Origin of the sequence: Nitratireductor pacificus pht-3B (genome assembly GCF_000300335.1) — a bacterium.
GTDB classification, from domain to species: Bacteria; Pseudomonadota; Alphaproteobacteria; order Rhizobiales; family Rhizobiaceae; genus Nitratireductor; species Nitratireductor pacificus.
The window spans coordinates 1-56920 of sequence record NZ_AMRM01000017.1 but is presented as its reverse complement, the minus strand read 5'-3'; the positions used below and the strand labels follow the sequence as shown (position 1 = coordinate 56920).

The 56920-nt window shown below is 65.4% G+C and carries 49 protein-coding genes, 1 tRNA gene and 2 pseudogenes (1 of these 52 cut by a window edge); 22 read left to right on the top strand and 30 right to left on the bottom strand.

What is annotated here, in order from left to right; genetic code table 11:
• The 4 genes from NA2_RS15130 to NA2_RS15115 form a co-directional block, all read left to right on the top strand.
• Window positions 1-519 carry the end of an MFS transporter gene (locus NA2_RS15130; protein ID WP_008597874.1) on the top strand. It extends 660 nt beyond the left edge of the window, so 519 of the gene's 1179 nt are visible here — the last part of the coding sequence; its start codon lies beyond the left edge, outside the window; its stop codon occupies window positions 517-519.
• Between the two features lie 151 nt (window positions 520-670).
• Complete coding sequence (gene ypfJ, locus NA2_RS15125; RefSeq protein ID WP_008597873.1) at window positions 671-1591, top strand: KPN_02809 family neutral zinc metallopeptidase; 921 nt, start codon at window positions 671-673, stop codon at window positions 1589-1591.
• A gap of 88 nt (window positions 1592-1679) precedes the next feature.
• Window positions 1680-2177, top strand: a complete 498-nt coding sequence (locus NA2_RS15120) for a DUF2937 family protein (protein ID WP_008597872.1) — start codon at window positions 1680-1682, stop codon at window positions 2175-2177.
• A gap of 79 nt (window positions 2178-2256) precedes the next feature.
• Window positions 2257-3843 carry a pilus assembly protein TadG-related protein gene (locus NA2_RS15115; RefSeq protein ID WP_244423658.1) on the top strand — a complete coding sequence of 529 codons (1587 nt, stop codon included), beginning with the start codon at window positions 2257-2259 and terminating at the stop codon, window positions 3841-3843.
• 73 nt (window positions 3844-3916) lie between these two features.
• On the opposite strand, the gene carA is transcribed toward NA2_RS15115, so the two are convergent.
• On the bottom strand, window positions 3917-5116 hold the full coding sequence (carA, locus tag NA2_RS15110) for a glutamine-hydrolyzing carbamoyl-phosphate synthase small subunit (RefSeq protein WP_008597869.1): 1200 nt from the start codon (window positions 5114-5116) through the stop codon (window positions 3917-3919).
• Window positions 5117-5524: 408 nt separating this feature from the next.
• On the opposite strand from carA, the gene NA2_RS15105 reads away from it, so the two are divergent.
• Complete coding sequence (locus NA2_RS15105; protein ID WP_008597868.1) at window positions 5525-5974, top strand: GatB/YqeY domain-containing protein; 450 nt, start codon at window positions 5525-5527, stop codon at window positions 5972-5974.
• A gap of 108 nt (window positions 5975-6082) precedes the next feature.
• Here NA2_RS15105 and NA2_RS15100 read toward each other — a convergent pair whose 3' ends face one another.
• Window positions 6083-7120: an AraC family transcriptional regulator gene (locus tag NA2_RS15100; protein ID WP_008597867.1), complete on the bottom strand. Its 1038-nt coding sequence runs from the start codon at window positions 7118-7120 to the stop codon at window positions 6083-6085.
• Window positions 7121-7312: 192 nt separating this feature from the next.
• Here NA2_RS15100 and NA2_RS15095 point away from each other — a divergent pair, with 192 nt between their 5' ends.
• Window positions 7313-7765 (top strand): cupin domain-containing protein, encoded by a 453-nt coding sequence (locus NA2_RS15095; protein ID WP_008597866.1) that lies wholly within the window; start codon window positions 7313-7315, stop codon window positions 7763-7765.
• Window positions 7766-7943: 178 nt separating this feature from the next.
• Window positions 7944-9431: a flavin-containing monooxygenase gene (locus NA2_RS15090; protein WP_040678124.1), complete on the top strand. Its 1488-nt coding sequence runs from the start codon at window positions 7944-7946 to the stop codon at window positions 9429-9431.
• A 197-nt stretch (window positions 9432-9628) separates the two neighbouring features.
• Here the strand turns inward: NA2_RS15090 and NA2_RS15085 are convergent, their stop codons facing one another.
• The gene (locus NA2_RS15085) at window positions 9629-12016 is read right to left on the bottom strand and encodes a bifunctional diguanylate cyclase/phosphodiesterase (protein ID WP_008597864.1); all 2388 of its coding nucleotides are present in this window, start codon (window positions 12014-12016) and stop codon (window positions 9629-9631) included.
• A 258-nt stretch (window positions 12017-12274) separates the two neighbouring features.
• Here NA2_RS15085 and dnaG point away from each other — a divergent pair, with 258 nt between their 5' ends.
• Both dnaG and rpoD read left to right on the top strand, forming a co-directional pair.
• Window positions 12275-14203, top strand: a complete 1929-nt coding sequence (gene dnaG / locus NA2_RS15080; RefSeq protein ID WP_008597863.1) for a DNA primase — start codon at window positions 12275-12277, stop codon at window positions 14201-14203.
• Window positions 14204-14576: 373 nt separating this feature from the next.
• Window positions 14577-16577 (top strand): RNA polymerase sigma factor RpoD, encoded by a 2001-nt coding sequence (gene rpoD, locus NA2_RS15075; RefSeq protein WP_008597862.1) that lies wholly within the window; start codon window positions 14577-14579, stop codon window positions 16575-16577.
• 51 nt (window positions 16578-16628) lie between these two features.
• Here the strand turns inward: rpoD and NA2_RS15070 are convergent, their stop codons facing one another.
• The 3 genes from NA2_RS15070 to NA2_RS15060 all read right to left on the bottom strand — a co-directional run bounded on the left by NA2_RS15070 (window position 16629) and on the right by NA2_RS15060 (window position 19833).
• Complete coding sequence (locus NA2_RS15070) at window positions 16629-17426, bottom strand: ABC transporter ATP-binding protein (RefSeq protein WP_008597861.1); 798 nt, start codon at window positions 17424-17426, stop codon at window positions 16629-16631.
• Window positions 17423-18517: a FecCD family ABC transporter permease gene (locus tag NA2_RS15065; RefSeq protein WP_008597860.1), complete on the bottom strand. Its 1095-nt coding sequence runs from the start codon at window positions 18515-18517 to the stop codon at window positions 17423-17425. Before NA2_RS15065 ends, NA2_RS15070 begins: the two co-directional genes overlap by 4 nt.
• Window positions 18518-18594: 77 nt before the next feature.
• Window positions 18595-19833: an ABC transporter substrate-binding protein gene (locus NA2_RS15060; RefSeq protein ID WP_202803248.1), complete on the bottom strand. Its 1239-nt coding sequence runs from the start codon at window positions 19831-19833 to the stop codon at window positions 18595-18597.
• A gap of 124 nt (window positions 19834-19957) precedes the next feature.
• On the opposite strand from NA2_RS15060, the gene NA2_RS15055 reads away from it, so the two are divergent.
• Complete coding sequence (locus tag NA2_RS15055; RefSeq protein ID WP_008597858.1) at window positions 19958-20251, top strand: HlyU family transcriptional regulator; 294 nt, start codon at window positions 19958-19960, stop codon at window positions 20249-20251.
• A gap of 59 nt (window positions 20252-20310) precedes the next feature.
• On the top strand, window positions 20311-21000 hold the full coding sequence (locus tag NA2_RS15050; protein ID WP_157188253.1) for a DUF599 domain-containing protein: 690 nt from the start codon (window positions 20311-20313) through the stop codon (window positions 20998-21000).
• 22 nt (window positions 21001-21022) lie between these two features.
• Here NA2_RS15050 and NA2_RS15045 read toward each other — a convergent pair whose 3' ends face one another.
• Window positions 21023-21634, bottom strand: a complete 612-nt coding sequence (locus NA2_RS15045) for a TetR/AcrR family transcriptional regulator (RefSeq protein ID WP_008597855.1) — start codon at window positions 21632-21634, stop codon at window positions 21023-21025.
• A gap of 218 nt (window positions 21635-21852) precedes the next feature.
• On the opposite strand from NA2_RS15045, the gene NA2_RS15040 reads away from it, so the two are divergent.
• Window positions 21853-22278 (top strand): VOC family protein, encoded by a 426-nt coding sequence (locus NA2_RS15040; RefSeq protein ID WP_008597854.1) that lies wholly within the window; start codon window positions 21853-21855, stop codon window positions 22276-22278.
• Window positions 22279-22377: 99 nt separating this feature from the next.
• Here the strand turns inward: NA2_RS15040 and NA2_RS15035 are convergent, their stop codons facing one another.
• The 6 genes from NA2_RS15035 to NA2_RS15010 all read right to left on the bottom strand — a co-directional run bounded on the left by NA2_RS15035 (window position 22378) and on the right by NA2_RS15010 (window position 27436).
• Window positions 22378-22812, bottom strand: coding sequence for an FKBP-type peptidyl-prolyl cis-trans isomerase (locus NA2_RS15035; protein ID WP_008597852.1), 435 nt, complete (start codon window positions 22810-22812; stop codon window positions 22378-22380).
• A 285-nt stretch (window positions 22813-23097) separates the two neighbouring features.
• The gene (locus NA2_RS15030) at window positions 23098-23511 is read right to left on the bottom strand and encodes a VOC family protein (protein WP_008597850.1); all 414 of its coding nucleotides are present in this window, start codon (window positions 23509-23511) and stop codon (window positions 23098-23100) included.
• A 123-nt stretch (window positions 23512-23634) separates the two neighbouring features.
• Window positions 23635-25188, bottom strand: coding sequence for an MFS transporter (locus NA2_RS15025; RefSeq protein WP_008597849.1), 1554 nt, complete (start codon window positions 25186-25188; stop codon window positions 23635-23637).
• A 171-nt stretch (window positions 25189-25359) separates the two neighbouring features.
• Window positions 25360-25707: a YciI family protein gene (locus NA2_RS15020; RefSeq protein WP_008597848.1), complete on the bottom strand. Its 348-nt coding sequence runs from the start codon at window positions 25705-25707 to the stop codon at window positions 25360-25362.
• A gap of 92 nt (window positions 25708-25799) precedes the next feature.
• Complete coding sequence (locus NA2_RS15015; protein WP_008597846.1) at window positions 25800-27053, bottom strand: RNA polymerase sigma factor; 1254 nt, start codon at window positions 27051-27053, stop codon at window positions 25800-25802.
• The gene (locus NA2_RS15010; protein ID WP_040678122.1) at window positions 27050-27436 is read right to left on the bottom strand and encodes a YciI family protein; all 387 of its coding nucleotides are present in this window, start codon (window positions 27434-27436) and stop codon (window positions 27050-27052) included. The genes NA2_RS15015 and NA2_RS15010 overlap by 4 nt, the downstream gene beginning before the upstream one ends.
• A gap of 180 nt (window positions 27437-27616) precedes the next feature.
• Between NA2_RS15010 and NA2_RS15005 the strand changes: the two genes are divergently transcribed.
• Complete coding sequence (locus NA2_RS15005) at window positions 27617-28321, top strand: orotate phosphoribosyltransferase (protein ID WP_008597844.1); 705 nt, start codon at window positions 27617-27619, stop codon at window positions 28319-28321.
• Between the two features lie 161 nt (window positions 28322-28482).
• Here the strand turns inward: NA2_RS15005 and NA2_RS15000 are convergent, their stop codons facing one another.
• Window positions 28483-30471 (bottom strand): OmpA family protein, encoded by a 1989-nt coding sequence (locus NA2_RS15000; RefSeq protein WP_008597843.1) that lies wholly within the window; start codon window positions 30469-30471, stop codon window positions 28483-28485.
• Window positions 30472-30655: 184 nt separating this feature from the next.
• Here NA2_RS15000 and NA2_RS14995 point away from each other — a divergent pair, with 184 nt between their 5' ends.
• From NA2_RS14995 to NA2_RS14985, 3 genes are all read left to right on the top strand, one after another.
• The gene (locus NA2_RS14995; RefSeq protein ID WP_040678121.1) at window positions 30656-31102 is read left to right on the top strand and encodes a YcgN family cysteine cluster protein; all 447 of its coding nucleotides are present in this window, start codon (window positions 30656-30658) and stop codon (window positions 31100-31102) included.
• 75 nt (window positions 31103-31177) lie between these two features.
• Window positions 31178-31585 (top strand): ketosteroid isomerase-related protein, encoded by a 408-nt coding sequence (locus NA2_RS14990; protein WP_008597841.1) that lies wholly within the window; start codon window positions 31178-31180, stop codon window positions 31583-31585.
• A 119-nt stretch (window positions 31586-31704) separates the two neighbouring features.
• The gene (locus tag NA2_RS14985) at window positions 31705-32073 is read left to right on the top strand and encodes a hypothetical protein (protein WP_008597840.1); all 369 of its coding nucleotides are present in this window, start codon (window positions 31705-31707) and stop codon (window positions 32071-32073) included.
• 110 nt (window positions 32074-32183) lie between these two features.
• On the opposite strand, the gene NA2_RS14980 is transcribed toward NA2_RS14985, so the two are convergent.
• Window positions 32184-32912 (bottom strand): SIMPL domain-containing protein, encoded by a 729-nt coding sequence (locus NA2_RS14980; RefSeq protein WP_008597839.1) that lies wholly within the window; start codon window positions 32910-32912, stop codon window positions 32184-32186.
• A 132-nt stretch (window positions 32913-33044) separates the two neighbouring features.
• Between NA2_RS14980 and NA2_RS14975 the strand changes: the two genes are divergently transcribed.
• Window positions 33045-33121, top strand: a tRNA-Ile gene (locus NA2_RS14975).
• Between the two features lie 425 nt (window positions 33122-33546).
• Here the strand turns inward: NA2_RS14975 and NA2_RS22400 are convergent.
• The 12 genes and pseudogenes from NA2_RS22400 to NA2_RS14915 all read right to left on the bottom strand — a co-directional run.
• A pseudogene (locus tag NA2_RS22400) lies at window positions 33547-34509 on the bottom strand (ABC transporter ATP-binding protein); the annotation flags it as partial.
• Window positions 34446-34982 (bottom strand): ABC transporter ATP-binding protein, encoded by a 537-nt coding sequence (locus NA2_RS14965; protein WP_008597836.1) that lies wholly within the window; start codon window positions 34980-34982, stop codon window positions 34446-34448. The gene NA2_RS14965 and the pseudogene NA2_RS22400, both read right to left, overlap by 64 nt.
• A 25-nt stretch (window positions 34983-35007) precedes the next feature.
• Window positions 35008-35832 (bottom strand): carbohydrate ABC transporter permease, encoded by an 825-nt coding sequence (locus NA2_RS14960; RefSeq protein ID WP_008597835.1) that lies wholly within the window; start codon window positions 35830-35832, stop codon window positions 35008-35010.
• A gap of 2 nt (window positions 35833-35834) precedes the next feature.
• Entirely contained in the window at window positions 35835-36794 is a 960-nt protein-coding gene (locus tag NA2_RS14955) for a carbohydrate ABC transporter permease (protein ID WP_008597834.1), read from the bottom strand.
• A gap of 34 nt (window positions 36795-36828) precedes the next feature.
• Window positions 36829-38091, bottom strand: a complete 1263-nt coding sequence (locus NA2_RS14950) for an ABC transporter substrate-binding protein (RefSeq protein ID WP_157188252.1) — start codon at window positions 38089-38091, stop codon at window positions 36829-36831.
• Between the two features lie 162 nt (window positions 38092-38253).
• Window positions 38254-39174 (bottom strand): LysR substrate-binding domain-containing protein, encoded by a 921-nt coding sequence (locus tag NA2_RS14945; RefSeq protein WP_008597831.1) that lies wholly within the window; start codon window positions 39172-39174, stop codon window positions 38254-38256.
• 71 nt (window positions 39175-39245) lie between these two features.
• A complete protein-coding gene (locus tag NA2_RS14940; protein ID WP_008597829.1) occupies window positions 39246-40220 on the bottom strand; it encodes an ornithine cyclodeaminase family protein in 975 nt (324 codons plus the stop codon).
• Window positions 40221-40262: 42 nt separating this feature from the next.
• Window positions 40263-41351, bottom strand: coding sequence for an ABC transporter ATP-binding protein (locus NA2_RS14935; protein WP_040678104.1), 1089 nt, complete (start codon window positions 41349-41351; stop codon window positions 40263-40265).
• Complete coding sequence (locus NA2_RS14930; protein ID WP_008597827.1) at window positions 41344-42165, bottom strand: ABC transporter permease; 822 nt, start codon at window positions 42163-42165, stop codon at window positions 41344-41346. The genes NA2_RS14935 and NA2_RS14930 overlap by 8 nt, the downstream gene beginning before the upstream one ends.
• A complete protein-coding gene (locus NA2_RS14925; RefSeq protein WP_008597826.1) occupies window positions 42162-43088 on the bottom strand; it encodes an ABC transporter permease in 927 nt (308 codons plus the stop codon). The genes NA2_RS14930 and NA2_RS14925 overlap by 4 nt, the downstream gene beginning before the upstream one ends.
• Before the next feature lie 65 nt (window positions 43089-43153).
• Window positions 43154-44254 carry an ABC transporter substrate-binding protein gene (locus NA2_RS14920; RefSeq protein WP_008597825.1) on the bottom strand — a complete coding sequence of 367 codons (1101 nt, stop codon included), beginning with the start codon at window positions 44252-44254 and terminating at the stop codon, window positions 43154-43156.
• A gap of 55 nt (window positions 44255-44309) precedes the next feature.
• Complete coding sequence (locus NA2_RS14915; RefSeq protein WP_008597823.1) at window positions 44310-45536, bottom strand: aminotransferase class V-fold PLP-dependent enzyme; 1227 nt, start codon at window positions 45534-45536, stop codon at window positions 44310-44312.
• 177 nt (window positions 45537-45713) lie between these two features.
• Here NA2_RS14915 and NA2_RS14910 point away from each other — a divergent pair, with 177 nt between their 5' ends.
• Together NA2_RS14910 and NA2_RS14905 are read left to right on the top strand one after the other, a co-directional pair.
• A complete protein-coding gene (locus NA2_RS14910; RefSeq protein WP_008597822.1) occupies window positions 45714-46634 on the top strand; it encodes a LysR family transcriptional regulator in 921 nt (306 codons plus the stop codon).
• A gap of 112 nt (window positions 46635-46746) precedes the next feature.
• Complete coding sequence (locus tag NA2_RS14905) at window positions 46747-47910, top strand: mandelate racemase/muconate lactonizing enzyme family protein (protein WP_040678118.1); 1164 nt, start codon at window positions 46747-46749, stop codon at window positions 47908-47910.
• Between the two features lie 335 nt (window positions 47911-48245).
• On the opposite strand, the gene NA2_RS14900 is transcribed toward NA2_RS14905, so the two are convergent.
• The 3 genes from NA2_RS14900 to NA2_RS14890 all read right to left on the bottom strand — a co-directional run bounded on the left by NA2_RS14900 (window position 48246) and on the right by NA2_RS14890 (window position 55047).
• Complete coding sequence (locus NA2_RS14900) at window positions 48246-48983, bottom strand: GGDEF domain-containing protein (protein ID WP_008597820.1); 738 nt, start codon at window positions 48981-48983, stop codon at window positions 48246-48248.
• Between the two features lie 191 nt (window positions 48984-49174).
• The gene (locus NA2_RS14895; RefSeq protein WP_008597818.1) at window positions 49175-53050 is read right to left on the bottom strand and encodes a DUF7929 domain-containing protein; all 3876 of its coding nucleotides are present in this window, start codon (window positions 53048-53050) and stop codon (window positions 49175-49177) included.
• An 11-nt stretch (window positions 53051-53061) separates the two neighbouring features.
• Window positions 53062-55047 (bottom strand): NHL repeat-containing protein, encoded by a 1986-nt coding sequence (locus NA2_RS14890; protein WP_008597817.1) that lies wholly within the window; start codon window positions 55045-55047, stop codon window positions 53062-53064.
• 401 nt (window positions 55048-55448) lie between these two features.
• Between NA2_RS14890 and NA2_RS14885 the strand changes: the two genes are divergently transcribed.
• From NA2_RS14885 to NA2_RS14875, 3 genes and pseudogenes are all read left to right on the top strand, one after another.
• Window positions 55449-56021 carry a sigma-70 family RNA polymerase sigma factor gene (locus NA2_RS14885; RefSeq protein ID WP_008597816.1) on the top strand — a complete coding sequence of 191 codons (573 nt, stop codon included), beginning with the start codon at window positions 55449-55451 and terminating at the stop codon, window positions 56019-56021.
• Window positions 56018-56674, top strand: a complete 657-nt coding sequence (locus NA2_RS14880; protein WP_008597815.1) for a hypothetical protein — start codon at window positions 56018-56020, stop codon at window positions 56672-56674. The genes NA2_RS14885 and NA2_RS14880 overlap by 4 nt, the downstream gene beginning before the upstream one ends.
• Window positions 56667-56920: pseudogene (locus NA2_RS14875) on the top strand (hypothetical protein); the annotation flags it as partial. The gene NA2_RS14880 and the pseudogene NA2_RS14875, both read left to right, overlap by 8 nt.

Here is a 56920-nt window from a genome sequence, read left to right as displayed (position 1 = left end):
TATCTCGGGCCGATCGTCATCGACGGGGTCGGACTTGCTCCGCACTATCTGCCGGCGATCCTGCTGACCTATGGCGTCGGCGCGATCCTCGGCAACTATGCCAGCGGACGGCTCGCGGACCGGCTCGGCGCGACGCGTGTGGTGGTCTGCTCGATGCTGATGGCCTCGCTGTTCGCGCTGCTTCTCTCGGGCATCATGCTGTTCGTTCCAGCCCGGATCGCCGGTCCGCTCCTGATTGTGGCAATGGTGCCGTGGGGTTTTGTCGGCTGGACCTTCCCCCCGGCGCAGGCGAGCCGGCTTGTGGGTTTCGCGCCCGACGCCGCCCCGCTCAGCCTGGCACTCAATGCCTCTGCGATCTATTTCGGGATCGCGCTGGGGACGCTGGTCGGCGGGCGCGTGCTGGAATTCTCCGACGTTTCCGGGCTCGGCGCCGTCGGCGCGGTGTTTCCGCTCCTGGCGCTGCTCCTGCTGTATCTCAGCCGCAGGCCGGCGCGGAGGGCCGTGCCGGCCGCCCTTTAGGTGTGCTCCCTCACAGGTCCCGCATAACCGCAATGGTTCATGACTTTAGCAATTCATTGGGATAACCTGTCGCCAACTGAACAGACAACCGGCGCATGCGCGCGGCGTTTGCGCCGGTTTTTTGCGTAGAACGCGATCAGGAGCCGATTATATGCGTTGGAAAGGCCGCCGTCAGAGCAACAATGTCGAGGATCGCCGTGGCGAGCGCGGTGGCGGGCTTCCCGGTGGCTTCGGCCGTTCAGGCGGTCGCGTGCGGCTGCCGATGGGCGGCGGGCGCAGGGCCGGCGGCGGGCTCTCGGGAATCATCATCCTGGTGGTGCTGTTCTTCGCGCTGCGCGCCTGCGGCATCGATCCGCTGGAGATGCTCTCCGGCGGACCCGCCGGCGGGGGCGGCCAGGTGACCCAGCAGGCGCCGGGCGGTTCGGGAACCGCAAGCGACGAGATGAGCCAGTTCGTGAGCGTCGTCCTGGCGGAAACCGAGGATACCTGGAAGGGCATCTTCCAGTCGCAGGGGATGCAATACCAGGAACCCTCGATGGTGCTGTTCACGGACGGGGTGCGTTCGGCCTGCGGCTTCGCTTCATCCGCTTCCGGGCCGTTCTACTGTCCGGGAGACCAGAAGGTCTATCTGGACCTCGGCTTCTTCAACCAGCTTTCGCGCCAGTTCGGAGCGTCGGGCGATTTCGCGCAGGCCTATGTGGTGGCGCATGAGGTCGGTCACCACGTCCAGAACATCACGGGCATCCTTCCGCGCTTCAACGAGATGCGGCAGCGCATGAGCCAGGCGGAAGCCAACGCCATGTCCATTCGCGTCGAGCTGCAGGCCGACTGCTTCGCCGGCATCTGGGCGCACTATACGGCGCAGAAGGGGCTGCTCGAGGAGGGCGATCTGGAGGAGGCGCTCAACGCCGCCAACCAGATCGGCGACGATACGCTGCAACGCCGCACCCAGGGTTACGTGGTGCCGGAAAGCTTCAACCATGGCACGTCGGAACAGCGGCGGACATGGTTCTCGCGGGGGCTCAAGAGCGGACGGCTGGCCGATTGCGACACGTTCAACGAACCTGTCTGAAAACCCGGCGGGAACCACCCGCCCGGTTACGGCCCGCTGTTCCATAGCCATCTGAGAGGCATTACGGAACATGTTCGGATTGGGAAGAATGATCGGCCTTGCCGTGTCGGTGGGCTGTGGCATCGTCACGTCGCAGGCGCCTGAACTGGCACAGCAGTATCGCCAGAGGCTGAACGGGGCGCTGCACGAACTCGGCGGCGTGGTGGCCGCCTTCGACGCGGATGCGGCGAGGAACAACCTGCAAAGGCCGGAGGCTCTGGCGCTCTACCAGGCATCGGACGATGCGTTCCTGCGCGACCGGGGACAATCCGTGCAGGTCGCCATCGACAGGCTGGACACGCTTGCCCGGCAGTCCTTGGCGCTAGACGCTCTGCCAGCGGCGGCGCGTCCTCTGGCGCTGGTCAACGCGCCCGACACGACCGTGCTGCGGGGGACGCTGGGCGATTTCGAACCGGCGGTGCCGATCACCCCGCACGGCCTCCTGTGGGCCGGTGTCGGGTTCCTGTTCGGCTTCGGCCTGTGGTCCCTGCTGAGACGCTTGTTTCGGCGGAGGAAAGCGCGGCCGGTGCCGGGTGCGCGTGTATAAAATCGGGAGTACCCGCTTAAGCTGTCCTTAAAGAAAGGCGGCTAGGGTCCGGCCACGATTTGGCTAGGGCGGGTTTCTCATGTCTTTCTCATTACGCTGTTCGCTCCGCACGGGTGTGGCTGCCCTGCGGAAGTTCGGCGCCGATCGGGCGGGCAATTTCGCGATGATCGCGGCGGTTGCCATGCTGCCGCTGGTCGGCATCGCCGGCTTCGCCGTCGATTACTCCAACATGAGCAGGGTGCGGGTCCAGTTGCAGCAGGCGCTCGACAGCGCGGTGCTGGCGGTGGCGCAGAAGGGGAGCAAGATCTCCGACGCAGAGGCCGAGGGCATCGCCGAACGCTTCATGTCCGGCAATCTCGATCCGAAATACATCGACCTGCAGGTGCTGCGTTCCGGCACCTCGGTGACGGTTCAGGCGAAGGTGGATGTGGGGCTTTACTTCGGCGGCGTCCTCGGCCGGAAGTCGATGCCCGTCTCTGCGTCCTCGAGCGCCGACGTGGCGCTGCTTTCCTACGAGATCGCGCTGGTGCTGGACACGACCGGTTCCATGCGCGGCGGGAAGCTGCAGGCGATGAAGGATGCGGTCACCGGGCTGATCGACGACATCTCGGCTCAGGTTTCCGACAAGGAAAGACTGAAGTTCTCGCTCGTTCCCTTCGCCACCTTCGTCAATGTCGGTCCGCAATACGGGCCGGAGTTCGATAGGAAAGGCCGGATCAAGAAGGGGACCGGCGCGGAATGGCTGGACATAAAGGGAAAGAGCGACATTCCCCAGGTGGAGCTTAAGGCCGGCATCAGCCGGTTTGAACTGTTCCACAATCTCGGGCAGGAGTGGAAGGGCTGCGTGGAAACCCGCATGGCCTCGAAGAAGGGCGACCACGACGTGGACGACACGCCGGCGGTCGCGTCGGAGAAGGCCAGCATGTTCGTGCCCGCATTCGCCATCGACGAGCCGTCGCGCGACGAGGGCTACTGGAACGACTACATCGATTCAGAGGTGCCGGTGCTCGGTGGTTTGTTAGGTCTGAAGCTGAAGAAATACGGCGTTCAGGATCTCCTGGGACTGGTGCTTTCGCCGCCGAAGAATGTCGATATCAGCAGTGGCAAGGGACCCAATCGCGGCTGCGACATGCAACCGATTACCCCGCTCAGCAGCGATTACCGCGATCTCGAGCGCAAGGTCGGAGAACTGCAGGCCAACGGCAACACCAACATCATGGAGGGCGTCGCCTGGGGCATGCGTGTCCTGTCGCCGCACGAGCCTTTCGCCGGCAGCGCCTCGCGCAACGGGTTGCAGAAGATCATGATCGTGCTGACCGACGGCTCCAATGTGTTCGGCAACACGGGCAATGATCTGGGATCGAGCTATTCAAGCTTCGGCTATCTGATCGATGGGCGTCTGGACGGACTGACCCTCGCGAGCAGTTCCGTCACGACACGCCGGATGAATGACAAGACGCTCGCCGCCTGCAACAATGCCAAGGAAAAATACGACATCGACATCTACACGATCCGCCTGGAAGAGCCGGACGTGAACACCGGGACGATGCTGCGCGACTGCGCCAGCGATCCGAGCCAGTTCTTCGACGCGCCCTCGCGCAGCCAGCTGAAGGACGTTTTCCGGGCGATCGGCGAGAAGATCATTGAGCTGCGCCTGTCATCATAGACGCGCATCGGGTCCGGAAATGGAAAGGGCGGCTTCAAGGCCGCCCTTTGTCTTTTACGGGGTTTGCTCAGCTTTATTCGGCCAGGGCCGGCTCACCCTGCCGCGCGCGGATCAGATTGGCGAAACGGCGGAACAGGTAGTGCGAATCCTGCGGTCCGGGCGAGGCCTCGGGGTGGTGCTGGACGGAGAAGACGGGCTTGCCCGTCAGCGTCAGGCCGCAGTTCGAGCCGTCGAACAGGGAGACATGGGTCTCCTCGACGCCGTCGGGCAGCGTGTCGCCATCGACCGCGAAGCCGTGGTTCATGGACACGATCTCCACCTTGCCGGTGGTGAAATCCTTGACCGGATGATTGGCGCCGTGATGGCCCTGATGCATCTTCACCGTGCTGGCGCCGAGGGCGAGCGCCAGAAGCTGATGGCCGAGGCAGATGCCGAACATCGGAATTCCGATCTCCAGCAGCTCACGGATCATCGGCACTGCGTAGGAGGCGGTGGCCGCGGGATCGCCGGGGCCGTTGGACAGGAAAATGCCGTCCGGCTGCAGCGCCAGGATGTCGGCGGCCGCCGTCTGCGCCGGGACGATGGTGACCTTCGCGCCGAGGCCCGCCATCAGGCGCAGGATGTTGCGCTTGGCGCCGTAATCCACCGCTACGATGTGCATTTTCGGGGCAGCCTCGGAACCGTAGCCCTCGTTCCAGACCCACGGCGTCTCGCTCCAGCTGCCGGACTGGCCCGAGGTGACGTCCTTGGCGAGGTCGAGGCCGACCAGGCCGGACCAGGCGCGGGCCTTCGCCTTCAGAGCATCGAGATCGAACCGGCCATCTGGATGATGGGCGATCACCGCATTGGCGGCGCCCTTGTCGCGCAGCAGGGCGGTGAGGGCGCGCGTGTCGACGCCGCAGGCGGCGACCAGGCCGCGCCGCTTCAGCCAGTCGTCGAGATGGCCGAGCGAACGGTAGCTGGAAGGGTTCGAGATATCGGCGCGCAGGACCGCGCCGACCGCACCGGCGCGGGCGGCAGGGTGCAGGTCCTCGACGTCTTCCTCGTTCGCCCCGATGTTGCCGATATGGGGGAAGGTGAAGGTGACGATCTGGCCCGCATAGGACGGGTCGGTCAGGATTTCCTGGTAGCCGGTGAGCGCCGTGTTGAAGCAAAGCTCGCCGGTCGCTTCGCCGGTGGCGCCCAGCCCCTTGCCCTCGATGACTGTGCCGTCGGCCAGAACGATCAGCGCTGTGGGCCGGGTCTCACTCCAGGGGGGCGTGTTGGTCGCCATGGGAAGGTCTCCATTCTTGCTGGTCCCGGATACAGCCGATCTCGGGCGGTGTTCGGACGCGTGTCGCCACCGTGGGCGTTTGCACCCGTCCTCAGGCTGTTTCCGTTTGATGCTTGTCGGTCACCGGTTCTCACTTTTTCGCGCGCGGCGCAAGGGGCCTTGAAACAAGCGCCCACATACGCCATATGGCGCATCGAAGTGCGTCGAGCCGAAGGCCAACAGGCCTGCCACCCGCACAGAACCAAGATTGTCCATGCAAGGCGCGGACAATAAGCAAAGGCAGATATGCGGTCAATTGCCGGCGGATAATTATTTAATCTAATATTTCCAATGGCTTATAAAATCTCAGCCGCTTGCTTCACGAACCAGCCAGAGCTATGTTCACCCTTGCGACGGGAGACAGGTGTTATGCGCGAGCAACTCGCCAAGGCGTTGAATGACGCCGTTAAACAGCAGGACAAGCGCCGCATTTCAACGCTGCGTCTGGTCCAGACGGCCATCAAGGACCGTGACATAGCCAATCGCGGCGCCGGCAAGGATCCGGTCAGCGATGAGGATATCCTGCAGATTCTGGTCAAGATGGCCAAGCAACGCCAGGAATCCGCCAAGGCCTTCGAGGAAGGCAACCGCCTGGAACTCGCCGAACAGGAGCGCCAGGAAATCGTTATCATCTCGGAGTTCCTGCCCAAGCCGCTCGGCGAGGCGGACCTGCAGAAGGTCTGCGCGCAGGTGGTGCATGAGGTCGGCGCCGACGGGCTGCGCGACATGGGCCGCTGCATGAACGCGCTGAAGGAAAAGTTCCCTGGCCGCATGGATTTCGGCAAGGCGAGCGGCATCGTCAAGGGCATGCTGCGCTAGAGCGCCGTGCGTCCATTTGGACGCACAAGGACGCTCTATCTATTTGTTTTTTCTGCATTTATGCGGACGCCAGGTGATTCCACCTGACTGCAAAATGCTATAGCGCCTCTATGCGCGCGTACCGGTGAAGCACGGCATGATCGTTCCGGCGGCGCGGCGGACGGTCTCGCTCGGCAGTTCGCCGAATTCCCGGCGATAGTCGCCGGCGAAGCGGCCGAGATGCGTGAACCCCCAGCGGAAGGCGACGTCGGTTACCGGCTCGCTTCCGGCCCCGGCGATCAGTTCGAAACGCACCCGGCGCAGACGTTCGCGCGTCAGGCTGCGCATGGGGGATGACTTCAGGATGGTCCTGTAGCCGAGCTGCAGCGTGCGCGGCGCGACGCCGGCGGCCCGGGCGATATCGACCAGCGTCACCGGTTCCGCCGCATGCGCGCGGATGAACTCCTCGGCGCGCTTGATATGGCGCGGATTGGCGCCGGTGCGTTCCTCCGCGAAGAACAGGCTGCAATTGTTGGGCTGGCCGCGCAGGAACAGTTCGAGCAGTCGCTGCTCGTTGAGAACGGTCTGGATCGTCGGCCGTCCCGGTGCGGTCTCGGCCGCTTCGGCGGCGTGGAACATGGCGTTCGCCATGCTGCGCCAGGCCAGCATCTCGGGCCGCGAGAAATCGATCAGGGGATCGAAGATCAGGGGCGCAGGCAGGTGGCGGTCGAGCAATTGCTCGGCAAGCGCCACGAACGGCGCCTTGCGCACCTGCACCAGGATCTGGGCGCAGCCCTGCCACCACTTCATGCGGGTGGCGAGATCGGCGTTGAGCACGGAGGCGATGCCGCGATTGGTCAGGAATTCACGGTCGCCATTGCGTATCGTCGCCGCGCCGGTGATGGGCATCTGGATCAGGTAGAAATCGCCGAGTTCGCCGGGGTCGATCAGCACGTCGGCGCCATAGCTGATGTAGTTCAGCGAGAGGATGTCGCCGGCCGCGTGATGATGCTCGGCGCGAAAGGGTCTGCCGTCACCGATGATATCCAACCGGTGGCTGCAGAACTTCTCCGCGACCCGTTCTCTTGCACAGTCGAGATCGTCCGACTGAAACAGCACATGTGCAGAAAGCGGAGCCGCCTTGCGGGGGGCTTCGTTCGCATGCATGGGCGCAGATTAGCACAATCGCTCCCCGCATAAACCGCAAAGCGCGGCGTGTCGCCGCGACATGACGATTGTTGCGTTTTCCGGATAGTCGGCGCGCCGGGCGGATAGCGCCCGGCCGTTGCAGGCGGGTAGCGTTGTGGCGGAACCAGAAAAGGCCGGCAAGGCCGCATCCGCCAAAATGGGAGTTATCAGATGAGCCAGCAGCTCGACAAAGGCATCACCCGCGAGGGAACCGGCTTCAACGGCAAGACGTGGAACATCCTCGGGCAGGTCTATTTCCCGAAGGCCGTCGGCGAGAGCACCTTCGCCTTCGAGACCAACAGCGAGCCGGGCCAGTTCGTGCCGGTCCACATCCACCCGACGCAAGACGAGTTCATCCTCGTGCAGGAAGGCGAACTCGACCTGAAACTCGACGGGGAATGGGTCAAGGCGAAGGCCGGCGACCTGGTGCGCATGCCGCGCGGCATCCCGCACGGCTATTTCAACAAGTCGGACAAGCCCGCCCGGGCGCTGTTCTGGGTCTCGCCGGCGCGGATGCTCGAGAAGCTGTTCGGCGAGCTGGACAACCTCACCGACCCCGAAGAGGTGGTGAAGGTGTCGGCGATGCATGAGGTGGACTTCCTGCCGCCCGAGGCCAACGACTAGCAGGCGAACGGGCGGAGCCGAGCTCCGCTACCCGGACAATCATAAAAAAGGCAGGGCGCTTCCCGGTGTCCGGACGGACACCCCGCGCTCCGCAGATGAACGGCCCGACGCGGCGATGGCCGGCGCGCGTGGAATGCGCCCGGTCGGCCGGACGTGCGCGGCCGGCAAGGGGAACCATATGGTCGACAAGAAGAATGTCTGTGTCATCGGCGCCGGCGTCAGCGGGCTTGCCGCCGCCAAGGCCTTCATGGAGCGCGGCCACGTGGTCAGCGTGATCGAGCGCAGCCACGATCTGGGAGGCGTGTGGGAACCGTCGCGCTCGTATCCCGACGTGCAGACGCAAAGCCCGAAGGAGCTCTACCGCTATACGTCGAAACCGATGCCTGAAGCCTATCCGGAATGGCCGAAGGGACCGCAGGTGTATGCCTATCTGCGCGACCATGCGCGGGAGAACGGCATTTTTCCGCATATCCGCTTCGACACCACGGTCCTCGGCATGGAACGCCGCGCCGACGGCCGGAAGGGCTGGACGCTGTCGCTCGCCACGCCGGAGGGCGAGACGAGCGAGGATTTCGACTTCGTCGCCATCTGCAGCGGGCAGTTCAGCGATATGAACATGCCCGCATTTCCCGGTCGTGCGGACTTCGAGGCCGCTGGCGGGCAGGTGCTGCATTCCTCGCAATACACGGACCCGGCGACGATCCGGGGCCAGCGCGTGACGGTGCTCGGCTTTTCCAAGTCGGCGACTGACATTGCCGTCAACGCCGTGAAGTCCGGCGCGGCGAGCGTGACCATCGTCTATCTGGAATCGGTGTGGCGCATCCCGTACTTCATCGGCGGGCTGATCAATTTCAAGCGCATCCTCTACATAAGGGCGCAGGAGAAGATGTTCCCCGGCTGGGGACAGACGGCCATGGCGCGGCTCAGCCACGCGGTCGCGAAACCCTTCGTCTGGGCCAACTGGCGGGCGCTCGAAAGCCTGTTGTCGCTGCAACTGAAACTGAAGAAGACGGGGCTGAGACCGAAGACGCCGATCGAGACCGGCATCAACTGCTCGGTGCCGATCGTCACGCCGGGCTTCTTCGACATGGTCGCCGACGGGCGGATCGAGGCGATCCAGGGAACCTTCGACCGCTACGAAGCGGATACGGTCGTGCTGTCGGGCGGCGAGCGGGTCGGGACGGATTGTGCGATCCTCGCCACCGGCTGGAAGCTCGGCGTGCCGTTCCTGCCGGAGGAGTATCGGCGCAAGCTGGTCGAGCCGGACGGCCAGTACCGGCTCTATCGCATCGTCGCCAATCCGGACCTGCCCGATATGGGCTTTGTCGGGTTCAACTCGTCCTTCTGCACCGTGCTGAGCGCGGAACTGGCCGCCAACTGGCTGGTGCGCTACGCCGACGGGATGCTGGAAAACCAGCCGACGCCGGAAGAGATGAACGCCAACATCGAGATGATGCTGCGCTGGAAGCGGGAGGAACGCCCGGCGGCCGGCGTCTATGGCGGGCTATGCGTGGCGCCCTATCACTTCAAGCATTTCGACGAGCTGATCGCGGACATGGGCGCGACGGTCCGCAGGCGCAATCCGCTCGCGGAGAACCTGTCGCCGCCAAATGCCGATGCCTATGCGCGCTATCTCAAGAGTGCGCCGGATTACCGGGCGGCATAGCATTGCAGTTGCGACTTACGCCGCGTTCCGTCACGCCCCCCTCTGCCCTGCCGGGCATCTCCCCCAAAAGGTGGGAGATAAGCTCTCATCAAGGCTGATGATCAGCGAAACCATCAATGACGGCCAATCTCCCCACCTGTGGGGGAAATGCCCGGCAGGGCAGAGGGGTGCGAAGGAGCGCGGGCCCATTACGGCATCTAGGCTGCGCTGGCCGCCGCTTCCTGCCGGGAACCGGCTTCGGGCGTTTCCGAGAAATCCTCGATCGGCGCGGGCCGGCCGAGATAGTAGCCCTGGCCGATCTGGCAAAGCTCCTTCGACAGGAAGCTCAGCTCGCCCGAAGTCTCGACGCCCTCGGCGAGCACCGGCAGGCCGAGGCCGCGGCCGATGCCGAGCACGGCCTTGACGATGGTGGCGGCCTGCTCGTTGGTATCGACCTGGCGGATGAACGAGCCGTCGATCTTGATCTTGTCGAAGGGGAAGGCGCGCAGGTTCGACAGCGACGAATAGCCGGTGCCGAAATCGTCCATAGCGACCCGCACACCGAGCGCCTTCAGCTGGCGCAGGCTGGCCAGCGCCCGGTGCATGTCGCGCACCAGCGCGGTCTCGGTGATCTCGATCTCGAGCCGGTGGGGCGACAGGCCGCTCTGCAGAAGGATGCGATGTACGGTCTGCGGGAAGTTGGCGCTGTGCAGCTGAACCGCCGACACGTTGACGGCGATGGTCACGTTCGATGCCCAGCCAGCCGCGGTCCTGCAGGCGGTCTCCAGGACCCACTCGCCGATGGGGACGATCGCGCCGCTCTCCTCGGCCACCGGCACGAACACCGACGGCGAGACGTTGCCGCGTTCGGGGTGCTGCCAGCGGAGCAGCGCCTCGTAGCCGATCACCTCGCCGGTATCGAGCTTCTTCTGCGGCTGGTAGACGAGACGAAACTCCCGGCGTGAGACGGCGTGGCGCAGCTCATGCTCCATGATGCGGCGCGAGCGCGCTTCCTGGCCCATGGCATGTTCGTAGAAGCGATAGGTGTCGCGCCCTTCCGACTTGGCGCGGTAGAGCGCGGTGTCTGCGTGGGTGATCAGGGTTTCCTGGTCCTGCGCGTCCGAGGGGTAGAGCGCGATGCCGATACTGGTCGACATCAGGCCGTCGCTGGTGGCCTGCTCGTTCTCGTGGCGGAACGCCTCGAGGATGCGTTCGGCGATGGTCGCGGCCTGATGGGGATCCGACAGGCCGGGCGCGATGATGGCGAATTCGTCGCCGCCGAGGCGGGCGAGCATCTGCCCCTCCGCAAGCACCCGGCCGGCGCTTTCGGCGACCTTGCGCAGCATGGCGTCGCCGGCGGCGTGACCGAACAGGTCGTTGACCTCCTTGAACCGGTCGAGGTCGAGGCAGAGGAGGGCGATCGAATGGCCTTCCGGCAGGGCCGACATCTCCTCTTCGAGCCGGGCGGAGAAATTGCGCCGGTTCGGCAGGCCGGTCAGCGCATCGTGCAGCGCTAGGCGGCGGATGTCGGCTTCCGCCTTCTTGCGTTCGCGGATGTCGCGCACCGCGATGATCGTGTGCGGCCGGCCGCCATAGTCGATGATGCGGGAGATGATCTCGACCGGATGCCGGCCGCCGTCGCTGTGCAGCAGCGTCGCCTCCCAGATGGGTTCCTCGCCGCCGGTGGTGGCGTCGGAAGCCGTTATGGCGCCGAACAGCCTGGTGAAGTCCATGCCCATCAGCTCGCCGAGGCTACGGCCGCTCAGCGTGCACAGGCTCCTGTTGGCGGTGACGATGGTCGTGTCATCGCAGACGATCAGCCCTTCGACCGCCGCATTGGCAAGGCCGTGCATGCGGCGTTCCTCGAGCTTGGCGCGGCGACCGTCGCGGATATCGACCCACAGAGCGAGACCGGTCAGCGTCAGGATGGCGAAGGCTGCAAGCGATACGCCGGCGGCAAGCCAGGCGGCCGGAATCGAGGACGGCGAGATCGTGACCGCCGCATCGGGATGGATCGCGACGGCGCCCATGGCGATGAAGTGCATGCAGCAGATGGCGAGCGTCAGCGTCAGGGTCGCGATCACGTTGGCGGCGCCCGAGGGACGCCGCAGCGCCACCCGGATGGCGAGCGCGCCCAGCATCACGCCTGCAAAGAGGGACGCAGCGACGAGGCGCTGGTCCCAGACGATGCGGCCCTCCACCTCGAACGCCATCATGCCGGTGAAATGCATCGCGGCGATGCCGGCGCCGAGGACCGCGCCGCCGACCAGATGATGATCCACCGTCTGCCGGTATGCGGCGACGGCGATGCCGGTGCCCGTGATGACAATGGCGATGGCCAGCGAGGCCAGGGTCAGCGGCAGATCGTAGGCGCTGGGTATCCCGGGGGAGAAAGCCAGCATGGCGACGAAATGCGTGGCCCAGACGCCGAAGCCGAACGAGATCGCCGAGACCGTCGCCCATAAATAACGCAGGCGGCCGCTGGCCCGGCGCAGGTGCTGCAGCAGGCTGATCGCCGTGAAGGAAGCGATAGCACCGATAATACCGGCCAGGACAACCAGGCCAGGATTGTGTTCGTTGACAATACAGTTATAGACAGTAAGCACGCTTGATCCGCCACCCAGAGTTGTTCTCTCCTGGTCAGCCTTCGGCGCTGGCGCGCTTGGCTGCTTCTTAGGCTTTCTCGCCTTTGAGCCGCTCCTAGCATGGGCTCATTGAACAATCGGTTAAGTTGCAATTCTCGTGGTGCGTGCAGATTTGCCGGCGAGGCGGTCTGTGAATTCCGGGCAGAACCCGGGGAGAGAATTCGCCGTCGCGGATGATCGTGCTTATATGGAGGCTGAACACAGGCCGACCCGAACATCATGCGCTTCTCTAACTCGTTCCTCGATGAAATCCGCGACCGCGTGCCCATCTCGCAGGTGGTCGGCACACGCGTGACCTTCGACCGGCGCAAGACCAATGCGTCGCGGGGTGATTACTGGGCCTGCTGCCCGTTCCATGGCGAGAACACGCCGAGCTTCCATTGCGAGGACCGCAAGGGCAGGTACCACTGCTTCGGCTGCGGCGTGTCGGGCGATCATTTCCGCTTCCTGAGCGAGCTCGACGGGATCAGCTTTCCCGAGGCGGTCGAGCGGGTGGCGGACATGGCCGGCGTGCCGATGCCGGAGCGCGACGCGCAGGCGGAGAAGCGCGAGAAGGAACGCGCTTCGCTGACCGACGTGATGGACATGGCGGCCGGCTTCTTCCAGGACATGCTGCAGGGGCAGGCGGGTGCCGCGGCGCGCTCCTATCTGCGCGGACGCGGCCTGTCGAGCGCCACGCAACAGGCCTTCAGGCTCGGATACGCGCCATCGAGCCGCAATGCGCTGAAGGAGTTCCTGGCGGGGAAAGGCGTCGGAAAGGAGCAGATCGAGGCTTGCGGGCTGGTCGTGTTCGGGCCGGACATCCCCGTTTCCTACGACCGGTTCCGCGACCGCATCATGTTTCCGATCGAGGATGCGCGCGGGCGGGTGATCGCCTTCGGCGGGCGGGCGCTGTCGGCCGACGTGCCGGCCAAGTATCTCAACTCGCCGGACACCGAACTCTTCCACAAAGGCAATGTCCTCTACAATCTGGCCCGGGCGCGGCGCGCGGCGGCGAAGGGCGGTAGCGTCATCGCGGTGGAAGGTTACATGGACGCGATCGGCCTCGCCCAGGCCGGGTTCGACAATGCGGTGGCGCCGCTCGGCACGGCGCTGACGGAAAACCAGCTCGATCTCCTGTGGCGCATGTCGGGCGAACCGGTGCTGTGCTTCGACGGTGACGAGGCGGGGCTGCGCGCCGCCTGGCGGGCGGCCGACCTGGCGCTGCCGCTGGTCAAGCCGGGCCGCAGCCTGCGTTTCGTCATGCTGCCGGAGGGCAAGGACCCCGACGACATTGTGCGCGAGGCGGGGCCCGACGCTTTCGCGGCGATGCTGTCGAATGCGCGGCCCCTGGCGGACCTTCTGTGGATGCGGGAGACGTCCGGCAAGGTGTTCGACACGCCGGAGCGGCGCGCCGAGCTCGAAAAGAACCTGCAGGCACTGACCGGCCGCATTGCCGACGAGGACCTGCGCCGGCACTATGCGCAGGACATGCGCGAGCGGGCGCGGACCTTCTTCGGCGGGGACAGCGCCCCGCGTCGCGGCCAGGGCGGCGGTTTCCGCGAGGGCGGACAGTCGAGGCCGTCCGGGCGACCGGGCGCCGCGTCGGGGCGGTTCGCCGTCTCCGAGAGCCTCGCCCGTTCGGCGCTGGTGCGCGGCTCGACGCCGACCATGCCGCTGCGCGAGGCGGTGCTGATGGTCTCGCTGGTCAATCACCCGGAACTGATCGACGCGTATTTCGACGCGGTCGAGCAGATGACGCTGGCGAGCGGCGATCTGGCGCGGCTGCGCCTCAACATCCTCGACACGGTTGCGCACAACAGGACGCACGACCGTGCGCTGCTGATGGCGAAGATCGAGGAGGCGGGGCTGGCGGGGATCTGGGCGCAGGCGGAATTGCGGGTCAAATCGGCCTATCAGTGGCCGGCGCTGGAGACGGCGGCGCTCGACGATGCGCGCGAGGCCTTCGCCCAGACGCTGCACTTGCACCGGCGGGCCAGCTCTCTACATAAGGAGCTCAAGGCGGCCGAACTGGCGCTGGCGACCGACTGGAACGAAGAGGACGCGCGACACCTGGTGGAGATCCAGGCCGAGCTTGGCAATCTGCAGGCGACGGAAGCGCTGATCGAGGGCTTCGGGGTCCTCTCCGGACGGGCGAATCGCTCCTGAGGAGCGGAGTGAGGTCCCGGGCGCCTGCGGCATGCCGATGGCGCCGGACCGGGAAAATCGACGCGATTCGCCGTGTGATTCGCTTTTTTGCCGCGAATCATGGCACTCCGGCTTGACCCGGCGTGCGATTGCGGGAATCAGGTTCGATTCGACAAAGGCTGTCCGACGCCCCACATATGGCATGGCGAAACTGACCAGACGCAAGATACCGAAACCGGACACAACGGGGTGTCCCTCTCAGGATCAGGGTTAATCGGGCATTAACGCGGCGGCAGCTAGATCACGAATCAGTGGCGAGAATGCCGCTACGGACGCTCGCGGGAGCGGCAGCGACGGGGTCACAGGAACCCCGCTCGGTTGGAGAAGACAAAGCATGGCGACAAAAGAGAAGGAAGAGGTCGAAACCGAACGCGAGGGCTCCGACGGCCCCTTGCTCGACCTTTCCGACGACGCAGTCAAGAAAATGATCAAGGCCGCCAAGAAGCGCGGCTATGTGACGATGGACGAGCTGAACGCCGTCCTCCCCTCCGGTGAAGTCAGTTCCGAGCAGATCGAGGACACGATGGCGATGCTGTCCGACATGGGCATCAACGTCGTCGAGGATGACGAGGTCGCGGAGGACAATGATTCCAGCGACGACAGCGAGGACAGCAACGAGCTGGCCGAACGCACCGGCACGGCCCTGGCGACCGCCACCAAGAAGGAACCGACCGACCGCACGGACGACCCGGTGCGCATGTATCTGCGCGAGATGGGATCGGTCGAGCTTCTGTCGCGCGAAGGCGAGATCGCCATCGCCAAGCGCATCGAGGCCGGTCGCGAGACGATGATCGCGGGGCTGTGCGAAAGCCCGCTGACCTTCCAGGCGCTGATCATCTGGCGCGACGAGCTGACCGAAGGCAAGATCCTGCTGCGCGAGATCATCGATCTCGAGGCGACCTATGCGGGTCCGGAAGCCAAGCAGGCGCCGGTTGTGCAACGCCCCGACGAAGATGCCAAGCCGGCGGACGAGAAGCAGAAGCGCGCGCGCAGCGACGACGACATCACCAATGTCGGCGGCGAGAGCCAGCCCGAAGAGGAAGAGGACGAAGAGGACGAGGCCAATCTGTCGCTGGCGGCGATGGAAGCCGAGTTGAAGCCGGGCGTCATGGAGACGCTGGACTTCATCGCCGACACCTACAAGAAGCTGCGCAAGCTGCAGGACCAGGAAGTCGAATCGAGCCTCGCCGACGGCGACAGCCTTTCGGCGAGCCAGGAGCGCCGCTACAAGCAGCTGAAGAGCGAACTGATCACCTCGGTCAAGTCGCTGTCGCTGAACAATGCGCGCATCGAGACCCTGGTCGAGCAGCTCTACGACATCAACAAGCGCCTCGTGCAGAACGAGGGCCGCCTGCTGCGCCTGGCCGAAAGCTATGGCGTGCGCCGCGACGACTTCCTGAAGGAATATCAGGGATCGGAGCTCGATCCGAACTGGTCGGAGCGGATCGGCGGACTGACGACGCGCGGCTGGAAGGAGTTCACCAAGAACGAGACCGCGGGAATCGAGAAGCTGCGCGCCGAGATCCAGAACCTGGCGCAGGAAACGGCGATCTCGATCGGCGAGTTCCGCCGCATCGTCAACCAGGTGCAGAAGGGCGAGCGCGAGGCAGCGATCGCCAAGAAGGAGATGGTGGAGGCCAATCTTCGCCTCGTCATCTCCATCGCCAAGAAGTACACGAACCGCGGTTTGCAGTTCCTCGACCTCATCCAGGAAGGCAATATTGGCCTGATGAAGGCGGTGGACAAGTTCGAGTACCGTCGCGGCTACAAGTTCTCCACCTATGCGACGTGGTGGATCAGGCAGGCGATCACCCGTTCGATCGCCGATCAGGCGCGCACGATCCGCATCCCGGTGCACATGATCGAGACGATCAACAAGATCGTCCGCACCTCGCGCCAGATGCTGCACGAGATCGGCCGCGAACCGACACCGGAGGAACTGGCCGAGAAGCTCGCCATGCCGCTGGAGAAGGTGCGCAAGGTGCTGAAGATCGCCAAGGAGCCGATCTCGCTCGAAACGCCGGTCGGCGACGAGGAGGATTCGCATCTCGGCGACTTCATCGAGGACAAGATGGCAGTGCTGCCGATCGACGCGGCGATCCAGGCGAACCTGCGCGAGACGACGACGCGCGTGCTCGCCTCGCTGACACCGCGCGAGGAGCGCGTGCTCAGAATGCGCTTCGGCATCGGCATGAACACCGACCACACGCTGGAGGAAGTCGGCCAGCAGTTCTCGGTGACGCGCGAGCGTATCCGCCAGATCGAGGCGAAGGCGCTGCGCAAGCTCAAGCATCCGAGCCGGTCGCGCAAGCTGCGCTCGTTCCTCGACAGCTGATCGCTCTCAGGCGACCACCCAAAAGCCCGGCCTCGTGCCGGGCTTTTGATTTCAGGCGACCGCGCGCACCGGGATGCGTTCTGGCAATCGCGCATCCACATAGGCATTGCCCGAGCGGCTGGTTTCGAGGCTGGTCGTGACCTGGTAGGTCTCGCCGATTGCCGGCAAGGCGAGCACCTTGCGCGTTTCCCCTTCGGCCACCACATGCCCGTTGCGCAGCAGGATCAGCCGGTCGCAGAACTTTGCCGCCAGATTGAGATCGTGCAAGGCCGCGATCACCACCATTCCGCCACGGCGCGCCTCCTCGTGAACGCGCGTCAGGATCGAAAGTTGATGATGCAGGTCGAGCGCGCTGGTCGGCTCGTCGAGCAGCATCAGCCGGGGCGCGCGCACCAGGCATTGCGCCACCGCCACCATCTGCGCCTGTCCGCCTGAAAGGGCACCGATGGGACGGTCGGAAAGATGGGGGATCGACAATGTGTCCAGGGTCGCGCTGACCCGGGCGATCTGGTCGCCGCCGACCCGCCATCCGCCCTCCTGCTTCAAGGCGAGAAGAACGCTTTCGAAGACGGTAAGCGCGGCATTGCAGCCATAGGCCTGGGGCATGTAGACCACCTGCCGCGCGCGCTCGGTCCGCGACAGGGCATCGAGCGATTTCCCGTCCAGATCCATCGTTCCAGAACGGGCGCGGATCAAGCCGCCAAGGGCTTTGAAGAGCGTCGACTTTCCCGCCGCATTCGGACCGATCAGGCCGATAAAGGAGCCCGGTGCGAGCGCTTCGGTGGAAACCTGGTGCAGCACCTGCCGGTTGCCGTATGAGACAGTGAGCTTGTCGATGATGAGCGTCATCTGAGCTTCTCCTTGCGGGTGGACAGGATGAGGGAGACGAAGACCGGAACGCCGATCAGCGCGGTGACAATACCGATCGGGTAGAGCACGCCGGGGGTCACGGTCTTCGAGACGATGGAGGCGATGGACAGGACCAGCGCGCCGACAATGGCCGAGAGCGGCAGGAAGAAGCGCTGATCCTCGCCCACCAGCATGCGGGCGATGTGCGGTCCCACCAGGCCGACGAACCCGACCGTGCCAACGAAGGAAACCGCGGTTGCCGCCAGAAGCGAAATGCAGATCAGCAGTTCGATACGCAGGCGCCCGACATCGACCCCCATTGAGCGTGCCGTTTCCTCACCCATGCGCAGCGCGGTCAACTGCCAGCTGCGCAGCATGCAGAAGGGCAGGATGAGTGCGAGAAGCAGGGCGCCGAGCTGAATTTTCTCCCAACTGGCGCGCGACAGCGATCCCATCATCCAGAACACGATGCGGGAAAGCTCATCCTCGGAAGCCGCGTATTGCATCATGGCAAGAAGGGCATTGAAGGTGAAGAAGATGGCGATGCCGAACAGGACCATCGTGTCGGCGCCGGCCCCGCGAAGACGGCTTGCCAACAGCAACAACGCGCAGGTGCCCAGCGCGAAGAAGAACGCGTTGATCGTGACGATCAGCGGTCCGATATTGGGTATGACGCTCATCCCGGTGACGATGGCCAGCGCAGCGCCGAAACTGGCGGCGGAGGAGACGCCGAGCGTGAAGGGTTCGGCGAGGGGATTGTTCAGGATGGTTTGCATTTCCGCGCCGGCCGCACCTAGCATGGCGCCGACCAGAATGGCGGTGACGGCCACGGGCAGGCGGTAGTCCCAGACGACCACCTCCAACTTGACGCCATGGGCCCGCGCATCGAGCAGGGTATCAAACACGATCTTGAGGCTGAAATTGCCGGGGCCGTTGGTGATATCGACCATGAAGGAGACGAACAGGAATGCGGTGAGGAGGCCGACAAGCGCCAGACGGCGTCCTATGCGGCTGCGATAGCCCAGCGCCGGATTTGCGGCCACCGGATCAATGGCCGTTGGAACGGGTTGCGGATCGGCGTGTGTGTTCATGATCGCTGTCTTTTCGCGGTCCGGAAAGGGGCGCAGCCACCGGCCCGGTTGTATCAACCGGGCCGGGGAGTGTGCGGCTATTGCAGTGCGGCCCAGAAGCGGCCGCTATAGTCGATGGGCAGGAAACGGTCATGCACCGCCCTGAAGTTCGCCTCGGGATCGACATCGGCGAAAAGGTCCGGGTGGAACCACTTGGCGAAGGCCTGCATGGCGACGAAGTGATAGGGGCTGTTGTAGAACTGGTGATAGACCGAATAGAACCGCTTGTTCTTCACGGCCGAAAGTTCCGGCCACCCCTTGCGACCGGCAAGGGCCGCCAGCCGCTTTTGAATATCCGCGTCGTCGGCCTCGTAACCGAACAGGACGGCCTCTGTGGAGGGTCGTGCCTCAGACCAGTTGGCGCCCGTGCCGATGATGATGTCCGGATCGTCGGTGAAAATCGCCTCGAGATTGACCATCCCGCCGTAGCCGGGAAACTTGCGTGTGCCCCAATTGATGCCGCCCGCAAGATCGACCAACCTGCCGAGATTGGCGCTTCCGAACGTGCGGCAGCATTCTCCAGGGTCGTATCCCGCCGCCGTTTCGATGAAGACCAGCGGCTTGTCATCATCCGAGACGCCGGCCAGACGCCCGGTGACGATGCTCATCTGCTCGTTGTAGAAGTCGATGAACTCGGCCGCTTCCTTGCGCCGGTCCAGAACCTTGCCGAGCAGCAAGAGGCTTGGAATCGTGTTTTCGGTGGGGTTTTGCCGAAAATCGATGAAGATCGCTGAAATGCCGGCTTTCTCCAGTTTCTCAAGAATACCGCTTTCCTGAGTCTTCAACAGGTCGCCCAGATTCATCACCACCAGTTCGGCGTCGAGCGCGATCAGCTTTTCAAGGCTGTACTCGGCATCGTAAGGATTGCCGAGATTGGCGATGTCCCTGGCCTGCGGAAAACGTTCCTCATATTTGCGCCAGGCATCGGGATCGTAGTTGATCAGGTCGTCCTTCCATCCGACGACGCGTTGAAACGGATTCTCGCGGTCGAGCGGGGCAATCGAATAGAGCATCCGGCCTTCGCCAAGCACGACGCGCGAAGGGTTGGGTTCCACTTCGACGGTGCGGCCGGCAAGGTCGGTCACAGATATTTTTTCTGCAAGGGCGGGGGAGGCCGCCAATGCCAGCGCCAACATTGCAGTGGAGAACGCAGCGCACGTGCCGCGTAACAGATTCGAGGGTTTCATGGTCTCTCCTGACGCATGTTCAAGGTCTGCAGGGTCAGGCTGGCGGCGGCTAGCGAGCCGCACAGAACGATATATGACATAAATAGTCAAGTTATTGCGCGGGGCAGTCCTTGCAGGGCTCCTGAGCTGCCATATCCTCTATGGAAATCGACACAAACCGGTTTCCCGCGCCTGACGAACTGCGCTAAACATTGTCGGATCAAGGGAGAGGATCATGTCATTTCTGAAACGGCTTTTTGGCGGCGGATCGACGGCGACGACCCAGGCGGACGGCAAGCCGGTCGGGGAGGCCGTCGAGCACAAGGGGTTCCTCATCCAGCCAACGCCGTTTTCGGAGGATGGTCAGTACCAGACCTGCGCGATGATCTCGAAGGAGATCGACGGCACGCGCCGCGAGCACCGGCTGGTGCGCGCCGACCGTTTTCCGAGCGCCGAACTTGCCGCCGAGCAGGCGGTCCGCAAAGGGCGCCAGGTGATCGACGAGCAGGGAGAGGCGATTTTCGGCTGACCGGCCGTCCGGACCTCCCGTCCGCCGGGCGGCCTCGATGATTCAAGGGGGGAATGACCATGACGCTCGCCGCCTCGCTGTTCCCGCTGCTGTGCTGGCTGTCCTATGTGGTCTTTGCGGGGTGGCTCGAAAGGCGGCGGCCGTCCCTCTCGATCATCATGGGCGCGCAGCGCAAGCGCTGGGTGCGCAACGCCGTGCGCCGCGAGACGCCGCTCGACGCGATCCTGTCCGGCAATCTGATGAGCGCGGTGTCGTTCTTCGCCTCGACCACGGTGCTGATCATCCTGGCGCTGATCGCCGTGCTGGGGCAGGTCGATTCCGTGGTGGAGGCCGTCAGGGTGATGCAGCCCGGCGTCGATCTCACCACGGCGGCGGTCGAGCGGCACATCGTCATCTTCCTGATCATGTTCGTCATGGCGTTCATGGCCTTCACGCTGTCGCTCCGCCAGTTCAACCATTTCTGCATCATGCTGGGCGCGGCCGATCACACGGAGGCGGGGGACCAGGAGGAGATCTACGTCATGGCGGCGCTCAACACGCTCGCCGCGCGCAACTTCAATCACGGAATACGCGTCTACTATTTCGCCATCGGGATGATCGCCTGGTTCGTCTCCATCTGGGCGGGGATCGTGGTGAGCGTGCTCGTCTTCGGCTCGATCCTGTACCGCGAGTTCTTCTCGGCCGCGCGCGAACTGGTCGCCGGACTGAAGCAGGACCTTCCGAAACAGGACGGCACGCGGGACGATTGACCGTACGGCCCCGGCCTGTCGGTCAATCCGCGCCGCCAGTCTTTCCCGCTGACAGACCCTCGATCAGGCCCGCCAGTGCCCGATGGCAGGCGTCGGCGTCCGCGCCGGCCTCGATGGTCAGCGCCGCCCTGTCGAACGCGGCTCCCAGCAGACCGGTCAGCGGGTCGAGCGGCAGCCGGCGAATGGCACCGGCGCGCATCGCCGCGGCAAGGCCCTCGCGCAGGGTTCTGTTGCCATGGCGGCTGTCGATCTCATCCATCCGGGCGCGCCCGAGGACGGCCGGCCCGTCGAGGAGCAGAAGCCGGGTCCGGCCGGGTTCGGTCATGGCGGCGAGATAGGCCCTGCCGCCGTCGATCAGGGCGCGAACGGGGGAGGCGGCATCGTCCGAGCCCTGCTCGATCTCTTTCGCGACCTGTTCGGCCTCCCGTTCGACCACCGCCTGCAGCAGGGCCTGCTTGTCGGCGAAATGGTGATACAGCGCGCCGCGCGTCAGCCCGGCCGACCTGACGATCTCCGGTGTTCCCGTTTCGGCATAGGATTTCTCGATGAAGAGGCGCCGCGCGGCGGCGATGAGCTTCTCGCGGGTTTCCTCCGTCCTTTCCCGGTTGGAGCGTCGCGCGGATTCCTGTTGCATGCATGCAGCCTGTATGTTAATCGAATTTACGTACATGCTGTATGTATAATGCAGGTGCGCACCGAAGGAAAGCCGGTTGTCGAGCGGAATGACGGCCCTTCACGCGGGCAGACGTCCTGACCGGTTGGCCTGCCTGCATCGGACGACAGAAACAGAGGCCTGGCGTCGCCGCCGTTCCACAGGAGCGTGTCGCGCCAGTCACCTAAGGGAAGAGAGATATGAAGAGCACCAGCTATTACCCGGTCATCATGACCGACAGGGTGGCCGAAACGGCCGCATTCTACTGCACGCATTTCCGGTTTCAGCCGATGTTCGAAGCCGACTGGTACGTCCATCTGCAATCGACGGAGAATCCGCGGGTCAATCTGGCGGTGATGGACGGCTCGCACGAAACCATTCCCGAGGCCGGGCGAGGGCGGGTTTCCGGAATCATCCTCAACTTCGAGGTGGAGGACCCGGATGCGGAATACGCGCGCGCCGTTGCCGCCCGTCTGCCGATCCTGCAGGAGCTGCGCGACGAGGCGTTCGGCCAGCGGCATTTCATCACCGCCGATCCGAACGGCGTTCTGATCGACATCATCAAGCCGATCCCGCCGTCGGCGGAGTTCGCCGAGCAGTACGCGCCGGAAGCGGTGCCCCAGTGAGATTTCGACGGTTCATCGTTCCATCGGAATGATGAACCGGCCAATCTGCGTTTCTGCGTTCCTGCAAAGGTCAGGTGACCGCGGCCGACTGAAAACGCCTTAGCCGTTGACGATCTCGACCACTTCGACCTGGAAGATGAGGTCCTGGCCGGCGAGCGGGTGATTGGCGTCCACCGTCACGTCCTGATCGGTCAGGTCAATGACGGTGAGGGCGATCTGGCCGCCGTCTTGTGTCGTCGCCTGCAGGCTGGTGCCCCGCGTCAGCTGAAGCTCCGGCGGCATGGCGGACCGGGGAACCACCTGAACCCGGGTCTCGTCGCGGGGGCCGTAGGCCTCGGCGGCGGGAACCGTCAGCGTGGCGCTTACGCCGACAGCCATGCCCTGCACCTGCCGGTCGAGGCCTGGAATGATCTGGCCGCTGCCGACCTGGAACTCCAGCGGCTCGCGGCCCGCCGATGAATCGAACTGGCTGCCGTCGGTCAGCGTGCCCGTATAGTGAATGCGCACGACATCGCCCGTCTTGATCTGGCTCATGTCTGTCTCTCAATCGTTCGTGTCGGAAGATGGTGACGCAGACAGTCCTGCAAGCGCCGATGACAAGGGGCCGCATGGGAAGCACCCCTCGTCGAAGCCTAGTCGCTTTGCCGCCAAGATGCAAAATTCGTCAGGAAGCAGCCGGAAAGCCCCGTTCGCACGGGGCTTTCCGGCCTGGCGGCGATCGCTTCCGGCTCGTGGGCTGGGGAGCGCTTGGGGAGCCGGATCGCCGCCGCCCCCGCGGCGTGCATGGCGGGCATCGCCGCGAGGGATCCGAGTAGGGGCCTACTTTCCGACGATCGCCCACTTCACGCCGAAGGGGTCACGCACCTCGCCATAGCGGTCGCCCCAAAACATCGTCTCCAGCGGCACGACCACGTCGACGCCGGCGCCTATGGCACGCGCCCACCAGCCATCCACATCGTCGACCGCAAGGGTCAGCGTGAAGCCCTGATGCCGCTGAAGCGGCTGGCCGTATTCCGGGTAGGGGTCGCAGAGCATGATCGAACCGCCATGAATGTGCAGATGGATGTGCATGGTGCGCCCCTGGTCGTCGCTTGGCTGGCGGTAGACTTCGCGCGCGGCAAAGGCCTGCTCGTAGAATTTCGCCGCCTTGGACGCGCCGCCGACCATCAGGTAGGGGACGATGCCGCCCAGGACTGCTGGCGCTTCCTGCACGGCGGCGTCGGCGTCTGACATTGCTTCTTCTCCTCTGTCACGGCCCGCCTGTCGGGCCTTGTCAGGAGGACGAACGGACTGGCGCCGATCCGACAGAAACCAGAACTTTGTGCGCCACCCGCAACGGACGGGTGGCGCAAGGGGTCATTCGGCCGGCGCGAGCGCGCCGCTTTCCGGCTCGGAGGTGTTCACGTTGCGCAGCAGAACCGCCACCAGCAGGGCCGCCGCCAGCGCGATCGCCGCGCACAGGGCCGCCGCGAGGACGAGGCCGCTCGAGAAGGCCGCCTGGGCGCCCTCGACGAGCCTGCTGCCGAGTGGCGCCGGCAGGTCCGCCGCGACCGTCAGCGCGCCGCCCAGCGTGTCATGGGCGATGGCCGCCACCTCGTCGGGTATGCCGTCCGGCGCCGTCCGGACGATGCCGGTGCGGTACACGGCGGTGACGATGCTGCCGAGCAGAGCGATGCCGAGCGCGCCGCCGAGTTCGGTACAGGTCTCCGCGATGGCCGAAGCCGCCCCGGCGCGCTCGGGCGTGACCGTGCCGACGACGAAGTCGGTGGTCAGCGTGAAGACCGGAGCGAGGCCAAGCGAGAACAGGGTGAAGGCGGCGATCATGGCGATCAGCTCCCCGAGGTTTGCCGCCCAGGCCACTGCAGCGAAACCGGCGGCGGCGATGACCAGACCGGAGACCATGAGCAATGACGGGCGGATGCGCCCGGCAAGCATCGGCGTGATCATCGAGCCGGCAATGAAGGCGACGCTGGAGGGCAGGGACCAGAGGCCGGCCTCGAGCGGCGACAGGCCGAGCACCAGCTGCAGATACTGCGCGATGAAGAGGAACGAGCCGAAGGCGATGAAGAAGGCCAGCAGATTGACCAGCAGCGAGGCCGAAAAGGCCGGCTCGCGGAACAGGGCGAGATCGATCAGCGGATCGGCGAGCTTCCTCTGGCGCAGGAGGAACAACCCGGCCAGGACGATGCCGAGCAGGATGGCTCCCAGCGCCAGCGCGGAAACACCGTGCTCGGCGATCTGCTTGACGCCGAAGATGACGGAGAGGATCGCTACAAGCGACATCAGCGCACTGAGGATGTCCAGCCGTCCGGCGTCCGGATCGCGGAATTCGGGCAGCAGGAATGGCCCGACGACCAGCAGCAGGACCATCACGGGAACGGCGATCAGGAACACCGAACCCCACCAGAAATAGGCGAGCAGCGCCCCGCCGACCAGCGGGCCGATGGCGGCGCCGGCGGAGAAGCTGGCAATCCACACGCCGATGGCGAAGGTGCGTTCGCGCGGATCGTGGAACATGTTGCGCAGCAGGGAGAGCGTCGAGGGCGCCAGCGTGGCGGCGGCGAGGCCGAGCAGCGCGCGGGCGACGATCAGCATGGCCGGGGTGGTGGCGAAGGCGGCGAAGATGGAGGCCAGGCCGAAGGCGGTGGCGCCGATCAGCAGCAGCTTGCGCCGGCCGATCCGGTCGCCCAGCGTGCCCATGGTGATGAGCGAGCCGGCGATCAGGAAGCCGTAGATATCGACGATCCACAGCAGCTCGCCGCTGCTCGGCTTCAGGTCGGCGCTCAGATGCGGGACCGCGAGATTGAGGACGGTCATGTCCATCGCGTAAAGGAGGCAGGGCAGGGCGAGGACCGCCAGGCCGATCCATTCGCGGCGACCGGCGCGCGGCATTTCAAGAGGGGCGTTCATGACGAATCCTTTCGTCTGTGCCTTGGCGGTCGGGGTGGCGCCTTGGCGATGGGGGCAAAGGGGATGGCGACGCGCGGCGTTTCAGCGTCGCCGGCACAATCTCACAAGCCTCCTGACAGCCTCATGTCAGGATCGTGGTAGCCGGGTGGCAGGTGCCTCGATCCCGGAGGATCAGGCCCCGCTCACGGCGCGCAGCTCGATGGTGCCGTAGGCGGCGCAGGGGATCTTGCCCGCGACGTCGATGGCGTCCTGCAGATCCGTCGCCTCGATCAGGATGAAGCCGAGCAACTGCTCCTTCACCTCGGCATGCGGGCCGTCCAGGGTGATCACCTTGCCGCCGCGGCTGCGCAGGTGCAGCGCCTCGGACGGCGAACGCAGGGCGTGGGCGGCGACGAGATGGCCGGACGCCTCCAGCACTTCGTCATAGGCGCTGGACGCCCGGACGAGCTGCTGCATCTCCGGCTCGGGCAGGGCGTCGAGCGTGGCTTCGTTGAGGTGGACCAGGCAAAGGTAACGCATCTTTCTCTCCATTGCTTGAAAGGCGCATTCTTGCGCCGACACCCGGAGGACGCGCTGTCGGAGCGGTAGCCGACATTTTTATTCCGGAGATTTCAGGAGAGCGGATTCTTCGCGGCAAGCTTGTCGAGATGCATGCGGATATGGGCAGCCTCTGCGGGCGTCCGGGCAAGCGCGATGGCGCGATCGAAGGCTTCGCGGGCATCCTCGTCGCGGCCGATCTCGCGCAGGAAGGCACCGCGCACGCCGTGATAGTAGAAATAGCCGGCGAGGCGCTCGGAGAGGGGAGCGATCATGTCCAGCGCGGCTTCGGCGCCGCGCGTCTTGGCGACCGCCACCGAGCGGTTCAGCGTGATGACGGGCGAGGGCTGAAGGCGCTCGAGCATCTGGTAGAGAAGGTCGATCTCCTGCCAGTCCGTGTCCTCGGGCCGTGCGGCACGCGCGTGCAGCGCGGCGATGGCGGCCTGGATCTGGTAGGGACCGGACCGGCGATGGCGCAATGCCTTGTCGACCAGCTCCAGCCCCTCGCCGATGAGGCGGCGGTTCCACAGGCCGCGGTCCTGGTCTTCCAGCAGGACGGCGTTGCCTTCGGCATCCGTTCGCGCGGCGCTGCGGGCATGCTGCAGGATCATCAGGGCGAGCAGGCCCATGATCTCCGGTTCGGCGGGGAACAGCCTGAGGAGGAGCCGCATCAGGCGTATCGCCTCGTCGCACAGTGATGCGCGCACGACGCTGTCGCCGCTCGAGGCCGAATAGCCCTCGTTGAAGACCAGGTAGAGCATGGCCGCCACCGCGCCGAGGCGCTCGGCCCGCTCGTCCGCATCGGGGGCGGCGAAGGGCACGTTGGCTTCGGCGATCCGGCGCTTGGCGCGGGTGATGCGCTGCTCCATCGCCTTCTCGCCGACCAGGAAGGCGCTGGCGATCTCGGGCACCGTCAGGCCGGAGACGATGCGCAGCGCCAGCGCCACCTGCTGGGTCGCCGGCAGGTCCGGGTGGCAGCAGACGAACATCAGGCGCAGGATATCGTCGCGGTAGTGGCCGTTGTCCAGCCGTTCGACGATATCCGCCTCGGTGTCCTCAAGATCGGAGATGCGGTCTTCCGGCGGCAGTTCGGTGTTGCGGCTGTCGCGCCGGACGCTGTCCAGCGCGGCGTTGCGGCCGACGAAGATCAGCCAGGCGGCGGGATCGCGCGGCGGCCCCTTCAGCGGCCAGTGCTTGAGCGCGCGCAGGCAAGCTTCCTGAAAGGCTTCCTCGGCCCGGTCGAGGTCGCGGAAATAGCGCAGCAGAGCGCCCATCGCCTGCGGACGGGCACCGGTCAGTGCCGCTTCGATCCACGCCCGGTCGGTCATGATGCCAGGGTTTCCTTCCCGGACAGGACGCCCTTCTCGAAAATGCGCATCGGCCGGATCTCGAAGGTGGTGCTCTCGCCTTCCTTCAGGCGCTTCGCGAAGTCGACGACCTCCTCGAGGCTGTCGCAGTCGACGATATAGAGGCCGAGCAGCTGCTCCTTGGTCTCGGCAAAGGGGCCGTCGAGAACGAGCTGTTCGCTGCCGGAGGTGCGGATGGTGGTGGCGCTGGCGGTGGGCACGAGGCGAATGGCCGGTCCCATCCTGCCCTTGTCGACCATCTCCTGCTGGACGCGGCGGCGTTTGGCCAGAACCGCGTCGTCCTCGGCCTTCGACCAGGAAGTGACGACGCCTTCATCATGGTAGCACAGAAGCGCGTAGAGCATGCCGGTTCCTTTCTCGGTTGCAAGACGCGCGAGCATGCCGCAATCCGACAATCACCGTCGAGTGTTTTTAGCGGCGGCTACAACCGCACGAATGCCATCCACGGGAATGTTGCGAAGAAAACTTCCTCCCGGCGCACAATCCTGATAGCTGGAAGCCGCGTCACCAACCGAGGGCCAGCCATGTTCGCCAACACTTTTCCCGACCGCGCATTGATCGCCGAAACCGTGGCCAGGATGTTGCTCGAGATCAAGGCGGTTCATTTCCGCGCCGACGAGCCTTACACCTTCACCTCGGGGATCAAGAGCCCGGTCTATATCGACTGCCGCAAGCTGATTTCCTATCCGCGCATCCGGTCCGCCGTGATGGACTTTGCGGCTTCCGTGGTGCTGCGCGACGCGGGTTTCGAGAAGTTCGACGCGGTGGCGGGCGGAGAGACGGCGGGCATTCCCTTTGCCGCCTGGCTTTCCGAGCGGCTCGCCCTGCCGATGCTCTATGTGCGCAAGAAGCCGAAGGGTTTTGGCCGCGACGCGCAGATCGAGGGCAATCTGAAGGACGGCGCGCGCCTGCTCCTGGTGGAGGACCTGACCACCGATGGCGGTAGCAAGATCAAGTTCGCCGAAGCGATCCGCAAGGCCGGCGCCGAAGTGACCGACACCTTCGCCGTGTTCTACTACGGCATCTTCCCCGAGACGCCGAAGCGGCTCGAAGAGGCCGGCATGAAGCTGCACTATCTCACCACATGGTGGGATGTGCTCGCCGTGGCCCGCAAGGAAAAGCTGTTCGACGAGAAGACGCTGGCGGAAGTCGAGAAGTTCCTCAACGATCCGCTGCCATGGTCGGCAGCCAATGGCGGCATCTCGGTGCTCGGCGAGAAGGCCGACTGACGCTTCCGGGCGGCATCCGATCATTTTCAGTTGCGAGAAAACCCGGCCGGAGGAGGGAGCTTCCGGCCGGGTTCCTTCCGCTTTCCCAAAAACGCGGGTACGAAGCGGAACGATGCCGGCTGGCGCAAATCCGCGGCGCCAGCCATGAACATCCCTATGTTCTAGTTCGCGCTGGCGACCGGCGCCACGAGCGGCGTGATGCGGCGCAGGGCGACGCGGCGGTTCTCCCGTTCGCGCTCCTCGGTGGCTATCTTCAGATAGCGCTCGCCATAGCCCTGGGTTACCAGGTTTTCCGGCGGGATGGCGAAGACCTCCGTCAGGGCGCGGGCAACCGATTCCGCCCGCCTGTCGGACAGGGCGAGGTTCGCAAGGTCGGAGCCGACCGCGTCGGTGTGCCCCTCGATCAGGAAGCTCTCCGCCGGGTTGTCCCGCAGCATGCGCTCGATCGCGTTGGCGATCGCTTCCAGCTCGTCGATCTCGCTCTCCTCGATGTCGGCCGAGCCGAAGGCGAACTCGATTGTGTCAAGATCGATGCGGCGGACCATGTCGCGGACGCGCGCCGAGCGCTTCACTTCCTCGAGTGAGTAGATCCGGCGGACCTGCTCGACCGGCGGCTTCTGCAGGAAGGTGTAGTAGCGGTCGGGATCCTCGATGCGCTCTGCCTCGAGGATGTAGTCGCTGACCGGAATGGTGAGGCGCAGCGGCGGCAGGTCGCGGGCAGGGTCGTGCCAGCGCCCGTCGTCGCGGAGCCTGTCGTCCGGCACGAAGACCAGCACCTGCTCGCGCCCGTCCGGGGCGACGCGCACGCGGCGGATGATGTCGCCGTAGCGGTCGCGGACAGTGATCAGCCGAACGCCATCGGGGCGAATAACCACTTCACGGACGCGGCCGCGCGGCAGCTCCTCGTAATAGACCTCGTCATCGTCGCGCACCATGCGGTCGCTGTCGGGGCTTTCGACGAAGATCTGGTTGTTGATCTCGATGATCGTCCGGTTGTCGTTGAATTCCCTGACGACCTCCGTCCCCTCGCGACGCTCCCTGCGTTCGCGGCGACGTTCGCGGCGCTCCTCGCGCGTGGCGCCCATCTCGATGCGCTGACCTTCCTCGCGAACCATCTCGCGGATCTCGTTCTTCAGCGTCTCCGCATCGATGGTTTCGGCCTGGGCCTCCGCATCGGTTTCCGGAGCTGGCGCAGCCTCTTCGGCCGCAGGGGCCTGTGTGGCCTCGGTGGGAGCAGCCTCGCCATCAGCAGGCTGAGGCGCCTCGGCGGCTCCGTCTTCCTTTTGGCTGTCGAGCACCGGAGCGGCGTTTTCGGGCAGGACCTCGCCCGCCTCCTCGCCAGCCGATTCCTGCGCTGGGGCTTCGGCGTCGGCCGGAGGCGTTTCGCCGGTGCCTGCCTCAGGCTCGGTCGGCCGGTCGGGGGCCGGCTCCGGCGTCGGGACATTTTCCCCTGCGGGCGCTTCCCCGGCCTCTCCTTCGGCGGGTGTCGTGGTTTCCGGCTGCTCGGCCTCCGGAGCCTGCTGCGTCTCGGGGGCAGGCGGCTGCTCAGCCGGCGCGTCGGCCGGGGCTTCCGTCTCGGCCGGAGTCTGTTCCGGCTCTTCGGCGGCGGGGGCCTCAGGCTGAGCCGGGGCTTCCTCGGTCTGCGCAGGCTGCTCGGCTTCGGGCTGCTCTTCTGGGGGCTGCTCGGCGGCGGGTTCTTCGACCGGCGCTTCCGGTTCCTGCGGGGCGGAATGTTCGGGCGCCTGCTCGGTCTGCGGCTGTTCAGGCGCCGCCTCGGGTGCGGCGGGCTGTTCCGGCGTCTCCTGCATCACTTCGGGTTCGGGCTGGGGTTCGGGCTCCGGTTCAGGCTTGGGTTCTGGTTCGGCGGGCGCTGCCTCGGCCGGGGGCTCCGGCGCCGGTTCCGGCTGTGCCGCCTCTCCCTCCGGCGCGCCGGCGTCCTCACCCTGAGCCTCGCCGCCCTGTTCGCCCTGGCGCTTCAGCAGGAGGGCGCGCCAGGCTTCCTCGGTCATGCCTTCCGGCTTCTCCTCGGCCTGAGCCAGGATGATCGGGGCCTGCTGCGCCATGGCGGGGGCCGGCGCGAGCGCAAGGGGGGCCGCGGCCAGTATCAGGCCGAGCGCGGTGTTGGTGACGATCCGCTTTCGCGTCTTCATACGGAGATCTCCTCGTTGGGGTGTCCCATCGGCGCTTTAACCGGCGAGGACGCGCATGGTTCCGCCCGACCGGCGATTGATACCCAGACGTGCAGGAAGATGACGCCTCCGCGGCGGAAGCGTGGCTGGAATGTGCCGGCGCTTGTCGCTTGACGCGCGGACCAAGGCGCGCGAAAGGTCGCTGATGATCGAACCGTTCTGGAAAACCAAGCCGCTGGCGGCGATGACCGACGCCGAGTGGGAGTCCCTGTGCGATGGTTGCGGCAAATGCTGCCTGGCCAAGCTCGAGGACGAGGATACCGGCGAGATCCACTGGACCAGCGTCGGCTGCCGGCTGTTCGACGCGGGCGCCTGCCGCTGCCGGAACTACGAGAACCGCCTCGCGCAGGTGCACGATTGCGTCCGGCTGACGCCGGAGAATGTCGCGACCATCAGCTGGCTGCCCTCCACCTGTGCCTACCGGCTGGTCGCCGAGGGCAGGGACCTGGAATGGTGGCACCCGCTGGTGTCGGGCAGTGCGACGACGGTCCACGAGGCGGGAATCTCCGTGCTGGGCCGGGTCGAGGCCATCGAGGACGAACTGGACGCGCCGGAGGATTATTTTCCCTATATCCTCGACGAAGAACCCTAGCCGGATCCCCGACGAGGAACCCTTGCCGGGGGATTGGCGTCTTACCTGCAGGCCATTGCACAAAGGATCGAGACCATGTCCGAACAGGAAACGCTGGCGCTGGTGAAGCGCTTTCTCGAGGCGCTGAACGCGCATGACCATGCGGCCGTGCTGGCCCTGACCAGCGAAGACGTGGCGCACGATCCGTTCGATGCCGCGCGGGAGATCGGTCATGAAAAGCTGCGCTGGCGGCTGGGGCTGGCGACCAGGCATTTCGACGAAGAGCTTGCCGACATTGCCGTCATGGTCGGCGATGGCGGTGTGCGGGCGGCGGCGGAATTTACCGTGCGTGGCAAATATCTGGCGACCGCCCAGGGAATGCCCGAGGCGAGGGGACAATCCTATGCCCTGCCGGGCGCGATGGTGTTCGAGGTCGATGACGGGCTGATCACGCGCGTCAGCATGTACCGCAATCCGGTCCAGTGGCGCGCCGCGCTTGGCTGAGGCTAGCCGCAGACGGGCCGGTGAACGGCGCATGAACGGTTCGTTCGATAACAGTTCAGGCTGAGGATGGAATGGTGCCTCCATCGCAGGAACATTCCTGCCCAAACGAGGAGAGCACCATGTTCCAGAAACTCAGCCAGAAACTCAAAATGGCGGGCCTTTCGGCCCTCATTGGGCTGGGCACGCTGATGGCCCTGCCGGCCGGCGCGCAGGCCGACAATCTCTATTTCGGCTTCGGGATCGGCTCGGGTTCCGGCGACCATGTCGGCCGCGAGATCGGGCGTTCGCATCGCGCAGAGCGCAACCGCCACCAGTATCGCAGTTGCTCGGCCCGCCAGGCCGTGCGCAAGGCGGAACGCTTCGGCATGCGCCGCGCAAGGGTGGTCGACGTAAACCGGCGGACGATACGCGTTGCGGGCCGGATCGACCGCGGACGGTCGCAGATGGTGTTCGCCCGGGCCCGCGGATGCCCTGTTCTTCGCTGGTAGTGCGGCAATCCGACAAAGAGGTTCATCAATGAAAGAAGCCGCCGGACGATGGTCCGGCGGCTTCTGCGTCCTTGCGGCTCTCAGGCGAGACCTTCCGGTCTCGCCATGGCTCAGCTTTCCAGGTCGAAGGTGACGTTGACCTGGATGCGGTAGCTGTTCTCTCCGGCTTCGACGGGCACCGCCTCTGCCGCGGCTTCCATCCGCATCGCCTTGCCCGCATAGGGCATGGGCGGCTGGCGCAGGGTCTGTTCAGAGATTTCCGTGATCTTTCCGAGCTTGACGCCGCCTGCTTCGGCCAGCGTCCTGGCCTTGTCCATGGCGTCCTGCACGGCGCGCTTGCGCGCTTCGGTGAGGGTTGCGCTGGGATCGTCATTCGTGAAGGTCAGGCCGCCGCCCTGGTTGACGCCGAGCGTCACGGACCGGTCGAGCACATCGCCGACCTTCGCCAGGTCGCGGATGCGCACTGTGAGCGTGTTGGCGACCTCGTAGCCGACGATGCGCGGCGCCTTCTCCCCGTTCTTGTCGTTCGGATAGACGTAGCGCGGGTTGATGGACAGGCCGCCGCTCTGCAGGTCGCGGGCTTCGATGCCGGCTTCCTTCATGGCGGCAATCACGGCGGTCATCGCCTCGTTGTTGGCGTCGAGTGCGGCGCGGGCGGTTTCGGCCTCGCGCAGCACGGCGAGGGACAGGATCGCCATGTCGGGGCTGACGACGGCCTCGCCTTCGCCGGTGACGACGATGCGCGGCGCCTGCTGGTCCGCCATGGCCGGCGCCGCGGCGACGAGGGCTGCGGCAAGGGCCGGGGCGGCGAGAACGGCTGGAAGCATGGATTTGGTCATGGAAATCTCCTTTTGCGATTCCGAAGATTATTGCTCTCCCGAGAAGCAGTTCGGCCTCTAGCGGGGGATTGTGTGCCGATTGCGGCGGGGCATCTTGTGTCGCGTCGAAAAAGCAACTAATCCATCGCCACCGGGCCTGTAGCTCAATTGGTTAGAGCCGGCGGCTCATAACCGCTTGGTTGGGGGTTCGAGTCCCTCCGGGCCCACCATCAGTCTTTTTATCCATTGATTTTATTGGCTTTTGCCGGATTCGTCCTGCTTTTGCAGTTCCCTAACTTCGGTGTGACAACTTCACGCTCTGTTTGCTCTTCTCGGATGTCGATTCTCAGGGCGCGGATGCCGGCCTCGGCCATGCGGCGGTGGTTGGCTGCGGACGTATAGACCGGTTCATCGTTTCACAGAAACGCTGACCCGTTCCAACTCCTTGTTTCTCCGCGTGTATGCGGACGTCGGGTGATTCCACCCGACTGCAAAATGCTCCAGCGTGTGGTCTGTCGCTTGGTGGTCGAGCCCCATATCGCCATCATCTGTTCGTCGGTCACACCGTTCTCTCAATGATCGTTGCGCCGGGTGGCATCCAGGGCCTGGGCGAGATCCCGCGTGATGGGCAGGAACGTAAGCGCGATCCCGGCCGTCAGCACGCGCTTTCCGAAAGCAGATTGCCGTCCCGGTCGAAAAGGCAAAGCCGGTCGGCGGGGAGCCTCAAACGCACGGGGTCGCCGATCGCATGCCTCTGTCCGTCCCAGTTGACGGTGATGAGGGAGAGCCCGCCGGTTGCGCCCAGCGCGATGGTCAACTGGGTTTCGGGACCGCTTCTCTCGATGAACCTGACGCGGCCTTCGAGCTCGGCCGTCCTGGCCTTGCCTTGGACGACGCAGTCTTCCGGGCGAATGCCGAGGAAAGCGGCTTCCGGGAGTTTTCGTGCACCCGCGGGGAGATCGATTGCGAGCTTGGGATCGGCTGTCGGCATGAAGACCGCGCCCTGCTGTAAAAGGGCGGCGGTGCCCTCGATCACGTTCATGGGCGGCGCGCCGATGAAGCCGGCCACGAAGGTGTTTCCCGGCCGGCGGTAGATTTCATCGGGTGTGCCGACCTGCTCGACGCGCCCGTTGCGCAGAACCACGATGCGGTCCGCCATGGTCATGGCTTCCACCTGGTCGTGGGTCACGAAGATCATGGTGGCGCCGAGACGGTGGTGCAGGAGCTTGATCTCACGGCGCATCTGCACGCGCAGCGCGGCATCCAGATTGGACAGCGGCTCGTCGAACAGGAATACGGAAGGCTGCCTTATGATGGCGCGGCCCATGGCGACCCGCTGGCGCTGGCCGCCGGAAAGCTGGCGCGGGTGGCGGTCGAGCAGGCCGTCGAGACCGAGAAGGCCGGCGACCTCCGCCACTTTCGTCCTGCGCTCCGCTGGTGCGATCCCAGCCATCTTCAGCGGAAAGCCGATATTGTCGGCCACGCTCATATGCGGATAGAGCGCATAGTTCTGAAACACCATCGCCACGTCGCGGTCCTTCGGCGGAAGGTGGCTCACCACCCGGTCGCCGATCCTGATCTCGCCGCCGCTGATGCTTTCGAGTTGGACAGCGGCTCGTCGAACAGGAATACGGAAGGCTGCCTTATGATGGCGCGGCCCATGGCGACCCGCTGGCGCTGGCCGCCGGAAAGCTGGCGCGGGTGGCGGTCGAGCAGGCCGTCGAGACCGAGAAGGCCGGCGACCTCCGCCACTTTCGTCCTGCGCTCCGCTGGTGCGATCCCAGCCATCTTCAGCGGAAAGCCGATATTGTCGGCCACGCTCATATGCGGATAGAGCGCATAGTTCTGAAACACCATCGCCACGTCGCGGTCCTTCGGCGGAAGGTGGCTCACCACCCGGTCGCCGATCCTGATCTCGCCGCCGCTGATGCTTTCGAGGCCCGCCAGCATGCGCAGGAGCGTCGATTTTCCGCAGCCGGAGGGACCGACGAAGACGACGAACTCGCCGTCCCCGATCTCGATGTCCGCGCCGTGAATGACTTCCGCGTCTCCGTAGCTCTTGACGACTTTCGAGAATGAGACGGTTGCCATGGGATATTGCGACTCCTGTCCGCGGTCAGCGCACGCTGCCGGCCAGCGCACCCGAGACGATGCGCCTTTGCATGATGAGAAAGACGACGATGACCGGAAGCGCGAAGACCAGCGCGGCCGCCATCTGCAATTCGTGCAGGGTGAAGTACTCGCCACGGAAGGACGAGATGCCCGTGGCAGCCGTCCAGAGCGACTGCGAGTTGATGAGGGTCTTGGCGAACAGGAAGTCGTGCCAGCTCGTCACGAAGCCGTAGATGAAGATCGCGGCAAGGCCGGGCAGCGCCAGTGGCAGGGTCACATGCCAGTAGGCTGAAAGGCGCGAACAGCCGTCGATGCGGGCCGCGCCTTCGAGGTCGGCCGGGATGCTGTCGAAGAACCCCTTGCTCATCCAGATCGCCAGCGGCGCGACCAGCGAAATGTGACCGAGCACCATGCCCTGCATGGTGTCGAGGAGGCCGAAGTCGCGGAACAGGATGTAGAGCGGCACGACGATGCTGGTGGCCGGCATCATCTGCGTGGCGAGCACGAGGATGAGGACCAGGCCGGATCCACGAAACCTTATCCGGCTGAGCGCATAGCCGCAGGACGCGCCGAAGGCGAGCGACAGGAAGGACGAGGCTGCGGCGACGAAAATGCTGTTGCCGATCCAGCGCAGCATGGGGCGCTCTGAGAACAGCATGGCGAAGTTCTCGAAGGTGATCCTCTGGGGAAAGATGCCCGCCAGGCTGCGGCTGAAACCCGTTGGCGTCAACGCGATCACCGCCATCCAGTAGACCGGGAAGAGGACGATCATGCCCAGCACCGCCAATGCGGCTGTGCGCAGGATCTGCGATCCGAGGGAGTGCGCCATGATCAGACTGCCCCGCCGGCGCCGCGCTCCGCGCGCTTCATGACGCGCAGATAGGCGAGAACCATGGCGAGCGAGATGAGGACGGCGAGAATGCCGAGCGTCGCCGCATAGGAGAAGTCGAGCTTGCGGAAGGCGGTGTTGTAGGTGAGCACGGTCATCGTCTCGGTCGCCCCAGCAGGCCCGCCGCCGGTCAGGATGAAGATGATGGGGAAGGACTTGAACCCCATGATCATCAGGAGGATGACGATCACCGCCGTGATGGTGCTGAGCTGCGGCAGGGTGATGTGGCGGAACTGGTTGAAGGCGCTCGCCCGGTCGATCCGGGCGGCCTCGTAGAGTTCGTCGGGGATCGAGTGCAGCCCGGCGAGAAAGAAGATATAGGCGACCGGGAACTCGTTCCAAACCTGGGCCAGGATGAGCGCGGGCAGGGCCGTGTTCCGGTCGATGAGCCAGTCGGCGCGGTCGATAAAGGGAAGGGGTTCGAGAAGGCGGTTGATGACGCCGAAATTGCCCTCATACATCACTCCCCAGACCAGAGCCGTCACAACGGCGGGGACCGTCCACGGTATCAGGAAGGTGAGCCGCGCAAGAGCACGGAACCGCACGATGCGGCGCGTCAGCAAGGCGGCCGAGAGGGCAAGGACGATCGAGCCGACGACCGTGCCGCCCATATAGAGGGCAGAGCGCCAGACCGCGTTCCAGACCTGTGCGTCGAAGATCAGCTTCTCGTAATTATGCCAGCCGAAAGTGCCCGCCGCTGCTGGCCTGCGGAAGTTGATCGTGTCGAAGCTAAGGATGAGCGCCTTCAGCATCGGCAGGCCGATCACGAACCCCAGAACCAGCAGGGCGGGAAGCAGCATGATGAGAAGGAAGCCCCCTCCTTCGGTGAGGAAATTGGCGAGACCGCCGCCGCTTCCGGCCGGTGGCCCGCCTTTTCCCTTCTTCTCGCTGACGCCGCTCATTCCTGAAACCGCCCGGATATCGGAGCCGCCGCGCCTATCTGGCGCAGCAGTCCTCCAGCTTCGCCTGCGCCTCGGCGAGGCTTTCCTCCGCCGGCTTGCCGTCGCGCAGGGTCAGCAGCACCGCATCGACTACGATCGGCCAGATCTCGTTGAACTGGTCGGCATGGCCGGGAATGGCCACCGGATGTGCGTTGCCGCTGCTTTCAATCCAGGCTTCGAGATAGGGGCGTGCGGCGCGCTGCGCATCGGTCAGTGCGTTCACCCCGTAAGGCAGATAGGGGCTGTGGTCGGAGAATGTGGACTGCATCTCCGCGCTGGCCGCGGTCTCGATGAAGGCTTTCGCCGCTTCGGGGTTCTTGGTCGCCGCATTGATGGCGAGCGCCATGTTCACGCCGCCGGTGCCTGGCCCGTCCCAGGGATGCAGCGCCGACTTGTAGCAGTCGAAATTGTCGGGATTGTTCTTCTCGATGAAGGGAAACTGCCATTGCCCGTCGATGGTCATGGCTGTCCCGCCGGTCGCGAAGAGCGAGCGCTGGTCGGTCTCCGTCATGCCCTTCGGCACGACGCCGGCATCGTAGAGCGCCTTCATCTGCTTCAGCCCGGCGATGACCGGTTCCGAATCGAGCGTGAACTTGCCGTCCGCATCGGCGAAGGAACCGCCATGGGCGAGGCTCCACATGAGCAGCATCTCATAGGTGGGGTCCTCGTTGGCGTTGACCATGTTCGCGCCGTAGCGGGTCACGCGGCCAGAATCGTCCTTGACGGTGAGTTTCGTCGCGTAGTCGAGGAACTCCTGCGGGGTCTGCGGGGGACGGTCGAAGCCGGCCTCCTTCAGATAGCAGGCGTTGTAGATGAGCTCGAGCGTGCGGCCGGTGATCGGCAGCGCGTAGATCTCGCCATCCGCCGTCAGGGCGTCGAAGCCACCCCCGACGATCTTGTCCTTGACGCCCGAGCTTTCCAGGAACCCGGTCAGCGGCATGAGCTGGCCGGCGGCCAGAAGCTCGCCGATATTGTTCGGGTTGACCGTCAGGATGTCGGCGCCCGTACCGCTCGCCGCCTGGATCAGCAATTGCTCGTAATACTCGCTGGCCGGCGTGTTGCGCGGCACCACCTTGTTGCCGGTCTTTGCCTCGTAGGTGGAAGCCAGAAGCTGCCACCAGTCGCCCATGCCGGGCGCCTCGTAGTCGACCACCAGGAAGCTGATCTCGTCCTCGGCTGAAGCGCCCGTCGCATTTCCCGCGACGGTCGCGGCGGCAAAGGCGCAGGCACAGAGCAGTTTCTTCATTCTCGAGCGCATGTCTTCTCCTCCGATTGTCCACGGCCGCTGTCCGGTCCCGCCTTCATCGGACGAGTGGCGGAAACGCCGTGTTCTGCGAAAAAGAGTGCCTTCGCGCGCGGGAGCGCTCAAATCGCTTTTTGGAATAGGGCGGTGCCGATCCGGCAAGGCGCAACGCGACCTTCAGGCCGCCTCGCTGCGGCCTGCGTCGCTGGCCGCGCAGTCAATGATCCAGCTGCGCAGGGCGAGGACCACCGGTTCGCTCGCTGAACGCGCCGGCGTGACGAAATGGTAGGCCTTCCGGTTGCGGAGCGGCATGTCGAACAGCATTTTCAGGTCGCCGGCGGCCAGTTCCCGCTCGATCATGAAGCGGGGGACGATCGCGGCGCCCTGACCATGCAGGGCGGCCATGATCAGCAGGGGAAACTGATCGAACTGCGGCCCCGGTGTCAGCCCCGTACGGGCGCATCCGGCCTGCTCGAACCATCCGGGCCACAGGCCCGGTTGATCCGCCAGATGCAGGAGCGTGCAGTCGTGCAGGATCTCGGGGGAGCCGGGCCGCCGGGTGCGGATGAAATGCGGGCTTGCCACCGGCACCAGCTCCTCTTCGAAGAGCGGCGTGCAGGTGATGCCGGCCCATTGCGGCGTGCCGTAGACGATGGCGCAGTCGATCGTCTCGTTCTCTTTCTCCAGCAGGGGTTCCGACGTGACGAGATTGACGCTGAGCTCGGGGTTGCGGTTCTGGAACACGCCGAGCCGCGAAACCAGCCAGCAGGCGGCGAGGCCGACCGGCGCGGCGATGGTGATGACGGTCTTGCCCTGGGCGTTGCGCATCAGCGCGCGGGTGGAGCTTTCGAGCTGCGCGAGAAGGGTGCGGACCTGCGGGAGATAGGCCCGCCCCATCTCGGTCAGGTGAACGTGATGATTGTTGCGCGCCAGAAGCGCCACGCCGAGCAGTTGCTCGAGCTGGCGCACGCGCTTGCTGACGGCCCCCTGCGACAGGGAGAGGTCCTCGGCGGCACGCGAGAAGCTCAGATGCCTCGCCGTCGCCTCGAAGGCGATCAGGCCGGACACGGAAGGTATCAATCGCCGCGGCAATTCCATGACACTCTCCTGTTTTCTCCTCGCGGTCGTCCCGTGCGGATGGCGGCGGCGGTGAAACCGCCGCCATACTCTCAGCTCGAACAGCGCGTCGCGAAGGGCCGGCCGTGATGCCGGTCCATCAGATACTTCGCCACGTAGTAGTCGATGTGGCTGCCGCCGCCATTCTTCATCATGGTGATCTCGTCGGCCGACTGGCGCCCCTTCACCTTGCCCTGGCAAAGCTCGAAGAGATCGCCGCGCACATCGTCCGGCGTGATGATGCCGCGCTCGTACGGGCCGAGGAACTCGCCGGAGCGCGTGGTGGTCTGGCGGTGGTCGACGAAGATCGAGGCGCGCTTCAGGACGTCATCGTCGGCTTCGCGCATCTCCGGCGTGAAGGAGCCCACGAGATCCACATGCGCGCCGGGCTTCAGCAGCTTGCCCTTCAGGTGCGGTTCGTTGGCCATGGTGGCGCTCGAGATGATGTCGGCCTCGCTCACCGCGGCATCGAGGTCGGAGGCGACTTCCGCGTCGATCCCTTCAGCGGCAAGCGTTTTCGCGAGCGCTTCGGCGTTTGCGGTGGTGCGGTTCCAAAGCGTGACGCGCTTGAGGCTGGGCCGGGCGGCGAGGTGCGCCTTGACCAGATGGGGCGCCAGACCGCCGGCGCCGATCATCAGGAAGTTCTCTGCATCCTCACGTGACAGGAGCTTCGAGCCGAAGGCCGAATCCGAGGATGTCTTGCGGAAGATCACCGCCTCGCCGTCGATCACCGCCTCGGTGACGCCCGTGTCTGCATTGATGAAGACATAGATGGAGTTGACGGTCGGCAGGTTGTGCCGCGCCTTGTTGTTCGGGAAGGAGGTGACAAGCTTTGCCAGAATGCCCTCCTGCGGTTCCCAGGCGGGCAGGATGATGAAGATGTCCGGCTGTCCCTCGGGGTTCGGCTCCTGATAGATCAGGCGGTCGGACTGTTTGGGCATGCCGCCCTTGTGCGCGGCTTCCAGCGCTGCGAACAGGCCTTCGTAGTCGAGCAGTTCATGCACCCGCCGGGCGTCGATCATTTCCATAAAGACATCTCCATTTCACTGTCAGTTCGTTTCTTGCGTCGGTCAGCCGGCGATGATGGCCAGATTGTCGGGGCGGCAGCGCAGCTTGATCTCCGTGCCCTGGCCAACGGCCACCGGGGGCCGGGCATCGACCAGCAGCGCCGCGCCGTCCGCGGTCTCGACATTCAGATGCACCCGGTCGCCGAGATAGGTCTGGTCGGTCAGGCGGCCGGAAAGCACGATGTCGTCCTGGCGGCGGCTCGCGCCGATATCGAAAGCCTCTGGCCGGATGACCACGGAAACGGCTTCTCCCGCCACCGGCTTCCTGTCCGAGGTCACCCGTGCGGCAGGGATGCGCCAGCGCGCATCGCCGACAGCCAGCACGAGGTGACCGCCGTCGATCATCTCCAGCTTCGCCTTGAAGAGATTGGTGGCGCCGACGAAATCGGCGATGAACAGGGTCGCCGGATTGGCATAGATGTTCTGCGGGCTGTCCAGCTGTTCGATGCGCCCCTTGTTCATCACCGCCACCAGATCCGACATGGACATCGCTTCCTGCTGGTCGTGGGTGACGAAAACGAAGGTCTTTCCGGTGCGCCGCTGGATGGCCTTCAGCTCGCGCTGCATGTCCTGCCGCAGCTTCAGATCGAGTGCGCCGAGCGGTTCGTCCAGCAGCAGCGCGGCCGGATCGGGAGCGAGCGCGCGGGCCAGTGCAACGCGCTGGCGCTGGCCGCCCGACAGCGCATCGGGATAGCGGTTCGCGATGTCGGGCAGGCGAATCAGTTCCAGAAGCTCGGTGCAGCGGCGGGCAATGGCGCTCTTCTCCATGCCCTGCATCTCGCAGCCGAAGCCGATGTTCTGGGCGACGGTCATGTGCGGGAACAGCGCGTAGTCCTGAAACACCATCTTCACCGGACGGTTATGGGCAGCGGCGCGGGTGATGTCCTTGCCATCGACCAGAATTTCCCCGCTGTCCGGCTCGGCCAGGCCGACGATGGAGCGCAGCAGCGTCGACTTTCCGCAGCCGGACGGCCCCAGCAGGGTGATGAACACACCCCGCTCGATCTTCAGCGAAACATCGTCGATGACCCGCAGGGCGCCATAGGCCTTGCGAATGTTCTTCATCTCGATGGCGGGTACGGGATCAGTCATTCTTGGCACCGGAAGTCAGGGAGGTTTCGCTGCGCAGGCTGCGCTTTCGGACAAAGCGTTCGGCGTAGAGACCGAAGCCGGTCGTGGCGATGAGGACGATTGTTGAGATGGCGGCAAGGCCCGGATCGAAACCGAAGCGCAGCCGGGCAAACAGGAGAACCGGGAAGGTCTGCTCGAAACCGCCGAGGAAGAACGAGCGCACGAAGTCCTCGAACGACAGCAGCAGGCAGAACATGAAGGCGCCCAGCAGCGCGGGCGAAAGACAGGGCAGAACAATGCGCACGAGGATGATGACATCATCCGCGCCGAGATTGCGCGCCGCATCGGCCATGTTGCGGCCCATCGTGTTGAGACGGGTCAGGACCATGATGACGACGAAGGGCACGGAGCCGACCGCATGCCCGAAGGCAATCGCCGCCGTGCCCGTCTCGAGGCCGATGCGGCCAATGAAGATGCGCAGCGAAATCGCCGAGACGACCACCGGCAGGAAGGCGGGCAGGAGAATGAGGGCGATCAGGAGACCGCGCGCGATGCCGGAGGTGCGCGCGACGGCGAAGGCAACCGGCAGTCCGACGGCCACGGATATCACCGTCGATGCCACCGCCACCTTGGCCGAGAGCCACAGCGCCTCCATGACGTCGCGGTCGAGCAGCACCTCGCCGTACCATTTGGTGGTCCAGCTGTGGATCGGGAAAGCGACGAAGTTGGAATCGCGGAAGCCCATGGCCGCCATGACGAGAAGCGGCAGGAAGAGATAGGCGACAAACAGCCAAAAGAGACCGGGGAGGGCGAGATTGCGCAGGCGCATGGTCATGTCCTCCCGCGGCCGCGCCGCTGGAAGATTGCCACAAACAGGCCGACATAGGCGAGTGCCGTCCCCGTCAGGATGATGCTGAAGGCGCTGCCTTGCGGCCAGGATGCGCCGGCCTTGGCGAAAATCTGGCCGATGGTGGTGGCAAACAGCGTGTTGCCCGGCCCGCCCAGAAGCTGCGGCATGGCGTAGAGACCGATCACCAGCAGGAACACCAGAGAGCACCCGGCCACAACGCCGTCGCGCGACAGCGGCAGGACGATGCGCAGGAAGCGCCGCCATGCCGGCGCACCCAGATTGGCCGCCGCCTCCAGGACGTTGTCGTCGATCTTTTCCAGCGCCGCATAGAGCGGCAGCAGCATGTAGAGCGAAGTCAGGTAGATGACGCCGATGGTCAGCGAGATATTGTTGTAGAGCAGTTCCACCGGTGTGCCGGGAATGCCGATGAGGGAGAGAAATGAGTTCACTGCCCCGCGATTGGCCAGCATCACGATCCAGGCGAAGCTGCGGATGATCTCGCTCACCCAGAAGGGTGCGATCACCAGCAGGAGCAGCCTCGTGCGGCGGCCGCGCGGGGCCACCTTGGCGATGTAATAGGCGATGGGAAAGACCACGAGCAGCGTCAGGAAGGTGACGATGGTCGCGAAGACGAAGGAACGCAGGAAGGCGGTCAGATAGAGCGGCCGCTCGAAGAAGCTCGCATAGTTGGCGAGTGTCCAGCGCGCCGTCTCGCCCTCGGCCACGGGGAAGCTCTCATAGAAGCTGACCAGAACCATCTGCGCCAACGGCGCGGCGGTCGTGCCGAGAATCCACAGAAGCGGCACGACGCTGACGATCAGAAGTCGCGCCAGCGGCGAGCGGGCATAGAGGTCGGTCAGGCCGCGATAGACGGAAAACCGTCGCAGATGAATGAGCAGGCTGGTCATGGATACTCGTCTTCGGCTTCGATGCCGGCCGCCGGGAAGGCAGCCGGCCGGGCTTTGATCGTCGGTCAGGCGGCGCGGATTTCTTCCGCCGCCTTGTCGATCAGGTCGAAGATGAAGGGCGCTGTCTCGACGTCAACCCAGGAAAGCCGGCTGCGCTCTTCTGCGCTCAGGGCCAGGGCCTCCTTTTCCTGATCCGTCAGCAGCGCCTCGGTGCCCTTGATGGTAGAGGAAAGACCGGTGGAACGGACGATCTCGGCGCCGTTCTCCGCGTCGCCCAGAAGCGCGTTCAGGAAGGTGTAGGCGTTCTCCATGTTGGCCGCATCCTTCGTGATGTTGAAGCCGTAGGCATAGGCGAGCCCGCCTTCCTTCGGAATGGTGTAGCCAGCGGGGAAGCCGTCGATGATGAGCTGCGAGGAGGGGCCGGAACCCGCCTGCGCCAGCGCCACGTCGCCCGTCACCATCATCTGCTGGATTTCGGTCGCGGCCTCGTAGTAGCGGCGCACCATGTGCTTGTGCTCGATCAGGAAATCGCGGGTCGCGTCGACCGCGCGCTGCGCCACGTCCGGCGTGTTCATGTAGGTTGCAGCCGAGCCGTCATAGCCCAGATAGTTCATCACGATCTGGAAGAAGTCCTGGATCTGGTAGGCCGTGCGCCCGGCATTGGCCTCGTCGAACATCACGTCCCAGCTTGTCGGCGCCTCAATCTGCTCTGTGTTGTAGAGAAGGCCGGTGGAGACGACGACCAGCGGGACGCCCCACTGTTCGCCCGAGCGCGAGACCCACGAAGCGCTCGCGTACTCGTCCTCGATCCGGCTCCAATTGCCGAGCTTCGCCCGGTCGATGGGTGCGAGGAAGCCGGCGTCGATGAACTGGTAGAAGCGGTGGCCGGCGCAGGTCACGATGTCGGCGCTGAACTTGCCGTTCTCGGCGGCCATCAGGTTGAACTGCTCGCCCTGGTCGGTGACGGTGCGGATGTTCAGGCGGATGCCGGTCTCGTCCTCGAAGCGCTTGCGGAATGCGTCGGTGATGAACCCGTCATAGGCCCAGATGTTGAGTTCGCCGGAAGCGGCGTGGGCCGGTCGGATCAGACCGGGTGCGCACAGGCCGGCAACGCCGGCAATCCCCATTCCGGTCAGAACCGTTCGTCTCGTCGGCTTGAATGTCATGGCCGTTCTCCTTTGTCTTTTTTTCTGGTTCATGCGTTCCCCGAACCAGGCCAGATCAGGCGTTCTGCCCTGCGTTCAATTCCTTCTTTCCCTGTTTTCCCGCCGTCAGAACCGCAAGCGCCTCGCCGAGGCGCCGGACTTCGTCAGCCGTGTTGTAGGCGTGCACCGATGCCCTCACCAGTGCAGTCACGCCCTGTTCCCGCAGCGACCGGCGTGTGAGCTGGGTGTTGGAAACCGAAGTGTTGATGCCGAAACGCTCGCGCAACTGGCGCACGAGCGCCTCCGCCGGGACGGTTTCGTGGAAAAAAGTCACGATGCCGCTTTGTTCGATGCCGCGATCCTGCACGGTGATGCCCGGCAGGCCGGCAAGCATGCTGCGCATCTGCATCGCGAGGCCGCTGACATGCGTCCAGATGTTCTCGAGACCGATGTCCAGCGCATATCGGCATGCGGCGCCGAGGCCCAGTTGGGCGGCGACATTGCGCTCCCAGAGCTCGAAGCGGCGCGCCCCGGCGGCGAGCTCGAACCGGTCAACCTCCGTCCATTGCGCCGACTGGATGTCGAGAACATGGGGCCGGAGCGCATCGAGCGCGGCGCCGTCCACCCACAGAAATCCTGTTCCGCGCGGCCCCCGAATGTATTTGCGGCCCGTGGCCGAAAGCATGGTGCAGCCGAGTGCCCCGGCATCGATGGGCATCTGCCCGACGGACTGGCAGGCGTCGAGCAGGAACGGAACGCCCCGCCGGCGCGCCACCGCGCCGATCTCCCGGGCGGGGTTGATGAGGCCGTCATTCGTCGGCATGTGCGAGATGGCGATGAGGCGCGTGCGGTCGGTCATCAGCCTTTCGAGAGCCGCCACATCGACGATCCCGTCGCGGGTGTCCGGTGCCAGAACCACCTCGATTCCCAGGTGCGTCTCGGCGTGGCGGAAGGCGATCATGTTGGAGTTGTATTCCGACTGGCCGGTGATCAGCCGGTCTCCCGGCTCCCAGCCGACGGCATAGAAGGCGGCCTGCCAGGCGCGGGTGGCATTGTCGAAGAATGCGATCTCGTCGGGCGCGCCGCCGACAAGTCGTGCCGTCGCGTCGTAGGCGGCCTGCAACCGGCCGGCCGCTCCTTCCGCTGCTTCATAGCCTCCCGACATGATCTCCTCGGCCCAATGGCGCTCGACCGCCTCGATGACCGGTCGCGGCATGAGGCTGGCGCCCGCATTGTTGAAATGAACCATTTCAGGTCTGCAGCCCGGCGTTTCGGCGCGCAGCTGTTCCGTGTCCAAAGCCATCGCCGGACCTTCTGCTCTGTTCTCGGAATTGAAGCCCGGCAACGGTCCCGTCGCGCGCAAGCATAGCGTTCCGCTTATTGTTCTTCGCCGCTCTTGCGATCGGTTAACCGGGAGGTTGCCATGACGATCGGACGACAAACAGGTTGAAAAGATTCATCCTCAGTATAAATTCAGCTCATGGTATTGCGCCGGCATCTTCCCTCACCCAGCACGCTCTTCGTCTTCGAGGTGGCCGCCCGGCATGCGAATTTCTCCAAGGCGGCGGATGAGCTGAACATCACGCAGCCGGCGGTCAGCCATGCGGTGGCGTCGCTCGAGAAGCATCTCGGCGAAAAACTCTTCATCCGCTCCGGCCCGAACCTCGCCCTGTCGGAAGCCGGCAAGAAGCTCAGCCGCGTGACCACCCGAGCCTTTCATTCCATCGAGGACGTGCTCGACGAGATCGAGGGCCGCGACGGCACGCGCGAAGTGGTGATGCTCTCGATCTCGTCGGGCATGGCGACCCATTGGCTGATGCCGCGCTACAGCAGTTTTCGCGAACAGTTTCCCAATACCGACCTGCAGTTCCAGCTCCTGCCCGGCAGCGTCGGGGGACCTTTGGCGAACTGCGATCTCGGGCTCCGGGTCGCGGTGGGCGACGACGCCCGCAAGCTCGGCGGCTGGTTCGCGCCCGAAAGGGTCCTCGCCATCGGCGCTCCCGGATATGTCCGCGAGCGCGGTTCCTTCGATGCGCCGGTCTCGCCGCATACACTGATCAACCTGCCGGACCACTGGTTCGGCTGGTCCGAGTTTGCCTCGGAGGCCGGCAGGCGGATTCCGACCACGTGGAACCAGCTTTCCTTCTCGGACTATTCCGTCGTGCTGCAGGCGGCGCTCAGCGGGCAGGGGCTGGCGCTGGGGTGGACCTCGGTGGTCTCGCGGCTCGTCATCGACGGCATGCTGGTCAGCGCCAGCGACAAGGTCATCCTCACCGACCGCAGCTATCATCTGGTGTCGTCGAGCCAGCGGGCGATCCGTCCCGTCGTGGAACTCGTGCGGGACTGGTTGATCGCGGAGATGGAGCAGGAAGAGCGCCAGCTTGCGAGGATGCTGGGCTGACATCCTGGCGGGAGGCTATTCCTCCCAGGCACAGGCCCCTGACCACAATTCCATTGTGATGCGCGCCTCGGCATCGGACAGTCGGGCACAAGCAACCGTTCTGGACATGTTCATGAAGATCACCGCCGCCAACATCTATGTCGTGCCGACGGGCTTTCGCCGCGCCGTCATTCTGGAACTGGAGACCGATGCGGGCATAACGGGGCTTGGTGAAGCCGGCATCGCCTACGGCCTTGGAACCACGGCCGCCGCCGAGATGCTGGCGGCGATGCTCGAACGCCTGGTGATCGGCCGCGATCCTTCGCCCGTCGAGCTGATCTGGAACGACATCTACGACCAGGGTTTCTGGACAAAGGGCGGCGGCGCGATCTCGATGGCGGGCCTCAGCGCGATCGACCACGCGCTCTGGGATATCAAGGGCAAGGCGCTCGGCGTTCCCGTCCACATGCTTCTTGGTGGGCCGATCGAAACCGAACTGGACGTCTATGCCAATGGCTGGTGGCTTGGGTGCAACAGCGGCAGTGCGTTCGCGGAGGCGGGCCTGCGCGCGGTCGAGCGGGGCTATCGCGGGTTGAAACTCTACCCGCTGGGCATGGCCGACCCCATCACCGTGATCCGCCATCCGGCCCGCCGCAGCCTGCGCCAGGGCGAGAGTGCGCTTGTCATCGAACGTGTCGAGAAGCTGCGTGCGGCCGTGGGCGAAGATGTCGCCATCATGCTCGATTTCGGGGGCGGGCTTTCCAGCGATCAGCTCCTGCCGCTCCTGCGCCGGCTGGAACCCTTTAACATCTGTTTCGTCGAGGAGCCGGTGGACCCGGCCTTGCCCGGCGCGCTGGCGAAGGTCGGGCGCTCCACGCCGATCACGCTGGCGGCGGGCGAGCGTGTCTACACGCGTTTCGGTTTCCACATTCTGCTTGAAACGGGAGCCGTCTCTATTATCCAGCCGGATCTCTGCAACACAGGTGGGATCATGGAAGGAAAGAAGATCGCCGCGCTGGCGGAGATCCACAACGCGCGCGTCGCCCCGCACAATTATGGAAGCACGCTGGCCACGGCGATCTCGGCGCAGCTCTCCGCCTGCATTCCCAATTTCATGGTTCTCGAGTGCTTTCCTGACTATGCATCGGAACCGAACTACGTGCCCATTCTCGAAAATCCCTGGGAAGACAATGTCAAGAACGGCCGCATGCCAGTCAGTTCGATGCCTGGGCTAGGAGCGGTGCTGTGCAGGAGCACGGTCGAGAGGCATCTGTGGAAGCGGGTGATCCCCGACTGACGCAGGTGTTTCTTCAGGAGAGCAGAAGCCCGTCATTGGCTGGTCGGCTCGCGATTCTTACACACCATGGAGGGCGCTGACGAAACGGTCCCTCCGAAGGCCCCTCGCTGCTTGAGATCCATCTTATTTCTTGAAGCGCGGCGCGACTTCGCACGGGGCGCTGCAAACCATTGGAGCAGGCCGTGAAGTCTGAGATGCGAACCTGCGTTTAACCGATTGTCTTCAAGTATTTTTCGAGTTCAACGGCGCCCCCATGATCCTCAAGATCATCGCATACCGGCCGTATTGTTCCGAGACGCCGCCTGCCGGTCTTGGCGCTGTGGCTCGCCGGGGGCTCAGGCGACGCGCAGCGCCGGCTCCGAGACGACCCGGTTGCGGCCGCGGTGTTTCGCTTCATAGAGGCAGCGGTCGGCCCGGCGCATCAGTTGCGATACGGTGCCGGCGCCGTTGTCCATCGTCATGCCGATGCTGACGGTCAGAGCGCGCCGCGCGCCGCCCGCCGGCTCGAACACCAGATGCTCGACCGCCTGCCGCAGGCGTTCGCTGACCGACGAGGCCTCCCGGCTGTCCACCCCGGGAAGGAAAACGCAGAACTCTTCGCCGCCGATACGGCCGATGACGTCTTCTCCGCGGACGGTCGCCTGGATTGCGCCGGCGATCAGTTCCAGAGCGCGGTCGCCCGCCTGATGCCCGAAGCCGTCATTGACGGCCTTGAAATGGTCCGCGTCGATCATCAGCAGCGCGCCGGTACCCCGGGTGCGGCGAAGCGCCCGGAACCGGTCGAAGAATGCCTCCCGGTTCAGGAACCCGGTCATCTGATCGCGCGTGGCGCGCTGTTCGAGCTGGCGATTCGCTTCCTCGAGGGCCCTGAGCGCGACCCGGAGCTTCTCATTCTGCCAGAAGACCATGAAGCCGGCCGGGAAGGCCGTCAGCAGGGGCAGCACGGAGTTCATCAGGAAGACGAAGGCGGTGAAGGGCTGGCCGCTGGACCATCGGATCGAGAAAGAGATGATCTGGCTGAAGAAGATGACGCCGACCGTGACCATGGTCGCCTTGAAAATGATGGTCCACACAACATGCTTCCGGTTTGCTGGCTGTCCCTTCCAGTCTCTGGCCGCAGGGCTTAGCCGCGGAGTGTTAACAAGAAGGAACCCCTTTTTGGAAAACACCCCCGATGTCCTGCATGTGGTGTTCCGGAGGTCGGACGACCCCATGAAAGAACCCCGCCGGCGAACCGGCGGGGTCTGGTTTCAGGCAGACCGGATCACTGGAGCCGGTTGCTGTTGTCGCGCGGCCGCAGGAGCTGGGGAACGACACGCAGGGGCACGTTCGTATCCGGCTGCCGGGGGACGACACGGTTCACCGGCGGCTGCTGCACCTTGCGGCAGTTGGGCGGCGTACCGACCGTGCCGCGCGGGCAGCGCTGCTGGACGACCGGACGGCAGTTCGGGAAGTTCCCGACCGTGCCGCGCGGGCACCGCTGCTGAACGATCGGGCGGCAGTTCGGGTAGCGACCCGTCGTGCCTCTCGGGCATTCGCGCTGCACTTCCGGCTTGCGGCAGGCGCCGGCGACCAGGCGGGTTCCGCGCGGGCAGACGCACTGTCCGTCCCGGGTGCGGATCATGCCCGGCAGCAGGCGGCACTGCTGGACGATCGGCCGGCAGTTGGGCGGCGTTCCCGTCGTGCCGCGCGGGCAACGCTCCTGCACGATGGGGCGGCAGTTCGGGTAGCGACCCGTCGTGCCTCTCGGGCATTCGCGCTGCACTTCCGGCTTGCGGCAGGCGCCGGCGACCAGGCGGGTTCCGCGCGGGCAGACGCACTGTCCGTCCCGGGTGCGGATCATGCCCGGCAGCAGGCGGCACTGCTGGACGATCGGCCGGCAGTTGGGCGGCGTTCCCGTCGTGCCGCGCGGGCAACGCTCCTGCACGATGGGGCGGCAGTTCGGGTAGCGACCCGTCGTGCCCCTCGGGCATTCGCGCTGCACTTCCGGCTTGCGGCAGGCACCCCGAACCAGCTGGGTTCCGCGCGGGCAGACGCACTGGCCTTCGCGGGTGCGGATCTGGCCGGGCAGCAGGCGGCATTCCGCCTGCGGACGCGGCTTCTCCGGCTCCGGCTGAGGCTGCGGCCGCGGACGCGGCGTGGGCAGCGGGATCGAGGAGCTGCCGACGCACTCGCCGTTGCGGAAGGTGGTGCCCTCCGGGCAGACGCAGCGGCCGTCATTGTTGAACACCAGACCCGGCGAGCACTGGACGTCAGGCTCGTCTTCCTCGACCGGCATGATGCGGAAGTCGTGGCAGTCGAACGGACGATCTGCGCCCGGTGCTGCCGGTCCCACCGCGGTCATGGCGCGGACGTCGGCGTTCGGCGGCACCACGGCGGCGCAGTTGCGGCCGTTGGCGCCGTTGGCCACCTGATTGGCCAGACCGCCATCCGCCGGCAGTTCCACCGTCACCTCGTGCATGCGGCTTTCGCCGGCGCCGAGCGTCAGGTTGGTTTCGCAGACGAAGGGCAGTTCCGTCGGCTCCGGCGTGCAGCCGAAGGGCGGGTTGACGGAGAGGATGGTGGCGGGAACGCCGCCGAAGCCCTCGACCGTCAGGGCGTCGCCGATCCTGACCGGAGCGGAGATCGCCGATGGACCCTCGTTCCGGATCGTGACCTGGAACGTGCAGGGTTCGCCCAGCCGGCACTCGGCGTCGCCCGTCTTGTCGACGGTGATCTGGGTGCCGCCCTGAGCGCAGGCTTCGCCGAACGGATAGACGATGTCGTCGCCCGGCGCCGGGCCGAAGGAACCGCGGGCGCAGTTCTCGAACCGTTCATTGGGCGAGACATTCACCGTCACGTCGAAGTGGCGCGAGGTGCCGGGGGTCATGACCGCACCGGGAATCTGACAGCCGAGCGTGGCTGCCGGAACCGGACCGCACGACCATTCCGGGCCGTCCGGCGTGACGGACTGGATGTCGACCGGCGTGCCCGAACCGATGATCTCGGCTGCGTCGTTGACACGCACCGGGCCCATCGGGGCGGCTGTGCCGACGCTGGTGACCGTGATGCGGCAGGAGACGCTGGCGGACGTGACCGTCGTGTCGCAGGTCTTTTGGATGCGCATGAGCGGCTTGCCGGGGGTGCCCGGTATCGTCGCCGTCGCGCAGGCTTCGTTATTGGCCAGGTTCGTTTCGCCCGCAAGCGGCGTCACCTTGGCGCAGTTCTCGACCGTGTTGGTCGGGTAGTCGCCGACCACCGTCGTCACGAGGATGTCGGTCGCTCCGCCGGGGATCAGGCTCAGCATCGGATGATCGCACTGGAAGCTGTTGCCGGCGAGCGGCGCGCAGGTCCAGGGCGGCGAGGGGCTGAACGTGGCCGAGGCGACGTCGCCGCCCGGGAAGGTGTCGACGAAGGTGACCGGGCCGTTGATGGGCGTGGCGCCGGCGTTGAACACCGTCACGACATAGGTGCACAGGCCGTCGGGCGTGCAGAGCGAGGGATCGGCCCGCTTGCGCACCGCGATGTCGGGAATGTCATTCTCCGGCGGTGTGCATTCGGGATCGCCCGGCAGGCAGATCGCGATCGAGGCGCAGGCCTTGTCGTTCGTCGGATCGCCGAACGGACCCTTGCCGCTGGTCGTATAATCGTATTCGGCACAGTTGCGGATGCCGCGCCACGACCATCCCGGACCCGGCTGGAAGCCGAGCTTCAGTTCGACGAACTCACCCGGATTGAGCGTGGTTTCGGGATGCTCGCACGACATCGGGCTCGCCATGGGCACGCAGGTCCATGGCGCGTTGGGGCCGGAGACGACCGCGGCGTTGCCGGGCGTCGTGACCTCGTCGAGGACGATCTTGCCGGTATAGGGCGCATCGCCCGCGTTGGAGACGCGGATGGTGAAGTCGCACGAACCGTCGATCTCGCATTCGGCCTCGTCGGCGCGCTTCTCGACCTTGATGTCCGGCTCGCCCTCGTCATCGGGCGGGCAATCGAGATCCTCGGGGATTTCGATGTCCACCACCTGCGAGCAGCACAGGCCGACGCCTTCGGCCGGACCCGCATAGGTCTCGATGCCGGTGACGATCAGATGCACGGTCTCGCCGGGAGCGGCGCCGGTGATCTTCCATTCCAGCGTGCCGCCGCCGGCGGGCACGATCTGGTCGGGCGGGTCGATGGTGATGCCGGGCGTGGTCGTGCTGACGGCGACGACGCGGCCGGCCATCTCGGGGCCGACATCCATGCGGTAGATATAGGCTCCGCCGCCGGGGGTGCAGTCCACCTCGCCGGTCTCGACCGCGAAACAGGCTTCCTCGGGCCCGTCGCCGGGCGGCGGGGGAGGCGGCGGCTCGCAATCCGTCACGTCGATGGGAATCGTCGTCGGGTCGCCGGTCTTCCAGTCGCCATCGTCCGGCAGGGCCGGATCGTGCGACGGTATTGTGGCGACCAGGCCGCCGGTGGCGACACGGATGACGGCCACATTGGCCTGGTTGTCGACATTGGTGACGGCGGGGAAGGCCGCCTGGTCGATCCTGGCCTTTATGGTGATGTCGATGGCGCGCTCGGTGAGGCTGCCGTCGCCATCAAGATCGGCTGCGGTCAGATGGAAATCCGACTGGGTCAGCGTGTCGTCCGTGGTCGCTGTGGTGCCGACCACATGGGGCGGAACGGGCCCGCCACCGGCGCCGATGATGTCGCCGCTGAAGGTCACGTCGACGATCGACAGATTGGCGGGAAGCTGGTCCGTCAGCTCGAACTTCACATCCGAAAGGAACGCGTCGAGACCCGGATGGGCGATCATGGCGGGTTCGCCGCGCACGCCGAGACGCAAACGGTATTCCACATAATCGCAATCGAGCTGTCTGCCGCGCTTCTCGAGGAAGGGCCTCAGGATCGGCTCGGCTTCAGGGATCTCCGGCTCCAGTTTGATCCGGGGACCTTCGGGGTCGCCGGGCGTCTCGAGGACTTCGAGTTCCTCGACAACCCGGTCCTGCGCGTGGGCCGGAACTGCGCCGGCAAACGGCATGAGCGCGGTGGAGAGCGCCATGCCGGCCGCCAGCAGCCAGCGCGGCCTGCGCGCCATGTCTGCTACGGGTTTCATGATCGTCTCCATGACTTCGTTGAACGTGTCGCGTTCGGCGAGGTGGGTAAACATGGTCATCGTTCCCCCCCTCAAGGCGCGCAGGATTCAAGCGGCGTTTCGAGCGGCAACGTCACCTTGCAACAGGGGAAGTAGCCACCCGCCTTCGCATCGGCGTCCTTGTAGAAACAAAGGCCGAGGTCGACGGTCTCGCCGGGGATGTGGCCGCTGATGCCGAATGTGAACGGCGTGGCCAGACCGGGAACCGTCTGCTTGGGCGGGAAAACGCCGACGCCGGGGGTCAGCGATTTCGCATGCAGCGAATCGCCGCCGATGCCGGCGTGGTCACGGATGTAGAGATCGGCTTCGAGACCTGCGGGCGTGCAGAAATACTCCGCAGCCTCCACCTCGATACAGGGCGGAAGGTCGTTCGGCGGCGGGAAGCCGGGAGGCCAGCCGGGCAGGGGATAGTCGCCCGGATAGGGGATCGGCTCGTAATAGCCGGCCCGGCCCTCGCAGGGCCGCCAGACCTCGACGTCGCCGACATGGCCCTTCACCTCGGGATCGTCGAAGAAGCCATCGAAATCGGCGAACCAGGAACCGAAGGGCGGCTCGTTCTTCGGCCGGACAAGGAAGGATGCAGTGAGCTGCACCCCGTGAACGGCCAGAGGCCCGCCTTCGACGAGCCGCTCCTCAAGGGCCGGATTGTCGCGCAGCCGGTCGCCGGTCTTGACCAGCGTGCTCGCGCAGGCGTTGCGGTTGAAGAAGCCTTCGGCGTCGTAGCCATATTGCAGGTCGATGCCGCCGCCGCCCTGGCGATGGGGCTCTGGGAAGCCGACCGCGTATTCCTGCGGCATTGGCACCCAGATGCTCTCCGTCGCCGGATCGTCGGGGCTTTCGCGCCAGTAGCGCAGGACCGAGGCCTCGCCGCTGTCGGCGAAGCTCGAATAGTCGTAGCGGTTCTCCACCTCGCCGCGCTGGGCGAGATACATGAAGCCGCGCGTGTCGAAGGCGATGTCGGTGACCGGAAGGTCCTCCTCCGCCTCGACCGTCAGCTCCCAGCGCGGATCGCCGGCGAAGGTCCCGTCACGGGCGATGCCCACGGACCAGATCTCGGCTTCCTCGCCGACCGCGTAGTAGAGCCGGCCGCCATGGACGGCGAGGCCATTGACGCGGCGCTCGTCCTGGGTGTAGCCCCAAGTCCTCGGTTCCTCGGCATCGAAGGCGGCGCCGGCAATGTCCATCACCGCGCCGTCGTCGGCCACCGGGGCCAGCCCGCGCGCGGGCCGGCCATCGACGCCATGGTCGAACGTGTCGACCAGATTGCCGTCGATGTCGATGCGGTGGATCAGGCCGGAATCGAGGTCGGAGGCGAAGAACTGCCGGTGCGACCGGTCGAAGGCGACGTTGCCGATGCCGGGACCGCTGTTGGTCGCGATGTCGGCGAACAGCGAGACGGCGCCGGTCAGTCCGTCGATCTTCCAGATCGAGCCGGGGCCGCCGCCGTTCTTCTCGCCGAACTGGCCGTCCATGAAGCGGACGCCTTCCGCGCCGCGCCGCTGGCGCTCGGGTCGCCCGTCCTCGTCCTCGTCCTCCGTGACGATCTGCACGCCGTGCAGCGACGTCGCGGCGGCGTAGAGATTGGGCACGATGGCGGTCGTGTCGTCGCGCCGGCCGTCGTCATAGGCGAGGCCGAAGACCTGGCCGATCTCCGATGCCGGCACCTCGAAGGGCGGCGGCGTGAAGACCAGTTGGCCGGTCGGCGGGCCGCCGAGCCAGGTCATGTCGAAGATGCGCAACGAGGCGCGCTCCATGTCGATGAAGGTCTCGTCGACCGGATCGACGCCGGGCAGCAATCCTTCCTCGAAACCGGGGATGAGCGTGCCGGGAAAACCCGTCACGGCCATGAAGCCCGGCTGGATGATGGAGCTTTCCTGTGCCTGCGCGGGGGCGGCCAGCGCAACGCCCATCACCAGGGCAATCGCCGCGCAACCCGATGCAAGATGTCTGGCAAAAAAGCTGGAACGGAGGTTCGCCTTCCCGACGCGGTGCGCCGGGAGCCGATGATTTTGCCGCATAACATGCCTCCCGATACCGTTCGGGGCTGTAACCGGCAGGGCGTTCGTATCGCGCCCAGTCCCGCTTTTTCCGGCGAGTCCCCCCGAAGCAGGGTCTGTATCAACCCCGTCGACGGCAAGGGTACGCCCTCGCTTACGCAGCGTCAACAAAGCCGCCCCGGGCATGGCCCAGGGCGGTGCCGCCGACTGCCTGCAGTCGTGGATTCGTGTCATCAGAACACTCCTTTCACGGGTGCGCACCATGCGAACCCTACGGGGTGGGTCTGACCGGGGCATGAAAAGGTTCATCCAAACCTGACTTCTGGTTTTGGTAAGCATCATCGGGTAGCGTTCCGGCAATTGGGGGAGAACGCGATGAACCAAGTCGATCCGCCGCGCGACACAGCATGGAAGGGCCTGCCATGAGCGGCGCATCGGACCCGACGTCCGATGCGGCACTGGTGGCGCGGGTGGGGCGCGGCGACCGCGCCGCACTCCGGCTCTTGTTCATGCGCCACCACATGCGGGTCTACCGTTTCGTGGTGCGCCAGACGGGATCGGAAAGCATGGCTGACGACATCGCAAACGAGGTTTTTCTGGAGGTGTGGCGCCAGGCGCCGCGCTTCGAGGGCCGTTCCCAGGTTTCGACCTGGCTGCTCGGCATCGCCCGCTTCAAGGCGCTTTCGGCGCTGCGCAAGCGCCGGGAGGAAACGCTCGAGGAGGGGCAGGCCGAGGCGGTCGCCGACAGCGCCGACACGCCCGAGGTGGCGGCGATGAAGGAGGACAAGGGCGCGGCGCTGCGCCGTTTTGTCGACATGCTCTCCGAAGAGCATCGCGTGGTGGTGGACCTTGCCTATTATCACGGCAAGTCGGTCACCGAGATCGGCGAGATCCTTGCCGTGCCGGTCGCCACCGTGAAGACGAGAATGTTTTACGCCCGCAAGAAGCTCGGCGAAGCTCTGAAGGCGGCTGGGTACGATCGAGGCTGGCCATGAGTGAGAACGCTTTTTCAAACCGCCGCGACCGGCTCGAGGCGCTGCTGCCGTTCTTCCTGAACGGCACGCTGGCGGGGTCTGAACTGCGCGAGGTCGAGGAATGGCTCGCCTCGGACCCGGACGCGATGGCGTCGCTGGCCGAAGCCGAGGCCGAATATTCCGCGGCGCTCGGCGTCAACGAGGCCATCCGGCCGCCCGCCGATGCGCTGGCGCGGTTCTCGGAAAGCCTCGACCGCGAGGCCGGGAAGGAGCGCGCGCCCGCGCTTTCCCTCAGCGAACGGCTCGCCCGCTTCCTGCCCTCGATGCCCATTCAGGCCGCCTGGGTGGCGGCCGGGCTGGCACTGGCCATCCTGGTCGGCCAGACCGTGTGGATCAACATGAACGGTACGGAGCAATATTCCGTCGCCGGCTCCGAGCGCGAGAACGCGCCCTTCGCCTTCGTCACCTTCAGGGCGGATGCCTCCATGGCGGAGGTCTCGGCGCTACTGGGCGCTTCGGGGCTGGAGATCGACGCGGGGCCGCTCCCGGGCGGACATTACCGGGTCCTTGTACCGGCAAAGACTGTCGCGCAGTATGACGGGATCGTCGCCGGGCTGGAAAAGGCCGGCATTGTCGAAACCGTGATGACGGGGCGCAAGCCCGCAGATGAATAGACGGATCGCCTTCCTGCTTCGCCTGAGCCTCGTGCTGGCTGCCCTCGGCTTGTGGGCGGGAAGCGCCGGCGCGCAGACGCAGGACGGCGCGCCGCCCGCCATCGACGAGGAGCCGGCAACGCGCCCGCCCGAAACGGCGCCTGCTCCCATCGGGCGGAACACGGTTCTTCTCCCGCAGATTCTCGCGGACCTGTTCGGACCCGGGCAGGGCGGCGACCCGGCGCCTGGCGGCAATGATGCGGCGGG

Bases quoted from the DNA above. Each gene is read 5' to 3' on its own strand.
- NA2_RS15030 (WP_008597850.1), bottom strand. From the start codon at position 23,511: ATGTCAGACGCCGACGCCGCCGTGCAGGAAGCGCCAGCAGTCCTGGGC.
- NA2_RS15025 (WP_008597849.1), bottom strand. From the start codon at position 25,188: ATGAACGCCCCTCTTGAAATGCCGCGCGCCGGTCGCCGCGAATGGATC.
- NA2_RS15040 (WP_008597854.1), top strand. From the start codon at position 21,853: ATGAAGAGCACCAGCTATTACCCGGTCATCATGACCGACAGGGTGGCC.
- NA2_RS15070 (WP_008597861.1), bottom strand. From the start codon at position 17,426: ATGACGCTCATCATCGACAAGCTCACTGTCTCATACGGCAACCGGCAG.
- NA2_RS15095 (WP_008597866.1), top strand. From the start codon at position 7,313: ATGAGCCAGCAGCTCGACAAAGGCATCACCCGCGAGGGAACCGGCTTC.
- NA2_RS14895 (WP_008597818.1), bottom strand. From the start codon at position 53,050: ATGACCATGTTTACCCACCTCGCCGAACGCGACACGTTCAACGAAGTC.
- NA2_RS14945 (WP_008597831.1), bottom strand. From the start codon at position 39,174: ATGGAATTGCCGCGGCGATTGATACCTTCCGTGTCCGGCCTGATCGCC.
- NA2_RS14890 (WP_008597817.1), bottom strand. From the start codon at position 55,047: ATGCGGCAAAATCATCGGCTCCCGGCGCACCGCGTCGGGAAGGCGAAC.
- NA2_RS15015 (WP_008597846.1), bottom strand. From the start codon at position 27,053: ATGACCGACCGGGCGTGGATCGAAGCGGCACTGACCGGTGCCCGTCCG.
- NA2_RS15010 (WP_040678122.1), bottom strand. From the start codon at position 27,436: ATGCTCTACGCGCTTCTGTGCTACCATGATGAAGGCGTCGTCACTTCC.
- carA (WP_008597869.1), bottom strand. From the start codon at position 5,116: ATGGCGACCAACACGCCCCCCTGGAGTGAGACCCGGCCCACAGCGCTG.
- NA2_RS14905 (WP_040678118.1), top strand. From the start codon at position 46,747: ATGAAGATCACCGCCGCCAACATCTATGTCGTGCCGACGGGCTTTCGC.
- NA2_RS15120 (WP_008597872.1), top strand. From the start codon at position 1,680: ATGATCGGCCTTGCCGTGTCGGTGGGCTGTGGCATCGTCACGTCGCAG.
- NA2_RS15100 (WP_008597867.1), bottom strand. From the start codon at position 7,120: ATGCATGCGAACGAAGCCCCCCGCAAGGCGGCTCCGCTTTCTGCACAT.
- NA2_RS14920 (WP_008597825.1), bottom strand. From the start codon at position 44,254: ATGACATTCAAGCCGACGAGACGAACGGTTCTGACCGGAATGGGGATT.
- dnaG (WP_008597863.1), top strand. From the start codon at position 12,275: ATGCGCTTCTCTAACTCGTTCCTCGATGAAATCCGCGACCGCGTGCCC.
- NA2_RS15050 (WP_157188253.1), top strand. From the start codon at position 20,311: ATGACGCTCGCCGCCTCGCTGTTCCCGCTGCTGTGCTGGCTGTCCTAT.
- NA2_RS14915 (WP_008597823.1), bottom strand. From the start codon at position 45,536: ATGGCTTTGGACACGGAACAGCTGCGCGCCGAAACGCCGGGCTGCAGA.
- NA2_RS14910 (WP_008597822.1), top strand. From the start codon at position 45,714: ATGGTATTGCGCCGGCATCTTCCCTCACCCAGCACGCTCTTCGTCTTC.
- NA2_RS15090 (WP_040678124.1), top strand. From the start codon at position 7,944: ATGGTCGACAAGAAGAATGTCTGTGTCATCGGCGCCGGCGTCAGCGGG.
- NA2_RS14980 (WP_008597839.1), bottom strand. From the start codon at position 32,912: ATGACCAAATCCATGCTTCCAGCCGTTCTCGCCGCCCCGGCCCTTGCC.
- NA2_RS14985 (WP_008597840.1), top strand. From the start codon at position 31,705: ATGTTCCAGAAACTCAGCCAGAAACTCAAAATGGCGGGCCTTTCGGCC.
- NA2_RS14935 (WP_040678104.1), bottom strand. From the start codon at position 41,351: ATGACTGATCCCGTACCCGCCATCGAGATGAAGAACATTCGCAAGGCC.
- NA2_RS15005 (WP_008597844.1), top strand. From the start codon at position 27,617: ATGTTCGCCAACACTTTTCCCGACCGCGCATTGATCGCCGAAACCGTG.
- NA2_RS14990 (WP_008597841.1), top strand. From the start codon at position 31,178: ATGTCCGAACAGGAAACGCTGGCGCTGGTGAAGCGCTTTCTCGAGGCG.
- NA2_RS15055 (WP_008597858.1), top strand. From the start codon at position 19,958: ATGTCATTTCTGAAACGGCTTTTTGGCGGCGGATCGACGGCGACGACC.
- NA2_RS15000 (WP_008597843.1), bottom strand. From the start codon at position 30,471: ATGAAGACGCGAAAGCGGATCGTCACCAACACCGCGCTCGGCCTGATA.
- NA2_RS15035 (WP_008597852.1), bottom strand. From the start codon at position 22,812: ATGAGCCAGATCAAGACGGGCGATGTCGTGCGCATTCACTATACGGGC.
- ypfJ (WP_008597873.1), top strand. From the start codon at position 671: ATGCGTTGGAAAGGCCGCCGTCAGAGCAACAATGTCGAGGATCGCCGT.
- NA2_RS15105 (WP_008597868.1), top strand. From the start codon at position 5,525: ATGCGCGAGCAACTCGCCAAGGCGTTGAATGACGCCGTTAAACAGCAG.
- NA2_RS14960 (WP_008597835.1), bottom strand. From the start codon at position 35,832: ATGGCGCACTCCCTCGGATCGCAGATCCTGCGCACAGCCGCATTGGCG.
- NA2_RS14995 (WP_040678121.1), top strand. From the start codon at position 30,656: ATGATCGAACCGTTCTGGAAAACCAAGCCGCTGGCGGCGATGACCGAC.
- NA2_RS15045 (WP_008597855.1), bottom strand. From the start codon at position 21,634: ATGCAACAGGAATCCGCGCGACGCTCCAACCGGGAAAGGACGGAGGAA.
- NA2_RS15065 (WP_008597860.1), bottom strand. From the start codon at position 18,517: ATGAACACACACGCCGATCCGCAACCCGTTCCAACGGCCATTGATCCG.
- NA2_RS15020 (WP_008597848.1), bottom strand. From the start codon at position 25,707: ATGCGTTACCTTTGCCTGGTCCACCTCAACGAAGCCACGCTCGACGCC.
- NA2_RS14880 (WP_008597815.1), top strand. From the start codon at position 56,018: ATGAGTGAGAACGCTTTTTCAAACCGCCGCGACCGGCTCGAGGCGCTG.
- NA2_RS14930 (WP_008597827.1), bottom strand. From the start codon at position 42,165: ATGACCATGCGCCTGCGCAATCTCGCCCTCCCCGGTCTCTTTTGGCTG.
- rpoD (WP_008597862.1), top strand. From the start codon at position 14,577: ATGGCGACAAAAGAGAAGGAAGAGGTCGAAACCGAACGCGAGGGCTCC.
- NA2_RS15115 (WP_244423658.1), top strand. From the start codon at position 2,257: ATGTCTTTCTCATTACGCTGTTCGCTCCGCACGGGTGTGGCTGCCCTG.
- NA2_RS14950 (WP_157188252.1), bottom strand. From the start codon at position 38,091: ATGCGCTCGAGAATGAAGAAACTGCTCTGTGCCTGCGCCTTTGCCGCC.
- NA2_RS14940 (WP_008597829.1), bottom strand. From the start codon at position 40,220: ATGGAAATGATCGACGCCCGGCGGGTGCATGAACTGCTCGACTACGAA.
- NA2_RS14965 (WP_008597836.1), bottom strand. From the start codon at position 34,982: ATGGCAACCGTCTCATTCTCGAAAGTCGTCAAGAGCTACGGAGACGCG.
- NA2_RS14925 (WP_008597826.1), bottom strand. From the start codon at position 43,088: ATGACCAGCCTGCTCATTCATCTGCGACGGTTTTCCGTCTATCGCGGC.
- NA2_RS14885 (WP_008597816.1), top strand. From the start codon at position 55,449: ATGAGCGGCGCATCGGACCCGACGTCCGATGCGGCACTGGTGGCGCGG.
- NA2_RS14955 (WP_008597834.1), bottom strand. From the start codon at position 36,794: ATGAGCGGCGTCAGCGAGAAGAAGGGAAAAGGCGGGCCACCGGCCGGA.